At 62.4% G+C, this 56,372-nt stretch carries 53 protein-coding genes, 1 tRNA gene and 2 pseudogenes (1 of these 56 running past the window's edge); 29 read left to right on the top strand and 27 right to left on the bottom strand.

The annotated features are described in order from the left end of the window. Positions 1–187, bottom strand: the 5' end (the start) of a protein-coding gene (locus NKI15_RS25155; RefSeq protein WP_023682292.1) for an MAPEG family protein. The gene continues 218 nt to the left of window position 1, outside the view; 187 of the gene's 405 nt are visible here — the first part of the coding sequence; the start codon lies at positions 185–187; its stop codon lies off the left edge, out of view. 195 nt (positions 188–382) lie between these two features. Next, positions 383–1,315, bottom strand: a complete 933-nt coding sequence (locus NKI15_RS25150; RefSeq protein ID WP_023689456.1) for a LysR family transcriptional regulator — start codon at positions 1,313–1,315, stop codon at positions 383–385. 92 nt (positions 1,316–1,407) lie between these two features. On the opposite strand from NKI15_RS25150, the gene NKI15_RS25145 reads away from it, so the two are divergent. Then, complete coding sequence (locus tag NKI15_RS25145; RefSeq protein WP_352515025.1) at positions 1,408–2,421, top strand: NADP-dependent oxidoreductase; 1,014 nt, start codon at positions 1,408–1,410, stop codon at positions 2,419–2,421. 61 nt (positions 2,422–2,482) lie between these two features. On the opposite strand, the gene NKI15_RS25140 is transcribed toward NKI15_RS25145, so the two are convergent. The 5 genes and pseudogenes from NKI15_RS25140 to NKI15_RS25120 form a co-directional block, all read right to left on the bottom strand. Continuing rightward, positions 2,483–3,652, bottom strand: coding sequence for an SGNH/GDSL hydrolase family protein (locus NKI15_RS25140; RefSeq protein ID WP_352515024.1), 1,170 nt, complete (start codon positions 3,650–3,652; stop codon positions 2,483–2,485). Positions 3,653–3,761: 109 nt separating this feature from the next. Continuing rightward, positions 3,762–4,052, bottom strand: a pseudogene (locus NKI15_RS25135) (alpha/beta fold hydrolase); the annotation flags it as partial. Positions 4,053–4,325: 273 nt separating this feature from the next. After that, positions 4,326–5,255 carry a ribokinase gene (gene rbsK, locus NKI15_RS25130; protein WP_352515023.1) on the bottom strand — a complete coding sequence of 310 codons (930 nt, stop codon included), beginning with the start codon at positions 5,253–5,255 and terminating at the stop codon, positions 4,326–4,328. Between the two features lie 4 nt (positions 5,256–5,259). Next, positions 5,260–5,712 carry an RbsD/FucU family protein gene (locus tag NKI15_RS25125; RefSeq protein WP_352515022.1) on the bottom strand — a complete coding sequence of 151 codons (453 nt, stop codon included), beginning with the start codon at positions 5,710–5,712 and terminating at the stop codon, positions 5,260–5,262. Between the two features lie 42 nt (positions 5,713–5,754). Beyond that, positions 5,755–6,807 (bottom strand): ABC transporter ATP-binding protein, encoded by a 1,053-nt coding sequence (locus NKI15_RS25120; RefSeq protein WP_352515021.1) that lies wholly within the window; start codon positions 6,805–6,807, stop codon positions 5,755–5,757. A 273-nt stretch (positions 6,808–7,080) separates the two neighbouring features. On the opposite strand from NKI15_RS25120, the gene NKI15_RS25115 reads away from it, so the two are divergent. The 3 genes from NKI15_RS25115 to NKI15_RS25105 all read left to right on the top strand — a co-directional run bounded on the left by NKI15_RS25115 (position 7,081) and on the right by NKI15_RS25105 (position 10,886). Beyond that, positions 7,081–8,745: an ABC transporter substrate-binding protein gene (locus NKI15_RS25115; protein WP_023669429.1), complete on the top strand. Its 1,665-nt coding sequence runs from the start codon at positions 7,081–7,083 to the stop codon at positions 8,743–8,745. 98 nt (positions 8,746–8,843) lie between these two features. Further along, a complete protein-coding gene (locus NKI15_RS25110) occupies positions 8,844–9,959 on the top strand; it encodes a carbohydrate ABC transporter permease (RefSeq protein WP_023689462.1) in 1,116 nt (371 codons plus the stop codon). A 9-nt stretch (positions 9,960–9,968) separates the two neighbouring features. After that, positions 9,969–10,886 carry a carbohydrate ABC transporter permease gene (locus tag NKI15_RS25105; protein ID WP_023669427.1) on the top strand — a complete coding sequence of 306 codons (918 nt, stop codon included), beginning with the start codon at positions 9,969–9,971 and terminating at the stop codon, positions 10,884–10,886. A gap of 112 nt (positions 10,887–10,998) precedes the next feature. On the opposite strand, the gene NKI15_RS25100 is transcribed toward NKI15_RS25105, so the two are convergent. Next, entirely contained in the window at positions 10,999–11,742 is a 744-nt protein-coding gene (locus NKI15_RS25100; protein WP_352515020.1) for a creatininase family protein, read from the bottom strand. 3 nt (positions 11,743–11,745) lie between these two features. Next, the gene (locus NKI15_RS25095; protein ID WP_023821099.1) at positions 11,746–12,312 is read right to left on the bottom strand and encodes an SIS domain-containing protein; all 567 of its coding nucleotides are present in this window, start codon (positions 12,310–12,312) and stop codon (positions 11,746–11,748) included. A gap of 183 nt (positions 12,313–12,495) precedes the next feature. On the opposite strand from NKI15_RS25095, the gene NKI15_RS25090 reads away from it, so the two are divergent. After that, entirely contained in the window at positions 12,496–13,518 is a 1,023-nt protein-coding gene (locus NKI15_RS25090) for an aldo/keto reductase (RefSeq protein ID WP_352515019.1), read from the top strand. Between the two features lie 91 nt (positions 13,519–13,609). Here NKI15_RS25090 and NKI15_RS25085 read toward each other — a convergent pair whose 3' ends face one another. The 4 genes from NKI15_RS25085 to clpP form a co-directional block, all read right to left on the bottom strand. After that, positions 13,610–13,882 (bottom strand): HU family DNA-binding protein, encoded by a 273-nt coding sequence (locus NKI15_RS25085; protein WP_023669423.1) that lies wholly within the window; start codon positions 13,880–13,882, stop codon positions 13,610–13,612. A gap of 196 nt (positions 13,883–14,078) precedes the next feature. Further along, positions 14,079–16,490, bottom strand: coding sequence for an endopeptidase La (gene lon, locus NKI15_RS25080; protein ID WP_023682304.1), 2,412 nt, complete (start codon positions 16,488–16,490; stop codon positions 14,079–14,081). A 274-nt stretch (positions 16,491–16,764) separates the two neighbouring features. Next, positions 16,765–18,039 carry an ATP-dependent Clp protease ATP-binding subunit ClpX gene (clpX, locus tag NKI15_RS25075; protein WP_023682305.1) on the bottom strand — a complete coding sequence of 425 codons (1,275 nt, stop codon included), beginning with the start codon at positions 18,037–18,039 and terminating at the stop codon, positions 16,765–16,767. Between the two features lie 295 nt (positions 18,040–18,334). Continuing rightward, positions 18,335–18,964: an ATP-dependent Clp endopeptidase proteolytic subunit ClpP gene (gene clpP, locus NKI15_RS25070; protein ID WP_023682306.1), complete on the bottom strand. Its 630-nt coding sequence runs from the start codon at positions 18,962–18,964 to the stop codon at positions 18,335–18,337. Positions 18,965–19,274: 310 nt separating this feature from the next. Here clpP and NKI15_RS25065 point away from each other — a divergent pair, with 310 nt between their 5' ends. The 3 genes from NKI15_RS25065 (at position 19,275) to NKI15_RS25055 (ending at position 21,955) form a co-directional block, all read left to right on the top strand. Further along, entirely contained in the window at positions 19,275–19,865 is a 591-nt protein-coding gene (locus NKI15_RS25065; RefSeq protein ID WP_023705035.1) for a hypothetical protein, read from the top strand. A gap of 107 nt (positions 19,866–19,972) precedes the next feature. Then, positions 19,973–21,220 carry a cytochrome P450 gene (locus NKI15_RS25060; RefSeq protein ID WP_023708655.1) on the top strand — a complete coding sequence of 416 codons (1,248 nt, stop codon included), beginning with the start codon at positions 19,973–19,975 and terminating at the stop codon, positions 21,218–21,220. Between the two features lie 18 nt (positions 21,221–21,238). Further along, the gene (locus tag NKI15_RS25055; RefSeq protein ID WP_023705037.1) at positions 21,239–21,955 is read left to right on the top strand and encodes a transporter substrate-binding domain-containing protein; all 717 of its coding nucleotides are present in this window, start codon (positions 21,239–21,241) and stop codon (positions 21,953–21,955) included. A gap of 20 nt (positions 21,956–21,975) precedes the next feature. On the opposite strand, the gene NKI15_RS25050 is transcribed toward NKI15_RS25055, so the two are convergent. The 6 genes from NKI15_RS25050 to NKI15_RS25025 form a co-directional block, all read right to left on the bottom strand. Then, complete coding sequence (locus NKI15_RS25050; RefSeq protein WP_444849045.1) at positions 21,976–22,302, bottom strand: cupin domain-containing protein; 327 nt, start codon at positions 22,300–22,302, stop codon at positions 21,976–21,978. A gap of 180 nt (positions 22,303–22,482) precedes the next feature. Beyond that, complete coding sequence (locus tag NKI15_RS25045) at positions 22,483–23,763, bottom strand: O-acetylhomoserine aminocarboxypropyltransferase (protein ID WP_023708656.1); 1,281 nt, start codon at positions 23,761–23,763, stop codon at positions 22,483–22,485. 167 nt (positions 23,764–23,930) lie between these two features. Next, positions 23,931–24,452: a CoA-binding protein gene (locus NKI15_RS25040; RefSeq protein ID WP_023669414.1), complete on the bottom strand. Its 522-nt coding sequence runs from the start codon at positions 24,450–24,452 to the stop codon at positions 23,931–23,933. After that, complete coding sequence (locus NKI15_RS25035; protein ID WP_023693294.1) at positions 24,449–25,225, bottom strand: AAA family ATPase; 777 nt, start codon at positions 25,223–25,225, stop codon at positions 24,449–24,451. The genes NKI15_RS25040 and NKI15_RS25035 overlap by 4 nt, the downstream gene beginning before the upstream one ends. A gap of 8 nt (positions 25,226–25,233) precedes the next feature. Beyond that, on the bottom strand, positions 25,234–25,656 hold the full coding sequence (locus NKI15_RS25030) for a VOC family protein (protein WP_023693293.1): 423 nt from the start codon (positions 25,654–25,656) through the stop codon (positions 25,234–25,236). An 11-nt stretch (positions 25,657–25,667) separates the two neighbouring features. After that, positions 25,668–26,489: an enoyl-CoA hydratase gene (locus NKI15_RS25025; protein ID WP_023689473.1), complete on the bottom strand. Its 822-nt coding sequence runs from the start codon at positions 26,487–26,489 to the stop codon at positions 25,668–25,670. A gap of 146 nt (positions 26,490–26,635) precedes the next feature. On the opposite strand from NKI15_RS25025, the gene NKI15_RS25020 reads away from it, so the two are divergent. The 3 genes from NKI15_RS25020 to rpsI all read left to right on the top strand — a co-directional run bounded on the left by NKI15_RS25020 (position 26,636) and on the right by rpsI (position 28,265). Beyond that, entirely contained in the window at positions 26,636–27,100 is a 465-nt protein-coding gene (locus NKI15_RS25020) for a PaaI family thioesterase (RefSeq protein WP_023693292.1), read from the top strand. Between the two features lie 216 nt (positions 27,101–27,316). Continuing rightward, positions 27,317–27,781, top strand: coding sequence for a 50S ribosomal protein L13 (rplM, locus tag NKI15_RS25015; protein WP_023669409.1), 465 nt, complete (start codon positions 27,317–27,319; stop codon positions 27,779–27,781). Between the two features lies 1 nt (position 27,782). Then, entirely contained in the window at positions 27,783–28,265 is a 483-nt protein-coding gene (gene rpsI, locus NKI15_RS25010; protein ID WP_023669408.1) for a 30S ribosomal protein S9, read from the top strand. Positions 28,266–28,395: 130 nt separating this feature from the next. Here the strand turns inward: rpsI and NKI15_RS25005 are convergent, their stop codons facing one another. After that, entirely contained in the window at positions 28,396–29,295 is a 900-nt protein-coding gene (locus NKI15_RS25005; protein WP_023693291.1) for a LysR family transcriptional regulator, read from the bottom strand. A 91-nt stretch (positions 29,296–29,386) separates the two neighbouring features. Here NKI15_RS25005 and NKI15_RS25000 point away from each other — a divergent pair, with 91 nt between their 5' ends. Next, the gene (locus tag NKI15_RS25000; RefSeq protein ID WP_023693290.1) at positions 29,387–30,259 is read left to right on the top strand and encodes an aldo/keto reductase family oxidoreductase; all 873 of its coding nucleotides are present in this window, start codon (positions 29,387–29,389) and stop codon (positions 30,257–30,259) included. 199 nt (positions 30,260–30,458) lie between these two features. Here the strand turns inward: NKI15_RS25000 and NKI15_RS24995 are convergent. After that, positions 30,459–30,661 (bottom strand): annotated as a pseudogene (locus NKI15_RS24995) (glycerophosphodiester phosphodiesterase family protein); the annotation flags it as partial. A gap of 141 nt (positions 30,662–30,802) precedes the next feature. Here NKI15_RS24995 and speB point away from each other — a divergent pair. The 3 genes from speB to NKI15_RS24980 all read left to right on the top strand — a co-directional run bounded on the left by speB (position 30,803) and on the right by NKI15_RS24980 (position 33,661). Next, on the top strand, positions 30,803–31,804 hold the full coding sequence (speB, locus tag NKI15_RS24990) for an agmatinase (RefSeq protein ID WP_023669405.1): 1,002 nt from the start codon (positions 30,803–30,805) through the stop codon (positions 31,802–31,804). A gap of 29 nt (positions 31,805–31,833) precedes the next feature. Beyond that, complete coding sequence (gene argC / locus NKI15_RS24985) at positions 31,834–32,760, top strand: N-acetyl-gamma-glutamyl-phosphate reductase (RefSeq protein WP_023682318.1); 927 nt, start codon at positions 31,834–31,836, stop codon at positions 32,758–32,760. 61 nt (positions 32,761–32,821) lie between these two features. Continuing rightward, positions 32,822–33,661, top strand: a complete 840-nt coding sequence (locus tag NKI15_RS24980; RefSeq protein ID WP_023739331.1) for an aminoglycoside phosphotransferase family protein — start codon at positions 32,822–32,824, stop codon at positions 33,659–33,661. A 53-nt stretch (positions 33,662–33,714) separates the two neighbouring features. On the opposite strand, the gene NKI15_RS24975 is transcribed toward NKI15_RS24980, so the two are convergent. After that, on the bottom strand, positions 33,715–34,839 hold the full coding sequence (locus NKI15_RS24975) for a COX15/CtaA family protein (RefSeq protein ID WP_023697425.1): 1,125 nt from the start codon (positions 34,837–34,839) through the stop codon (positions 33,715–33,717). A 151-nt stretch (positions 34,840–34,990) separates the two neighbouring features. Here NKI15_RS24975 and NKI15_RS24970 point away from each other — a divergent pair, with 151 nt between their 5' ends. Continuing rightward, a complete protein-coding gene (locus tag NKI15_RS24970; protein WP_023669401.1) occupies positions 34,991–35,206 on the top strand; it encodes a DUF2842 domain-containing protein in 216 nt (71 codons plus the stop codon). Positions 35,207–35,221: 15 nt separating this feature from the next. Here NKI15_RS24970 and NKI15_RS24965 read toward each other — a convergent pair whose 3' ends face one another. Beyond that, positions 35,222–36,280, bottom strand: a complete 1,059-nt coding sequence (locus NKI15_RS24965; RefSeq protein WP_023753606.1) for a polysaccharide deacetylase family protein — start codon at positions 36,278–36,280, stop codon at positions 35,222–35,224. 91 nt (positions 36,281–36,371) lie between these two features. On the opposite strand from NKI15_RS24965, the gene NKI15_RS24960 reads away from it, so the two are divergent. After that, positions 36,372–37,601, top strand: a complete 1,230-nt coding sequence (locus NKI15_RS24960; RefSeq protein ID WP_023753607.1) for a GNAT family N-acetyltransferase — start codon at positions 36,372–36,374, stop codon at positions 37,599–37,601. 3 nt (positions 37,602–37,604) lie between these two features. On the opposite strand, the gene NKI15_RS24955 is transcribed toward NKI15_RS24960, so the two are convergent. Then, on the bottom strand, positions 37,605–38,315 hold the full coding sequence (locus NKI15_RS24955; RefSeq protein ID WP_352515017.1) for a GntR family transcriptional regulator: 711 nt from the start codon (positions 38,313–38,315) through the stop codon (positions 37,605–37,607). Between the two features lie 264 nt (positions 38,316–38,579). On the opposite strand from NKI15_RS24955, the gene NKI15_RS24950 reads away from it, so the two are divergent. The 6 genes from NKI15_RS24950 to NKI15_RS24925 all read left to right on the top strand — a co-directional run bounded on the left by NKI15_RS24950 (position 38,580) and on the right by NKI15_RS24925 (position 44,574). Next, positions 38,580–39,680 (top strand): ABC transporter ATP-binding protein, encoded by a 1,101-nt coding sequence (locus NKI15_RS24950; protein WP_352515016.1) that lies wholly within the window; start codon positions 38,580–38,582, stop codon positions 39,678–39,680. Between the two features lie 35 nt (positions 39,681–39,715). Continuing rightward, positions 39,716–41,005 carry an ABC transporter substrate-binding protein gene (locus tag NKI15_RS24945; RefSeq protein ID WP_352515015.1) on the top strand — a complete coding sequence of 430 codons (1,290 nt, stop codon included), beginning with the start codon at positions 39,716–39,718 and terminating at the stop codon, positions 41,003–41,005. A gap of 246 nt (positions 41,006–41,251) precedes the next feature. After that, positions 41,252–42,163, top strand: a complete 912-nt coding sequence (locus NKI15_RS24940) for an ABC transporter permease (RefSeq protein ID WP_352515014.1) — start codon at positions 41,252–41,254, stop codon at positions 42,161–42,163. A 1-nt stretch (position 42,164) separates the two neighbouring features. Next, entirely contained in the window at positions 42,165–42,983 is an 819-nt protein-coding gene (locus NKI15_RS24935) for an ABC transporter permease (RefSeq protein WP_352462912.1), read from the top strand. A gap of 2 nt (positions 42,984–42,985) precedes the next feature. Further along, positions 42,986–43,732, top strand: a complete 747-nt coding sequence (locus NKI15_RS24930) for an aspartate/glutamate racemase family protein (protein ID WP_352515013.1) — start codon at positions 42,986–42,988, stop codon at positions 43,730–43,732. Between the two features lie 5 nt (positions 43,733–43,737). Further along, a complete protein-coding gene (locus NKI15_RS24925; RefSeq protein WP_352515032.1) occupies positions 43,738–44,574 on the top strand; it encodes a GNAT family N-acetyltransferase in 837 nt (278 codons plus the stop codon). 98 nt (positions 44,575–44,672) lie between these two features. Here NKI15_RS24925 and NKI15_RS24920 read toward each other — a convergent pair whose 3' ends face one another. After that, positions 44,673–46,898: a GumC family protein gene (locus NKI15_RS24920; protein ID WP_352515012.1), complete on the bottom strand. Its 2,226-nt coding sequence runs from the start codon at positions 46,896–46,898 to the stop codon at positions 44,673–44,675. Positions 46,899–47,164: 266 nt separating this feature from the next. On the opposite strand from NKI15_RS24920, the gene NKI15_RS24915 reads away from it, so the two are divergent. The 4 genes from NKI15_RS24915 to NKI15_RS24900 all read left to right on the top strand — a co-directional run bounded on the left by NKI15_RS24915 (position 47,165) and on the right by NKI15_RS24900 (position 51,750). Further along, positions 47,165–47,728 carry a polysaccharide biosynthesis/export family protein gene (locus NKI15_RS24915; protein ID WP_023682330.1) on the top strand — a complete coding sequence of 188 codons (564 nt, stop codon included), beginning with the start codon at positions 47,165–47,167 and terminating at the stop codon, positions 47,726–47,728. 7 nt (positions 47,729–47,735) lie between these two features. Beyond that, the gene (locus NKI15_RS24910) at positions 47,736–48,866 is read left to right on the top strand and encodes a glycosyltransferase (RefSeq protein ID WP_023705050.1); all 1,131 of its coding nucleotides are present in this window, start codon (positions 47,736–47,738) and stop codon (positions 48,864–48,866) included. A gap of 86 nt (positions 48,867–48,952) precedes the next feature. After that, on the top strand, positions 48,953–50,488 hold the full coding sequence (locus NKI15_RS24905) for an undecaprenyl-phosphate glucose phosphotransferase (RefSeq protein WP_352887288.1): 1,536 nt from the start codon (positions 48,953–48,955) through the stop codon (positions 50,486–50,488). Next, the gene (locus NKI15_RS24900; protein WP_023705051.1) at positions 50,485–51,750 is read left to right on the top strand and encodes an O-antigen ligase family protein; all 1,266 of its coding nucleotides are present in this window, start codon (positions 50,485–50,487) and stop codon (positions 51,748–51,750) included. Before NKI15_RS24905 ends, NKI15_RS24900 begins: the two co-directional genes overlap by 4 nt. Positions 51,751–51,813: 63 nt before the next feature. Here the strand turns inward: NKI15_RS24900 and NKI15_RS24895 are convergent, their stop codons facing one another. Further along, the gene (locus NKI15_RS24895) at positions 51,814–52,797 is read right to left on the bottom strand and encodes a glycosyltransferase family 8 protein (protein ID WP_023705052.1); all 984 of its coding nucleotides are present in this window, start codon (positions 52,795–52,797) and stop codon (positions 51,814–51,816) included. Between the two features lie 48 nt (positions 52,798–52,845). Continuing rightward, positions 52,846–53,814: a glycosyltransferase family 8 protein gene (locus NKI15_RS24890; protein WP_084013644.1), complete on the bottom strand. Its 969-nt coding sequence runs from the start codon at positions 53,812–53,814 to the stop codon at positions 52,846–52,848. 170 nt (positions 53,815–53,984) lie between these two features. Here NKI15_RS24890 and NKI15_RS24885 point away from each other — a divergent pair. Together NKI15_RS24885 and NKI15_RS24880 are read left to right on the top strand one after the other, a co-directional pair. Next, positions 53,985–54,061 (top strand) — tRNA-Pro (locus tag NKI15_RS24885). 449 nt (positions 54,062–54,510) lie between these two features. Further along, positions 54,511–56,172, top strand: a complete 1,662-nt coding sequence (locus NKI15_RS24880; RefSeq protein WP_023748827.1) for an AAA family ATPase — start codon at positions 54,511–54,513, stop codon at positions 56,170–56,172. Positions 56,173–56,372: the final 200 nt, after the last annotated feature.

Raw genomic sequence — 56,372 nt, 5'->3', positions numbered from 1 at the left:
CAATGCAGTTGGCGTGGGCACGGGCTAACCTCCGCATAAACGGGGAGAGGGCTCCGTTATCTGGCGTAAAGCCGTTTGCCGGGACTTGCCCAGAGATCACCAGGTAGCTCCGGATAACTTCCATCACGATCAGCAGGGCCAGCGCCCACGAGATGAAGCCAGTCAATGCGTAAGCACTCGCCGACATGTGCCCTCCCCGTTGCTAGCACTCTAGGTCGTTGTAGCCGATCAACTAATCTAATGCTATTCGACGAGGAGGGGCGGCCTGTAGTGGGGCCGAAACGGAATAGCAGCTTTTGGACGTTGTGCCCGGAATAGCTGCCGTTCAGCCAATCAGCAGTGATTGACCGCTTTCGCCCTTTAGCGACCCTTCCGCGCCAGATCAGTCGATGCTTGAAGCTGCCATTCGCAGAGTGAAAGCGGCGTCGAGCATGGTCAGAAAGGCGCGCACGGCGGGGTTGGCGCGTCGGCTTGCCGGCCAGAGCACGGTGACATTGTTTCGCTCGACCGCGAACGTGGACAGCACTGGGACCAGTTCGCCGCGCTTCACATAGGGAGCCGCCATGAAGGAGGCGCCTATGCCTATCCCACCGCCGGCTGCCAGCATGATGAGCACGGCATCGCTGGCATCGGCGACCACACCGGAATTGGGCACGATCTCGATTTCACGGTCGCCAATCCGGAAGGGCCAGCGAAAGGCCTGGCCTGTGCTCTGATATCGAAGGTTGACGGTGTCGTGCCCTTCCAGGTGATCGGGATGGGTCGGTGTGCCGCGTTCCTCGAGATAGGCTGGCGAGGCGAAGCAGCAAAGCCGATGGGGTGCGAGCTTGCGTGATAGTAGCCGGGTGTCAGCCAGATCACCGATGCGTATGGCGACATCGATCCCTTCCTCGATCATGTCCACCATCTGGTCACCCAGCCTGAGATCGACGATCAGGTTCGGATGGAGCCGACGGAAAGCCGGTAAAGCCGGAGCGATCAGATGCAGTCCGATCGGCAGCGACGCGGCCACGCGCAACGTGCCCGATGGTTCGGAGCGCGCGGTCATTGCCGCCTGCTCTATTTCCTCCGCCTCGCGTAGCAGACGCAGCGCGCGCTCATGCAGGTCGCGCCCTTCGGGCGTGAAGGTGAGCGAGCGCGTTGTACGGGTAAACAGCGACACTCCTAAATGCCGCTCGAGCCGCTGGACGCTCTTGCTGACCGCCGACGGGGAAATCGACAGCGCGCGCGCCGCTGCCGTGTAGCTGCCCAGCGATCCCGCACGCGCGAAGGCGATGATGCCAGTGAGCCGATCCAAAGTGATATGTTCCGCCATGGCATTACTTAACCGCCATCGGCACCGATTATCAACCGGCGGTCATGCCGCTAGATTCGCTCCAATGACATGGATCAGCGGAGATTTCACCAATGAGCTATAAGATGAAGGCAGTCCGTCTGCACGCATTCGGTGGTCCCGAGATGCTGGTGTACGAAGACGCGCCTAGGCCGGGTGTGAAGCCCGGCGAGGTGCTTGTCCGAGTCCAGGCGGCCGGGCTTAATCCGCCCGACTGGTATCTGCGGGATGGCTATCGCGCACTGCCGCCAGAATGGCGACCCAACGCGTCCTTCCCACTGATTCTCGGCACGGACGTGTCGGGCGTCATTGAAGCGGTTGGCGCTGACGTCGCTGAGTTCAGCATCGGTGACGAGATCTATGCAATGGTTCGCTTCCCCGATAACTTGATGACGGGTAGCAATGCCTACGCGCATTATGTCAGTGTGCCGGCATCGCATGTTGCGTTGAAACCAGCCGGCATCGACCATATTCATGCGGCTGGTGCGCCGATGTCGCTTCTGACGGCATGGCAGTTCTTGATCGAACTTGGCCACGACGAGCCGAATCCGTTCCAGCCCTTACCGCATGAGCCGGTGCCCCTCGACGGCAAGACGGTGCTCATCAATGGTGCCGGAGGCGGTGTCGGGCATCTGGCCGTCCAGTTGGCGAAATGGCGGGGCGCGCGCGTCATCGCGGTGGCATCGGCCAAGAACGAGGCGCTGATGCGCGATCTCGACGTGGATCAATTCATCAACTACAAGACAACCGCGGCGGAAGATGTCGTCCGAGACGTCGACCTTGTCCTCGACGCGGTGGGCGGCGCGGACATGGAGCGCTTCTTCCATGTTCTGAAGCCGGGCGGCGCGCTGTTCCTGGTCAACCCACTGGGCTTCGCTGGTCACGAAGAGACAGAGAGGCTGGGGATCACGGTCTCATCCACACAGGTTCGATCCAATGGCGCGCAGTTGGCAAAAGCCGCCCGCCTGCTCGACGACGGCCTTGTGCGTGTCGTCATCGACAGCACATTCCCGCTGGCCGAGGCATCGCGCGCGCATGAGCGTGCCGCCGACGGCAGTATTCAAGGCAAGATCGTGCTGGCCGTCTGAATTGTTGCTTTCAGTCCGACCGACCATCGGGAGTGCAGACGATCGGGCGGGATTACGCCGTTTAGCCGACGAAGACCACCAACCGACGTCCGGCTGAATCGTGCTCGACTACAAGTGCCGCGATGGCTGCCGCGATCTTCGCGCCGCCTTGCACTGACGGTTCGATAGGATTGGCGAAGTCCGCGTCCTCATTCGATACCAAGCGCAGGTCGACGAGCGGCAAACCGCGCGAGAACGCCGCCCGGGTGATGACGTCGTTGAGGACCGTCAGGGCAGTTGCGGCAAGTCTACGACGCTGTGGGTCGGGAAAGCGCGCCTCGTAGATCGTACAGACAGCGGTGGGTAGGTTTTGGCCCAGCGCCCCCTCGAGCATCGTACAGTAGTCGTGCTCGAATTCCTCCCGGATATCGCTGATCCTGTCCAGAACCTCGGCCACCGAACAGGCACCCTGCTCCAGAATCCCTGCATGACGAAGAGCATCATTGCCACCGACGCTGACGACAAGATGGCTAGCATCCTGGGGGAGCCGTTCAAGCTGCCGCTCGACGCCGCTTGTGACGGCGCCGTCGACGGCGTTTAGCGTTGCACGCCACCCCTCCGGCAAGCGCTCCCGCAGCTGCCGCACTACGTCGGGCCCGCGCGCGACATAGGCAGCGTTGTCAAAGATCGAATCCCCGAGAAGGACGACGTGTGGCATCGGATGCTCCGTTGAGGCCTCTGCCAATGCTGCATCAGCAGAGGAGGTAAGGTGGTGGCTTGTGACCGCGGCAGCGAGCACGGTCAGGAGATCACGGCGAGTTCTGGCCACCTGCAGAACGGAACGGCATCTCAGCCGTCCAGGAACGCCAGAAGCGCGGCATTCACCGCGCTGGCCTCTTCGCGCTACCCAATGCGTCGCCTTCTCGAACGTCTTCAGGCCCCGATCGTTGCAAAGGGCCAGACTGCGCTCGGCCAGGCCATATTCCAGAGCTTGGTCCTGCATCCCCCACAGTACAAGGGTCGGCGTCGTGATCCGCTCCTTCAGGCTTGGGCGGAAGCGCAGCGCCCGATACCAGTTGAGCATGCCTGTCAGCGCCCCCGGCTGTTCCCAGGCCTGCCGATACTCTGCGATTTCCTCCGCCGTGAAGGCATCTGTTCGGCTGGATTTGATGAGCGCCCGTGCCAGCAGAGCCGAGCGCCCCGCCCCCAGAAAAGCCTCCGGCAGCAAGGGGAACTGGAAGAAGGGCCGCATAGCTGCTCCGCAGGAACTGGGTCGGAGATCGCAAGGCAGGGGCAAGCAGCACCTCGGGATGGGGCGCGTTCAGGATGACGAGCCTTTCCAGGCGGTGCGGCAGCTTTGCGCCTGCCGCCCAGGCGACGATACCGCCGCAGTCAGGACCGAGGAGGTGAAACCTTCCGATGCCGAGCGCGTCGGCGATGGCAACGACATCGCCGACGAGCTTGGGGAGCGTGTATTCACGGATGGCTTTCGGCTTTTCACTGGTGTTGTAGCCCCTCTGGTCGGGAACGATGACCCGGAATCCAGCGGAAGCGAGCGCATCGATCTGCCGTCTCCAGACGATCCAGAAGTCGCCGGGAGCAGTCTGTCCCGGTCCAGCCGCTAGGCTGGCAGCAGCGGAGGCGTCGATCAAAGTTAATATCTCGCGGAGTTGACGAGGAGTTCTGATAAGCAAGTTTCAATTTCGCGCTTTTTCCCGCAAATTCGAGAGCGTGAGGAATTGAAACCATTCGTTGATTAATCAGGCGTTTTCGCCGGCCTGTCACGCCGGAGGTCGCGGGTTCGAGCCCCGTCACTCGCGCCATTTCTCCTCAGGAGAAATGTGACATAATCGTCTAAAATCATGGTCTTGCATGTGGAAATTCAGATCCGGTCGGATCTGAATTCGGTCTCTCCCGCAACGACGTCACCCCTTGGCCAGCAGCGCCTCGACCTCCTGCAGCCTCGGCATGGATGGCGCAGTACCCGGCCTTGTCACCGAAATGCCGGCGACGGCGCAGGCGAAGCGGACGGCTTGCAGCGGCTCCACGCCTTTGGCGAGTGCGGCGGCCAGGCCGCCATTGAAGGCATCGCCCGCACCGGTAGTTTCGACCACTGCGCCGGCATTGACCACCGGGACATGGTCGGACCGAGCGGCCGTGTGCAGCAGCGCGCCTTTTTCGCCGAGCGTGATGATGACCGAGCCGACGCCTTTTTTGAGCAGGCTGTCGGCGGCGCTGCGAGCGTCTTCGATCGAAGAAACCTTGATGCCGGTCAGTTCCTCGGCCTCGGTTTCGTTGGGGGTCACATAGTCGCACAGCGTGTAGATGCGGTCCGGCAGCTTGGCCGCCGGCGCCGGATTGAGAATGGTGGTCACCCCTGCCCCGCGCGCGATCTCGAGTGCGCGCAGTGCCGCGTCGATCGGCTGTTCGAGCTGGGTGACGAAGACGCCGGCTCCACGGATCAGGCCGGCATTGGCCTCGATGTCTTCAGACGAGATCAGCATCGCCGCACCCGGGCTGACGATGATGGCGTTGTTGCCGGTCGTCTCCTCGATGAAGATATAGGCCGCGCCGGTATAGCTTTGCGGCGTGTCGATGACGGCGGATTTCACGCCCGCCTCTGCCCAGGTCGCCTTGGCCATGTCGGCGAAAGCATCGACGCCAAGCCGGGTCAGGAAGGTGACGTCCGCGCCGAGCTTGCCTGCCGCCACCGCCTGGTTCGAGCCCTTGCCGCCCGGTCCCAGCTTGAAGGAATTACCAAGAATGGTTTCACCCATGCGCGGCTGTCGATCGGCGCGGTAGGCGGTGTCGGCGACGAAAACGCCCAGAACGACGACAGGTTTGCCCGACGCCATGGCCCTACTCGGCGTCCGGCGGCACGACGCCCTTGCGAAAGGCGAAGCAGCCATAGAAGCGGCGCTCGCCGGTCTGGATGACGCAATAGGCTTTCTTGGCGCGCTCGTAGAAGGCATAGCGCTCGACCGAGATCATCGGCCAGGCCTTGCCTTCCGCCTTGTCGATCTCCTTCTGCACCTCTTTTTGCACCGGCGGGATCTCGTCCGGCTTGCCGACGATCTCCATGCGCGCGGCCGCATCGTCGACGAAAGTGTCCAGCGGATAGAGCGACAGCACCGCCTTGGCCACATCGGCCGCCGAGGCGTCGATGTGCAGCAGCTTGCCGAGCACGGTCTGCTTTGCCACCGAATCGGCGGGGAAATTGGTGTCGGCGATGACCAGATCGTCGCCGTGTCCCATTGCCCTGAGCGCCTGGAGCACATCGGCATTGAGCAATGGGTTGATCCCTTTGAGCATGGCAGTCCTCGTCAAACAGGTTTGGTCAAAGTCGATTGGAAATCAGAGCCGGTTGCCGGTCTCGGCGTCGAAGAGATGGACCTGGTCGAGGCGCGGCTTGAGATTGAGCGTGTCGCCGGGCTTGAAGTCGTGGCGCTCGCGAAACAGCGCCACCATCTCGCCCTCGCCGAAACGCACGAAGACCAGCGTTTCGGAACCGGTCGGCTCGACCACCGAGATCTTTGCCGGCACGCCGTCGGCATGGATTTCGAGATGCTCGGGCCGCACGCCATAGACCACGGCCTGGCCCTCCTTGGCGGCGCTGCCGGCCGCGATCGGGAACAGCGTGCCCGCTATCTTGACCTTGTCGCCCTTGCGCACCACGCCCTTGAGCAGGTTCATCGACGGCGAGCCGATGAAGCCGGCGACAAACAGATTGGCCGGCCGGTCGAACAATTCCAATGGCGCGCCGACCTGCTCGATACGACCGTCGCGCATGACCACGATCTTGTCGGCCATGGTCATGGCTTCGATCTGGTCGTGGGTGACGTAGATGGTGGTGGTCTTCAGCCGCTGGTGCAGTTCCTTGATCTCGGTGCGCATCTGCACGCGCAGCTTGGCGTCGAGATTGGAGAGCGGCTCATCGAACAGGAAGACCTGCGGGTTGCGCACGATGGCGCGGCCCATGGCGACGCGCTGGCGCTGGCCGCCGGAGAGCTGGCGCGGATAGCGTTTCAGGTACGGATTGAGGTCGAGAATGTCGGCGGCGCGCTTGACCCGCTCGGCGACCACGGCCGGATCGGTCTTGCGCAGCTTCAGCGCAAACGCCATGTTCTGCTCCACCGTCTTGTGCGGATAGAGCGCGTAGTTCTGGAACACCATGGCGATGTCGCGCTTGGCCGGCGGCAGATTGTTGACGATGCGCTCGCCAATGGCGATCGTGCCGCCGGACACGGTCTCCAGCCCGGCCACCATCCTGAGCAGCGTGGACTTGCCGCAGCCCGACGGGCCGACCAGCACCACGAACTGGCCATCGGCGATATCGACGCTGACCTCGTGCAGGACCTTGACGGTTCCGAACGCCTTGGCCACATTGCTGATCGCGACTTGAGCCATCGTCCCCCCTTTTCTCGCGGTGAAGCTAGCCATTGCCAACGGCAAGGGCAAGTCGGTATGTTATCGATAAAAAGCCATTCGTGTTGACAAGGTAATCGATTACGCAAATATTGGCTGTTGCCAATCCGGCAGTCGGATTTTTATCCGAAAATCGGAGCTCCAGGCGACGCAGGGTGGGGTCCCACGTCCCCGTATGATAAAGGAGAACCGCCGACGTTTCGGCGTCGGAGGGGTTGGCATTTTAATTCACGACTGTTGTTCTGGGAGGAATAGATGAGAGTCGGTCTGTACGAAAAACTCGTCCGCGCGGGTGCCACCCGGCGTGACATACTCAAAGGCGCGGCCTCGATGGCCGCGATCGCCGCCGCATCGGGTGCTGGGCTCGGCGCTTTCACCCGCCCGGCTGAAGCCGCCAGCGAGCTACGCTCCAAAATTCTGCAGATCCCCGGCGTCGGCAAGGGTCAGCCGACGGATGCCGATTTCCAGAAGGTCGGCGAACTCTGCCTGGAAGCCACCAAGGCCAACGTCAAGGAAGGCGAATTCGCCGGCGTCGAGCTCACCTTCATGGGCCTCAACAACCAGAACCTGCACAATGTGCTGTTCCGCGGCTTCCTGAAGCCGTGGGAGGCCTATACCGGCGCCAAGATCAGCTGGATCGACCTGGCGCAGGCCGACTACAATGCCCGCCTGCAGCAGTCGATCGCCACCGGCACCGTCGACTTCGACATCATCGAGATGGGCGCGCCCTTCGAAGGCGATGTCTGCGGCAAGGGCCTGACGTCCGAGATGCCCGACTGGGTCAAAGAGCAGATCGACATGAAGGATGTCGTGGCCTATCTGCAGCCGCCGGTCGGCACCTGGGACGGCAAGCAGTACCGGATCACCGTCGATGGCGATGCGCACAACTTCAATTACCGCACCGACGTTTTTGCCGATGCCGACCTCGCCAAGGCGTGGAAGGACGGCGGCGCGGCCACCGAATGGGGTGTGCCGAAGACCTGGCAGGAAGTCCAGGCCGTCACAAAATTCCTCAAGGGCAAGAAGTTCAAGGACCAGGACGTCTTCGGCTATCTCGATGCGCCCAAGGCCTGGGGCGGTTTCGGCTTCTACTTCCTCGGCAGCCGCGCCACCGCCTATGCCAAGCATCCCGACGACAAGGCCTGGCTGTTCGATGCCGACACGATGAAGCCGCGCATCAACAATCCGGCCTGGGTGCGCGCCATCCAGGACGTCATCGACGCGCTGCCGTCGGAGCCCGCCGACCAGATCAACGCCGACCCGAACACGACAGCCTTCCAGCAGTTCCTGGCCGGCACCGGTTCGATGGTCACCTGGTGGGGCGACGTCGGCTCCAACGTCAAGACCAATGATAGCTCGGTCATCGGCGACGTCACCGGCTTCTCGATCCTGCCGGGGTCCGACGACGTCTACAATGCCAAGACCGGCGCTTGGGACAAACTCGCCAGCGGCCCGAACTATGCGCCGAACTGCGCCTATCTCGGCTGGGGCGTCTACGTCATGGCCCGCGTCGATACTGACGAAAAGAAGAAAAAAGCGGCATGGTCGGCCGCCGCTCATCTCGGCGGCAAGGACCTGTCAATCTGGACGGCGATGTATCCGTCCGGCTTCCAGCCCTACCGCAACTCGCATTTCGACATTCCCGAATGGGTGGCGGCAGGCTACGACGAGGCGTTCATCACCTCGTATCTGAAGTCGGAAGCCGACAGCTACAACCATCCGAACGCGGCGATCGAGCCACGCATCCCCGGCATCTTCCAGTACTATTCGGCTGCCGAGGACATTCTGGCCAACACATTCGCCGGCAAGATGAAGGCGCAGGAAGGCGCCGACGCCATTGCCGCGGCCTGGGAGAAGCTGACCGACCAGATCGGCCGCGAAAACCAGATCAAGCTCTACAAGGCCTCGCTCGGCGTGTAGGCTGATCCTATCGTGACAACACGTCCGGCGGTGCAAGCCGCCGGACCTGACCGGCTCGGGCCGGTCGCAGGCTTGATTTTTTAAACGGACGGGGACGCGTGGCTGACCAGACCACCAATGCATGGCCGGCCAACGCCGGCCCAGCCGATCTGATCTCGCCGGCCCGCAAGCGGGCGGGTTTTGCCCTGATGGCGGCCGCCACGCTTGGCCTGCTGGCGGTGATCGCGTTTGAGATCCTCTACAAGAACGAGATCACCACGCTCGGCTTCGAGACCTGGCGTCCCATCGTCTATGCCTATGTTCTGTGGGGGGTGGCGCTCGGCATCGGCCAGGTGCTGACGCGCGGCGAGGACGGCCAGCGCGCGCTGTTCCTGCTGCCGGCGCTGCTGTTCACCATCGCCATGGTGATCTTCCCGACGCTGTTCGGCTTCTATATCGCGCTGACCGACTGGAACCTGTCGTCCTTTTCCGGCCGCAAGTTCAACGGGCTCGACAATTTCTGGCAGATGCTGGCCGATCCCTACTACCGCAACGCGCTGTTCAACATGGTGCTTTATGTGCTCGCCGTGCTGGTCGAATATGTCATCGCTTTCGGCCTGGCGCTGCTGCTCAACGCGCAGATCCGGGCGCGCAAATTCTTCCGAGTCGTCTTCCTGATGCCGCTGATGCTGTCGCCGGTCGCGGTATCCTGGATGATCGGCAAATCGCTGATGGAATACCGTTTCGGGCCGGCGGCGACGCTGGCGCGCCATCTCGGCTGGGAAAACCCCGCCTTCTTCTCCAACCCGATCACCGCCCGCATCTCGATCATGGTGCTCGACGCCTGGACCTTCATCCCGTTCATGATGATCATGCTGCTTGCCGGCTTGCAGGCGATGTCGCGCGACGTGCTGGAAGCGGCGCGCGTCGATGGCGCCACGCCCTGGCAGACTTTCTGGCAGGTCACCTTCCCGCTGATGCTGCCGGTGTCGGTCACGGCGGTGATCCTGCGCATCATCTTCAAGCTGAAGCTTGCCGACATCATCATTACCGTCACCTCCGGCGGCCCCGGCGGCGCCACGGATTCAGTGTCGAGCTTCATCTACCGCGAATACCGCGACCGTTCGAATGTCGGCTACGGCACCATGCTGGCGATGGCCTATCTCGTCATCATCGTCGTGTTCGTGACCTGGCTGTTGAAATTCGCCAATCGCTTCGTGCGCAACGTGAACTGACGAGGCACAATGAGCGTCCAGACCACCGACTATGCTGCCTCGGAAATCCGCTCACCGCTGGGTTTTCTGGCCAATCGCATCTTCATCTATGGCGCGCTGGCGTTCTGGGCCTTCATCTGCCTGTTCCCGATCTACTGGACCATCACCACCTCGTTCAAGACCGCGGTCGACGTCACGCAAGGACACCTCATCCCGTTCGTCGACTTCCAGCCGGACTGGAAGGGCTGGCGCTCGCTCGGCCTGTCGCCGGATTCGATCTTCCAGACCTCGACGGTGCGGGAGGAGTTTTTCAAGCGCTTCATGAATTCGGTCATCACCTCGGTCGGTGCGTCGAGCCTCGCCATCGTCATTGGCAGCCTCGCCGCCTATGGGCTGACCCGCTACCGCTATCAGTTCGCCTGGTTCAAGAACGAGGACATCTCCTTCTTCTTCCTGTCGCAGCTGATCCTACCGCCGGTGGTGCTGGCCCTGCCCTTCCTGGTGCTCTACCGCGAGGTCGGCCTGCTCGACACACGCATCGGCCTGATCCTGCTCTACACGCTGATGGTGCTGCCGATCGTCATCTGGATCATGCGCGACCAGTTCAACTCGATCCCGGTCGAGCTCGAGGAGGCAGCGCTGGTCGACGGCCTGTCGATCTGGGGCGCTTTTTTCCGCATCGTCATGCCGATTGCGCTGCCGGGCATGGTCGCCGCTTTCATCCTGGCGATGGTGCTGTGCTGGAACGAGTATTTTTTCGCCGCGCTGCTGACCTCGACCGACGCCAAGACCATCCCGGTCATGGTGGCGAGCCAGACCGGCTCGCAAGGCATCAACTGGTGGTCGATGGCGGCTCTTGCCACCGCCGCGATCGCACCGCTGGCGGTCATCGGGATTGCGCTTGAGCGGTATCTGATCATGGGCATGACGGCTGGGGCGGTGAAGTAGGCGAGAGGCAGCCCCCCATCGCTTCGTCATCCTAGGGCGAAGCAAGGAGCGAAGCGACGCGGCGCACACCCTAAGATAACGAAAATACGAAAGCCGCCCGACAGTCTCGTAGCTAGCGCCTCAGGATTTCCGTGAGATGATCCATGATCATCGCGACGCCCTTCTGCCCAAGCTCCGCCGAGGCGTCCTTGGCACTCGCCGTGTACCAGCTTGTATTGTCCGCAAAACGCCCGGCATCGACCGCTTCCGGACACAGCGCCAGCATCAGCGACGTCTCGCCGATGCCGGCGTGATCGAACGGATACTTCCCGTTCATGGCAGCCGACATCAGCGGGTGCACCTGCACCCAGTTGAAGAAATTCTCGCCGGCGGCGTGCCCGGCATAATAATCGGCCATCTCGTCTGAGCCCCACCAGCCCTCGCCGCGCTGCTTCTCGAGGAAGCGGAAGATCGCCTGGCGGCCGGCGGCCTTGAAGGCGAGATCGGTCGGCATGCCGGCGGCAAAGTTCTCGGTCTGGTGGTGGATGATGGCGTTGATGTTACGAAAGCCGATGCGCAGCAGGCTGTAGAACAATTCTTCGGCGAACGGCGCCAGCTGGTTGCCGCCGACCTGCACCGAGCCGTTGCCTTCGGGTGCTGCCACCACATAGCTCGCCGCACCGTAGTAGAAAGCCGGCAGGATGACGACGTCGGCCTCCTTCTCGTAGAGCTCCAGCGTCTTGACGACGGCCAGCGTGTCCATGCCGACGGCCATGTGCTCGCCGTGATATTCGAGCACGCCGAGCGGGAGAGCGACCGGCCAGTTCTCGGCGATCGCCTTGCGGATCTGGTGCGGCAGCATCAGTTCGTAGCGCATGATCTATTCCATGTTGGTGTGGCGGGCGCGCATGGCCTCGGACGACTGGCCGGTCAGCGCCTTGAGCTTCAGCACCATGACCTCGAACAGCAGGAACAGCGCCCCTTCGAAGACCGAGCCCATCGGCAGCAGCGATGTCTTTTGCGGCCCTTGGTCACGCGCCATGGTCTGCGCCGGGATCAGCAAGGTGAAGTCGGCAAGCGCGACCGCACTGCTGCCTGCCTCGGCGGTGAGCAAAAGCACGGTGGCGCCGGCCTGGCGGGCGACTTGCATCAAGGTGAGCACCGTCGTCGTCTCGCCCGGGCCGGAACTGACCAGGAAGACATCGGCTGCGCCAAGCGGTGGCGTGTTCATGTCGCCGACCACCGACACCTCAAGCCCAAGGTGATAGAGGCGCATGGCGAAACCCTTGAGCTGCAACGCTTCGCGGCCGCAGCCATAGACGCCGATCTTTTGCGCGCGGGCCAGGGTTTCGCAGGCGATGTCGATGCCGGCTTCGTCGACGCGCGCCAGTACGGCGCCCAGCTCTTGCAGGGCGGTCGAAAACATATCCGAGCCGGCATTCGCCATGAGAGTCCCATCTGTCGGGCCGGGTTTGTGGCCGGTGATTTCCGGTTGCGCGCTTTCGGAAAAGGCTTGTTTTTGTTCATGCTATCATCGGGAAAATGCCTGTCCAACGGCCATGGCGGCTTTTGCTGAGCCAGCGGCGTGATAGTGTCATGTCAGACAATCAATCCAGGAAATCAGCACGACATGAAGACACGGCATTTCGACCGCATCGGCAATGGCGGCCTCGACTTCACCGAGCTTGGCTTCGGCAGCGCGCCGCTCGGCAACCTTTACCGCGCCGTCCCCGACGCGGATGCCAACGCGACGCTGGAGGCGGCGTGGGCGACCGGCTGCCGTTACTACGACACCGCGCCGCTCTATGGCCTGGGCCTTGCCGAAACACGGCTCAATGCCTTCCTGCGCGGCAGGAAGCGCGACGATTATGTGCTGTCGAGCAAGGTCGGTCGCCTGTTGCGCGCCTGCCCGCCGGAGGAACGAACCGGCATCGGCAAGTTCTTCGACACACCGACGCGCAAGGAGGTCTACGACTACAGCTATGACGGCGTCATGCGCTCGTTCGAGGCGTCGCTGGAACGGCTTGGCGTCGACCGCATCGACATCCTTTTCGTCCATGACCTCGACATCTTCACCCATGGCAGCAAGGAGGCGTCAGACCAGCGCATCGAGGAATTCATGGCCTCGGGCTACAACGGACTGGTTGCGCTGCGCGACCAGGGCGTGATCAAGGCCTTCGGCGGCGGCATCAACGAATGGGAGGTTTGCCAGACGCTGGCGGAGCGTGGCGACTTCGACCTGTTCCTGCTGGCCGGGCGCTACACGCTGCTGGAACAGGAAGCGCTTGCCACCTTCCTGCCGCTCTGTGAGCAACGCGGCATCGGCATCGTTCTCGGCGGTCCTTACAATTCCGGCATCCTGGCGACCGGGCCGAAGCCAGGCGCCTATTACAATTACTCCGAGGCGCCAAGGGACATCATGGATCGCGTCAGGCGCATCGAGGCCGTCTGCGAGCGCCATGGCGTCAGGCTGATCGAGGCGGCGCTGCAGTTTCCGCTGCTGCACCCTTCCGTGGTGTCGGTCATCCCCGGCGGCCAGCGGCCGAGCGAAGTCGAAAGCAACCGCGCCCTGCTCGATGCCAAGCTGCCCGCGGCGCTGTGGGCGGACCTCAAGCAGGAAGGCCTGATGCGCGCGGATGCGCCGGTGGGCTGAAGGCGCGCCTCAGCGGGCTGACGGCTTGCCGCGATCGAGGCAAAAGAAAAGCCGGGCGAACCCGGCTTTCCAACATTCTCTGAAAAAATTTTTAGTTGACCGCGTCCTTGAGGCCTTTGCCGGCCGAGAACTTCGGCACGGTACGCGCCGGAATCTTCACTTCCGCGCCAGTCTGCGGGTTGCGGCCAGTCGATGCCGCACGCTTGGAGACGGTGAAATTTCCGAAGCCGACGAGCCGTACATCGCCGCCCTTCTTCAGTTCGCCAGTGATGACGGAGAACACCGCCTCAACCGCCGACTGTGCGTCACCCTTCGAAATGCTCGCGGATTCAGCGACAGCCGAAACCAGTTCGTTCTTGTTCATAAAAATTCCCTTCCATGAGAAAACCGGAACTTTCGACTCATCCGGCAGGAGAGGGACTTTAGAAAGAAGCGCTCGCAAACCCAAGTCAAAAAGCCGGAAATAAGTTGAAAAAAGCCCGGAAAAGGTGGGTTTTTCACATGAAAAAGCCGGGCTCAAGGCCCGGCTCTCTCTTTGTGCACTGCAACTTTAGTAGTTTCTAATGTGCAAGCGACTTTCCAGCATCGTCAACGGTATCGGTGGAAGCCGGCGGATTGACCGGCTCGACCCACTCGATCGGCTCCGGCATGCGCACCAGCGCGTGCCTCAGAACCTCGCCGACACGTGAGACCGGAATGATCTCCATACCGTTCTTCACATTGTCCGGAATCTCCGCCAGATCCTTGGCATTGTCTTCCGGGATCAGCACCTTCTTGATGCCGCCGCGCAATGCGGCGAGCAGCTTCTCCTTGAGGCCGCCGATCGGCAAGATGCGGCCGCGAAGCGTTATCTCGCCAGTCATCGCCACATCGGCCCGGACCGGAATCCCCGTCATGACAGACACGATGGCTGTCGCCATGGCAGCACCTGCAGACGGACCGTCCTTCGGCGTGGCGCCTTCGGGCAAGTGGACGTGGATGTCACGCTTGTCGAACAGCGGCGGCTCGATGCCGAAATCGATGGCCCGCGAGCGGACATAAGAGGCCGCCGCCGAGATCGATTCCTTCATCACGTCGCGCAGATTGCCGGTCACCGTCATGCGGCCCTTGCCGGGCATCATGACGCCTTCGACCGTCAGCAGCTCGCCGCCGACTTCCGTCCAGGCAAGACCGGTGACGACACCGACCTGATCGTCAGCCTCGACCTGGCCGAAGCGGAAGCGCGGAACACCGAGGTAATCGGCGAGGTTCGCCGCCGTGATGCTCACCGTCTTCTTCTTCGTCTTCAGGATCTCGGTCACCGCCTTGCGCCCGAGCTTCATCAGCTCGCGCTCCAGGCTTCTGACGCCCGCTTCACGGGTGTAGGTCTGGATGATGCCGCGGATCGCGTCTTCGCCGACGGAGAATTCCTTCGGCTGCAGGGCATGGTCGCGGATCACCTTGGGCATCAGGTGACGCTTGGCGATCTCGATCTTCTCGTCCTCGGTGTAGCCGGCGATGCGGATGATCTCCATGCGGTCCATCAGGGGCGCAGGGATGTTCAGCGTGTTCGCCGTCGTCACGAACATCACGCTCGACAGGTCGTATTCGACCTCGAGGTAATGGTCCATGAACGTCGAGTTCTGCTCGGGATCGAGCACCTCGAGCAAGGCCGATGACGGATCGCCGCGGAAGTCCTGGCCCATCTTGTCGATCTCGTCGAGCAGGAAGAGCGGGTTGGACTTCTTGGCCTTCTTCATCGACTGGATGACCTTGCCGGGCATCGAACCGATATAGGTGCGGCGGTGGCCACGGATCTCGGCCTCGTCACGCACGCCGCCAAGCGCCATGCGGATGAATTCGCGGCCGGTCGCCTTGGCGATCGATTTGCCGAGCGAGGTCTTGCCGACGCCGGGAGGGCCGACGAGGCACAGGATCGGCCCCTTCAGCTTCTTCTGGCGGCTTTGCACGGCGAGATACTCGACGATGCGGTCCTTGACCTTGTCGAGGCCGAAATGATCGGTGTCGAGCACGTTCTGCGCAAACGCCAGGTCCTGCTTGACCTTGGAGTTCTTGCCCCACGGGATCGACAGGATCCAGTCGAGGTAGTTGCGCACCACGGTCGATTCCGCCGACATCGGCGACATCGTCCGCAGCTTCTTCAACTCGGCTTCCGCCTTTTCGCGGGCCTCCTTGGAGAGCTTGGTCTTCTTGATGCGCGCCTCGATCTCGGCGGCCTCGTCGCGGCCGTCCTCGCCTTCGCCGAGCTCCTTCTGGATCGCCTTCATCTGCTCGTTGAGGTAGTATTCGCGCTGCGTCTTCTCCATCTGGCGCTTGACGCGCGAGCGGATGCGCTTCTCCACCTGCAGGACGGAGATTTCGGCCTCCATGAAGCCCATCGCCTTTTCCAGCCGTTCCTTGACGGACAGCGTGGCAAGCATCTCCTGCTTCTCGGGGATCTTGATGGCGAGGTGCGAAGCAACCGTATCGGCGAGCTTGGAATAGTCGTCGATCTGGCTGGCGGCGCCCACCACTTCAGGCGAGATCTTCTTGTTCAGCTTGACGTAGTTTTCGAAGTCGGTGACGACCGAACGGGCGAGCGCCTCGACCTCGACCTCTTCCTCCTCCGGCTCGACCAGCGCCGTGGCGGTAGCTTCGTGGAAGTCCGGACGGTCGGTGAACGAGACGATCTTGGCACGCGAAGCGCCTTCGACCAGCACCTTGACGGTGCCGTCGGGCAGCTTCAGCAATTGCAGCACATTGGCGAGCGTGCCGATGTCGAAGATCGCATCGGGCTCGGGATCGTCATCGGCGGCATTCATCTGGGTGGCAAGCAGGATCTGCTTTTCCTGACCCATAACCTCTTCCAGCGCCTTGATCGACTTTTCACGCCCGACAAAGAGCGGAACGATCATGTGCGGGAACACCACGATGTCGCGCAGTGGGAGGACTGCGAAGACGCCGTCGCTGGGAGCCTTGGATATTTTGGCCATTGTCCAACCTTTCATGTCGCGGCCGCTAATCGAGCCAACCGCGAATCTCATATTAACGACCGGGGATCGTTCCGCCTACCACCGTTTGTGACGGGAGTTTTACAGCACAGAATTCGGCACCTCGGCCTTCCAGTGTTAGTTGGATGCACGGTGGGCAAAGATCAAGGGTCAACACGGTCCGTTCATCCACTCCGTTACAAGGATCGGTACCTCACCACAGCAAAACGGCGCCCCGCGGGCGCCGTTCCATAAAAAGGTTAGGCCAGATGCCAGATCAGGCGCTGACGTTGCCCTTCTTTTCCTTCTGCTCGGAATAGATGTAGAGCGGCCGGGCGCTGCCGGTCACCACTTCTTCCGAAATCACCACTTCGCGCACGCCTTCCAGGGCGGGCAGTTCGAACATGGTGTCGAGCAGGATCGCTTCCATGATCGAGCGGAGGCCACGGGCGCCGGTCTTCCGCTCGATGGCGCGCTTGGCGATCGCCGACAGCGCATTCTCATGGAAGGTCAGGTCGACACTCTCCATCTCGAACAGCCGCTGATACTGCTTGACCAGCGCGTTTTTCGGCTCGGTCAGGATCTGGATCAGCGCTGGCTCGTCGAGGTCTTCCAGCGTCGCCAGGACCGGCAGACGGCCGACAAACTCGGGGATGAGGCCGAACTTCAAGAGATCCTCGGGCTCGACCAGGCGGAACACGTCACCGGTGCGGCGATCCTCGGGCGAAGCGACGATGGCGCCGAAGCCGATGGAAGTCTTCCTGCCGCGATCCGAGATGATCTTGTCCAGCCCGGCGAAGGCGCCGCCGCAGATGAACAGGATGTTGGCGGTGTCGACCTGCAGGAACTCCTGCTGCGGATGCTTGCGGCCGCCCTGCGGCGGCACGGAGGCAACGGTGCCTTCCATGATCTTCAGAAGCGCCTGCTGCACGCCCTCGCCCGACACGTCGCGGGTGATCGATGGGTTGTCGGACTTGCGCGAGATCTTGTCGATTTCATCGATGTAGACGATGCCGCGCTGGGCGCGCTCGACATTGTAGTCGGCCGACTGCAGCAACTTCAGGATGATGTTTTCGACGTCCTCGCCGACGTAACCGGCTTCGGTCAGCGTCGTCGCGTCGGCCATGGTGAAGGGCACGTCGATGATGCGGGCCAGCGTCTGGGCAAGCAGCGTCTTGCCGCAGCCGGTCGGGCCGATCAGCAGGATGTTGGACTTCGCCAATTCGACGTCGTTGTTCTTGCCGGCATGCGCGAGGCGCTTGTAGTGGTTGTGGACAGCCACCGACAGCACGCGCTTGGCGTAGGGCTGGCCGATGACATAGTCGTCGAGAACCTTCAGGATCTCCTGCGGGGTCGGCACGCCCTCGCGCGACTTCACCATCGAGGTCTTGTTCTCCTCGCGGATGATGTCCATGCACAACTCGACGCACTCGTCGCAGATGAACACCGTTGGGCCGGCGATCAGCTTGCGCACCTCATGCTGGCTTTTGCCGCAAAACGAGCAATAAAGCGTGTTCTTCGAATCACCGCTGTTGTTGCCGACTTTGCTCATTTTCCTGTCCTTTCATGGCCGCCCGCCGATGGTCTGGCTGAAAGGGCGCATATTCTATCTATCGCGGGAATTCGCCGCCGCCAGTGTCCCGGCTCCCGCAACGCATTCCGTACGAAACACAAATCAGAAAACGTCGCAATGATTCGCGCCAACCCTGCACAAAGCTAAGCCGTCGAAAATCAACATAGCCTTAACGTAGGCAATCCCATCCACCGAGGGAACAGCCAATTGTGGCCGAAATGCCGCAAATCCCAGCAAAAGCGCGTTATCCCGCCATCCAACTGCCATGCAGCGCTTATGCCGCAGCGCCTTCGACCGGCTCGCGCGACGAAATGACCTTGTCGATGAGGCCGAAATCCTTGGCTTCGTCGGCGGTCATGAAATGGTCGCGGTCAAGCGTCTTTTCAATGTCTTCGTAGCTCTTGCCGGTGTGTTTGACGTAGACCTCGTTGAGGCGGCGCTTCAGCTTGATGATGTCCTGCGCGTGCCGCTCGATGTCGGAGGCCTGGCCCTGGAAACCGCCGGAAGGCTGGTGAACCATGATACGGGCGTTCGGCGTGGCAAAACGCATGTCCTTGTGGCCGGCGGTCAGAAGCAGCGAGCCCATCGACGCCGCCTGGCCGATGCACAGCGTCGACACTGCCGGCTTGATGAACTGCATGGTGTCGTAGATCGCCATGCCCGAGGTCACCACGCCGCCCGGCGAGTTGATGTAGAGATTGATCTCTTTCTTCGGGTTCTCGGCCTCGAGGAACAAAAGCTGTGCACAAACCAGCGTCGCCATACCGTCTTCGACCGGGCCGGTGATGAAAATGATGCGCTCTTTCAGCAGGCGCGAGAAAATGTCGTAGGCCCGCTCGCCGCGATTGGTCTGCTCGACCACCATCGGAACGAGGTTCATGTAGGTTTCGACGGGGTTCTTCATGGACTACCCTTTTTGGAGATGGGGATTCCGGCGCCGGGAAATCGGGCAGAATCGGTTCTTGATGGTTAGAATGTAAATAGGATGCCGGCTCACCCTAGCGCAAGGCCGCCTCTCCTAGCCATCTGGTTAAGTCGAATCAAGGTTTCCGCGCAAGGGAAAGTCCGAACGCGGCCAGCGGCGTTTTTGCGGTGTAGCAATTCCTTAACCGCGTCGCTTAACGAAATGCGGCGAAACCGCTTTCCCCCGGAGAACCTTCCCCTACAGTTCAACGTTGAACCTCACCTTCTCGCGTTCAAACAGGGGGAGTGCCATGATCAGGAAAACTGTTTGCCTCGCCATTTCCGGCCTTGCCGGTCTCGGCATCGTGTCCGATGCGGTTGCCGGCGGCCGGGCCGCCGAATGCTATGAGCCGGTGCACAGGCCGGCGCTCTATGACACCGTCTATGAAGACGTCATGGTCAGTCCCGGCGGGCAGCTGGTCGACTATGATCCGCCGATCTATGGCACCATGGAGCGCGTCGAGCAGATCGCGCCGCCCCGAGTCACCTATGACATCGTACCGGCGAGAACCCGCACCGTTTACCGCACGGTCCAGGTCGACGATGGCGGCTATGCCTGGGAATGGCGCGTCATCCACGGCCGCAAGGTGCTGTGCAAGGTGTGGCGCAAGGCCCGCTACGCGCGTGTGGCCGAAACGGTGGTGGTTGAACCGGAGCGCACCCGCCGGGTTGTGCTGCCGGCCGAATATGAGAGCGTCGCCCATGAAGTGCTGGTGCGGCCCGAGCGGCGGCACGTCACCCAGATAGCGCCGTCATACCAGAGGATGGCGCGCCGGGTGGTGGTGCAGGAAGGCTCGACCAGCTGGCGCCGCGTGCATATTGCCAGGCATTGCGAGGATTAGACTTCGGTACTTCGCCGAGGTCCGCCTCGGTTGGCTCAATCCATAGGGCCGTCGGGTGCCAACATCCGGTCTGGCACCAAGCCGGCAAGCCGCGGTAATGGTCTGGCATGACCACATCCATGCCGCCCTACCTCGCCTTTGATCCAGCCACGCGCCGCCTGCGGCTCGATCCGCACGAACCGGCGTTTTTCCAGAACCCCTACGACGCCTATGCCGTCCTGCATGGCGCATCGAATGCCTTCTTCTGGGAGGAATTCGGCTTCTGGTGCTTTGGCGGCTTCGACGACGTCAACCGGCTGTTGCGCGACCGCCGCTTCGGCCGCCAGAACCCGGCCGGCATTCCCGACAGCCGCGGCATCGGCGAGGATCGCTCGCATTTGGCCGCTTTCGACGGCATCGAGAGCAATTCGATGCTGGAGCTGGAGCCGCCGGTGCACACCAGGCTCAGAACCCTGGTCAACCGCGCCTTCGTCTCGCGCCAGGTCGAGCGGCTGCGGCCGCGCGTGGAGGCGCTGGCCAATGAGCTGATCGACCGTTTCGAGCCGCGCCAGGTCGATCTATTGCCCAGCTTCGCCGCACCTTTGCCGATCACCATCATTGCCGAAATGCTCGGTGTGCCGGTCGAAATGGGGCCGCAACTGCTCGACTGGTCGCACCGGATGGTGGCCATGTACATGCATGGCCGGACGCGCGAGACCGAGGAAGCGGCCAATCGCGCCGCGCGCGATTTTTCCGACTTTTTGCGCGGCTATGTCACCGAGCGGCGCAAGAAGCCTGGCGACGACCTGCTGTCGCTGCTGATCGCGGCGCAGGAGGATGGCCAGAAGCTGTCGGAAGACGAGTTGGTCTCGTCCGCCATCCTGTTGCTCAATGCCGGCCACGAGGCGACCGTCCATCAAACCGGCAACGCCGTGCGCACGCTGCTGGCGCAAGGCGGCGACCCCGGCCGTTTCTTCACCTCGCCGGAAGCAACCGCTGCGACGGTCGAGGAGTGCCTGCGCTTCGACGCGCCGCTGCACATGTTCACCCGCTACGCCTACGAGGAGGTCGAGGTGACATCCGGGGTTGTCGTACAGCCGGGCGAGACGATCGGCCTGCTGCTCGGCATGGCCAATCATGATCCGCTTGCCTTTGCCGAACCTGGCGCCTTCCGGCCCGGCCGACCAGACCAGAAGAATGTCTCGTTCGGCGCCGGTATCCATTTCTGCATCGGTGCGCCGCTGGCGCGGCTGGAGTTGCAGGTGTCGCTGAAAACCCTGTTCGAGCGGCAGCCGCAACTCCATCTTGCGGAGGAGCCGCGCTTCCGCGACACCTATCATTTCCATGGGCTGGAAAAGCTCATTGTGAGCTTGTGAGGACGGCGGAGCCGACGCATGCCCGAGAAAATGAGATTCGCCTTTCTACAGGAACCACCCTTCTGCTTTATCGACGGATCGGCACGTCTGGGCGGCAGCGATGCCCAACTGGCCACGAGGGTCTGCCTGACGCTCGGGCTGGAACTTTTGCCCATCGAGACCGAGTTTGCCGAGCTGCTGCCTGGGCTTGCCGAACATCGGTGGGACATAACCACCGGCCTGTTCATTTCCGACGGCCGCCGGAAGCTGGTCGACTTCACAAGGCCGATCTGGATGCTGGCGGATGGATTGCTGGTCGCGAAAGACAATCCCCGCGCCTTCGATGGCTATCGGTCCGTCGCCAATGATCGGACGGCGCTGATCGGCGTCATATCCGGCCAGATCCAGCACCGGACGGCCCTGCAAAACGCTATTCAGCCCGAACGGCTAAGGATATTTGCCACTCAGGCCGAAGCAGCTAACGCCGTCGCGGCCGGCGTGGTGCATGCCTATGCGAGTGTAGCGCTCGCGCATCGCGGCTATCTGAGCCGGCGACCCGACGCGCCTCTCGACGTCGTCGACGTCCCGGCAGTCGAAAAACAGCCAGCGCCCGGCGCTTTCGCTCTCGCCAAAGGCACTGCCACCCTGCTCCAGCGCATCGATTTATGTCTCAGTGATTTGCTTGGAAGTCCCTGGCACAGGGAGATGATGAGCGGATACGGCTTTTCCGACACTGACATCGATCGGCTTTTGTGAAGTCCAAGCGCGACCGAGCGTCAGAGCTTGATCACATACTCCTTGCGGGTCGTTTCAAGCACTTCCCAGCTGCCCCTGAAGCCTGGCCTGAGCACGAAGCTGTCGCCGGCGCGCACCGTGCGGGCCTCGCCACCGTCCTCGGCAACCACCGAGACGCCGGACAGGATGTGGCAGAACTCCCATTCGTCATATTCGATGCGCCATTTGCCCGGCGTCGCTTCCCAGATGCCGGCATAAAGGCGGCCATCGCGCTCCTCGACATTCCAGGTGCGGAACTTCGGATCGCCCGCAATCAGACGATCCGGCGCCGGGGCGCCATGTTCGGCGTCGACGCTGTCGGTCAATATGGCCAGGTAATGCGCGGACAGGGTTTGCCTCCAACAGATTAGTGACTAGTGAGTAGTGCAGTGAGTAGTGAGTAGTGAGTAGTGAGCGGAAAGCGCTCCCTCGAGCGGGTGGCTGATCACTAATCACTGCTAACTAGTGAATACCGACTACTACTCACTACTCACTACTCACTAAAAAAATCAAACCTTGGCCAAAGCCTGTTCCAGATCGGCGACGATGTCGTTGACATCCTCGATGCCAACCGACAGCCGGACCGTGTCCGGTCCCGCACCCGCCTTGACCTTCTGCTCGTCGGAAAGCTGGCGATGCGTGGTCGATGCCGGATGGATGACCAGCGACTTGGTGTCGCCGACATTGGCGAGGTGCGAGAACAGTTCGAGCGCCTCGACGAACTTGATGCCGGCCTCGTAGCCGCCCTTCAGGCCGAAGGTGAAGACAGCACCGGCGCCTTGCGGCGAGTATTTCTTCTGCAGCGCGTTGTTCTTGTCGCTGGGCAGGCCGGGATAGTTGACCCAGGCGACCTTGGGGTGGTTGGACAGCCAGCCGGCGACGGTGACCGCATTATCGCAATGGCGCTGCATCCTGAGCGGCAAGGTCTCCAGCCCGGTCAGGATCAGGAAGGCATTGAACGGCGAAATTGCCGGGCCGATGTCGCGCAGGCCGAGCACGCGCGCGGCGATGGCGAAGGCGAAATTGCCGAAGGTTTCGTGCAGGACAAGCCCGCCATATTCGGGGCGCGGCTCCGACAGCATCGGATATTTGCCGGATTTCGACCAGTCGAACGTGCCGCCATCGACGATGGCGCCGCCGATCGAATTGCCGTGGCCGCCGATGAACTTGGTCAGCGAATGGACGACGATGTCGGCGCCATGCTCGATCGGCCGCACCAGATAGGGCGAGGCCAGTGTGTTGTCGACGATGAGCGGCAAGCCGTGCTTGCGGGCGATGTCGCCGATCTTCTCGATGTCGACGAAGGTGCCGCCGGGATTGGCCAGGCTCTCGATGAAGATCGCCTTGGTCTTATCGTCGATCTGGCTTTCGAAAGTGGAGATGTCGTTGGTGTCGGCCCAACGCACCTCCCAGCCGAAATTCTTGAAGGCATGGCCGAACTGATTGATTGAACCACCGTAAAGCCTTGTGGCGGCGACGAAATTATCGCCAGGCCGCATGAGATTGTGGAACACGATCACCTGTGCGGCATGGCCGGAAGCAACGGCAAGTGCAGCCGTGCCGCCTTCGAGCGCCGCGATCCGCTCTTCCAGCACCGCCTGGGTCGGGTTCATGATGCGGGTGTAGATGTTGCCGAAGGCCTTCAGCCCGAACAGCGAGGCGGCATGGTCGGCATCGTCGAACACAAAGGAGGTCGTCTGGTAGATCGGCGTGGCGCGTGCGCCCGTTGCCGGGTCGGGCTTGGCGCCGGCATGGACGGCGAGCGTGTTGAAACCGGGCGTGCGGGTCATCGAAAACCTCCCTGAGCGGTAAACGTGTGAATGGTGAAATGATGAATGGTGAGCGATAAATGGTGGTCGCAAAGTCGGCCAGTCCCACCTTGATTGCAAGCCGCTCATATGCGGCTTTACCCGGCTTCCAGGAAAATCCTTCTATTCACCATTCACCATTCACTGCCTTACTTCTGGCGCACACCGAAACTCTGGAATCCCGACCGCATCAGCGGCTTCTTCGACGAAAGCACACCGGAGTTGACGCCGGTCCAGCCGATCTCGCCCGACAGCTTGCCATATTCGATCTTCGGGCAGCGGTTCATCACCACCTTGATACCGGCCGCCTCGGCACGCGCGGCCGCCTCGTCATCGCGCACGCCAAGCTGCATCCAGACGACTTTCGGCAAGGGGTCGAGCTTCAGCACCTCATCGACAATGCCGGGCACCGCTGCGGAGGCGCGAAAGATGTCGACCATGTCGACCGGTTCAGGCAGATCGGCAAGGCTGGCATAGGTCATGCGGCCGAGGATTTCCTTGCCGGCCTGCCCCGGATTGATCGGAAACACCGAAAAGCCCTTGGCCAGCAGGTATTTCAGCACGAAAAAGCTCGGCCTGACATCGTTGGCCGACGCGCCGACCATGGCGATGGTCTTCACAGAATTGAGGATGCCGCCGATGTAGGCATTGTCGTAGCTATCGTGATTCACTCGTCGGTCTCCCTCAGTGCTTCCTCCATAAAGGACTGCGGGTCCGTGCAGAAGTCGCGCATCATGCGAAAATGATCGGTATCGGTGAAATCTGTGGGGTCGAGGCCGAAGCGGCTGATGCGGAACAGCCGCGCGCCCGGACAGGCCATCAGCAGCGGCGAGTGCGTCGCCATGATCACTTGAGCCGTGCCGGACCGGTCCATGCGCCGCAGCATCTTCAGCAGCTCGATCTGCCGCGATGGCGACAGCGCGCTTTCGGGCTCGTCGAGGATGTAGATACCTTGCCGGCGGCAGCGCTCCTCGAAGAAGCGGATGAACCCTTCACCATGCGACCAGGACAGGAAATCCGGCGGCGCCCCGCCAGATTCCAGCGCCGCCTGATCGAGATAGCGGGCAACCGAGTAAAAAGATTCGGCGCGGAAGAACCAACCCGCTGTGACCTTCGGCAGCCAGTGGCCGCGCAACGTGTCGGCAAGCGCTGCACCACTCTCGTCGATGGCGCCGGAGTGGTCGACGGGCATGTAGCCCTTGCCGCCGCCGGCTTCGTCGTAACCGGCCAGCGCGCCGATCGCTTCCAGCAGCGTCGATTTGCCGGTGCCGTTTTCGCCGACAATGATGGTGATCGGCGTGGTGAATTCGAGCTCGAATTCGCGGCCGCGGAACAGAGGCAGGTTCCAGGGATACTTGTCCCAATCTTCCACGCGCTCGGGGTCAATCAGGATGCGTTTGAGATAAGGCGCCTTAAGCCGGGTCAGTTGCTTGCGATAGCCCATGCGGACGCTCAGTCCGTCAGCGAGATGGTGCCGTCATCCGCGATCGGGAAGGCCGGATTGTGTGCGACTTCCCAGACATGGCCGTCGGCATCGGCGAAATATCCATACCAGCCGCCCCAGAAGGCGCGGCCTGCCGGCTTGACGATCCTGCCGCCGGCCTTCTCGGCGGCCGCCAGCACGTCGTCGACTTCGGCATCGGAGCGGGTGTTGTAGGCGAGGTAGACCGCCGACGGTGCTGCGGCGAAGGCAATGCCTGAATCCTCCTCGGCGCTTGGCCTCGGGAACAGGCCGAGAATGGCGCCGCCCATCTGGAAGAAGGCGACGCCATCGGTGATGCCGGCGTGGCGCTTCAAGCCCATGCCTTCGTAAAAGCGCACGGCGCGCTCGAGATCGTCGGTGGCGATGGTGATGATGGAGATGCGCGGTTCCATGGATCGAAAACCTATTCGTCCGTCCATTCCGGTTTGCGCTTGCCGATGAAGGCGCCGATGCCTTCCTCGGCGTCGCGGGCCAGCATGTTCTCGACCATGACGCGGCCGGTATAGGCATACGCGTCCGCCAACCCCATCTCGGCCTGCGCGTAAAAGGCTTCCTTGCCGGTCTTGACCACCAGAGATGATTTGGAGGCAATGGTTTGCGCGTATTTGGTGACGATCTGATTCAGGTATTCGCGCGGCACGACGCGGTTGACCAGGCCGAATTCCTTGGCGGTTGCGGCATCGATGGTCTCGCCGGTGAGCAGCATTTCCATGGCGTGCTTGTGAGACACGTTGCGTGACAGCGCCACCATCGGCGTCGAACAAAACAGGCCGATATTGACGCCCGGCGTGCAGAAGGTCGCTTCATGCGAGGCAATGGCGAGGTCGCAACTGCAAACCAGTTGCAGCCCCGCAGCGGTGGCTAGGCCATCGACTTCGGCGATGATCGGGAGCGGATGGCGCACGATCTGCTGCATCAACGCCGCGCAAGCCGAAAATGTCTGCTCGAAAAACCCCTTGCCCTTGTCGGCGTCGGCGCGGCGCGCGGTCATTTCCTTGAGATCGTGACCGGCGCAGAAGACTTTCCCGGCGGCCGCCAAGACGATGACGCGGACCGATTTGTTGGCCTTGGCACGGTCGAGCTCGGCGCTCAATGCCGCCATGACGGAAAGCGACAAGGCATTGGCGGGCGGATTGGCGAGCGTCAGGCGCAGCACGCCCTTGTCCAGCCCGGCGATGACCGGCCCGTCTATGGCAACAGGTTTGATCGAAAGGATTTCGGCCATGACAAGGGTCTCCGCGATTCCGCCGGGCGCCGCCAGACTATCTAATATCGGATCGAGTTTCATCAACACCCATCGCTTGCGCCAGAGGTGTTGCCAGAAGCGCATCATTGCGTTCATACAGGCCCGGCATAGAACGAGAGACCGACATGCCCGCCCAGGACAATCTCAAGCCGGTGCTGACGGCGGCTGAAGTCAATGCGCTGATGGCCAGCGTCTACCCCCAGCTCAACGACGAGTTCACGTCGTATGAGGCGCTCGATGTGTTTCCCGGCGGCTGCACGGTGCGGCTCAACGCCAGCGAACGGCATTTGCGTCCCGGCGGCACGGTGTCCGGGCCCTCGCTGTTCACGCTGGCCGACATTGGCGGCTATGTCTGCGTGCTCAGCCATGCCGGGCCGGATGCGCTTTCGGTTACCGTCAACCTCAACATCAATTTTGTCCGCAAGGCCGAAGCCGGGCCGATCGACGGCCATTGCCGCATCCTGAAGCTGGGCAAGAGCCTGATGGTGTTCGATATCGACATCGTCGCCGGACCGAAGGGACACACGGTAGCGCATGCGACCGGCACCTATTCGATCCCGCCGAAGCGCGCCGCCGATGTGGTAAAATAATACCTTTTGATCAAACCTTTGTTTTTATTACACTTTACGAGCAGACGTGCTTTTCCCGCGCCTTGACGTGCACCACCCCCTCGCCTATAAGCCGTCACGAAGCAGCGGCCCGCAAAGGCCGCCGTTTTGTTATTGGCGGCGGGCAAGTGCCTTGTCGCCAATCCAAGCAACAAGAAACGCCTTCTTCGGAAGGTCAAAATCGAAAGCAGAAAATCCATGGCAACCTTTTCGCAGAAGCCTGCGGATGTGGTGAAGAAGTGGGTGCTGATCGACGCCGAGGGTCTCGTCGTCGGCCGTCTCGCCACTGTCATCGCCAATCATCTTCGCGGCAAGCACAAGCCCACCTTCACCCCGCATGTCGACGACGGCGATAACGTCATTGTCATCAATGCCGACAAGGTGGTGTTCACCGGCAAGAAGTTCACCGACAAGGTCTATTACTGGCACACCGGTCACCCCGGCGGCATCAAGGAGCGCACCGCGCGCCAGCTGCTCGAGGGCCGTTTCCCCGAGCGTGTCGTCGAGAAGGCCGTCGAACGCATGATCCCGCGCGGGCCGCTCGGCCGTCGCCAGATGAAGAACCTCCGCGTCTATGCAGGCACGGAACATCCGCATGTCGCCCAGCAGCCCGTCACCCTCGACGTCGGCGCGCTGAACGCCAAGAACAAGAAGGTTGCATAAGATGGCTGAGCTTTCCTCGCTCGCAGAATTGGGCGCCGCCACCGGCAACACCAACACCCAGCCGGCAGCACCCGTCCATGTCCAGAAGCTCGACAAGTCGGGCCGCGCCTATGCCACCGGCAAGCGCAAGAACGCCATCGCCCGCGTCTGGGTGAAGCCGGGTTCGGGCAAGATCGTCGTCAACGACAAGGAATTCGCGACCTATTTCGCGCGTCCGGTCCTGCAGATGATCCTCAACCAGCCGATCATCGCTTCCAACCGCGCCGGCCAGTACGACATCGTCGCCACCGTCATCGGCGGCGGCCTCTCCGGCCAAGCCGGTGCCGTTCGTCACGGCATTTCCAAGGCGCTGACCTACTACGAGCCGGCACTGCGCGCCGTGCTCAAGAAGGGCGGCTTCCTGACCCGCGACAGCCGCGTCGTCGAGCGCAAGAAGTACGGCAAGGCGAAGGCCCGTCGTTCCTTCCAGTTCTCGAAGCGCTAAGCGCTGCGACGTTCCAGACATCGAAAGGCCGCCTCCGGGCGGCCTTTTCTTTTGGGTCTCGGCAGTCACCCCACCCGGCGCTTCGCGCGAAGCGCCGGGTGGGGTGATGGCGCCGGCCTCGGTTCAAGTCTCAGAACTTGCCGGCCTTGATGTAATCGATAAACGCCCGTAGCGGCGCTGGAACCAGACGCCGTCCGGGATAGTACAGAAATGGTCCGGGAAAACTCTGCCACCACGGTTCGAGCACGGGCTCCAGGGCGCCGCTTTCGAAGTGAGGGCGAAGCCAGCCCTCGAAGAGAGCGACGATGCCGCTGCCGGCAATGGCCGCATGGACGGCAAGATCGCTCGCCCCGCCGATCCGCACGATCAACGGCCCCGTCGTGTCGACACGCACCACCTCGCCGTCGCGCTCGAATTCCCACGGCAGCATCGCACCGCTGGCAAAACGACCGCGCAGACAAGCATGGCCAAGCAGGTCGCTCGGGTGCTGCGGCCGCCCATGGCGCTCGAGATAGGCGGGGCTGGCGCCAGTGGCGAAGCGCTGGACGCGCGGTCCGATCGGCACCGCGATCATGTCCTGCTCCAGTCGCTCGTCATAGCGGATGCCGGCGTCGCAGCCCGCCGCCAGCACGTCGACGAAGTTCTCATCGGCGATGACCTCCAGCCGAATGCCGGGATAGGCGGCGAGGAAGCCCGGAACGATGTCGGGCAATATCAGCCGCGCGGCGCTGACCGGGACGTTGAGGCGCAGCGAACCGGCCGGCCTGTCGCGAAAGCCATTAACCACGTCGAGGGCCGCCTCCACCTCCGACAGCGCCGGGCCAAGCCTTCCCAAGAGGCTGAGGCCTGCGTCGGTTGGAACAACGCTGCGTGTCGTGCGGTTGAACAGCCTGACGCCGAGCTGCGTCTCCAGGCGGCGCACCGCTTCGCTCAGGCCCGACGCGCTGCCGCCGCCGGCGCGAGCCCCTTCGCGAAAACCGCCGGCACGCGCCACCGTCACGAAAGCATTCAGATCGCCAAGATCCATCATTGTTCGCCATTCCGCACAAGCTGTACGGATTGTACCTTATTATCCCAAGGTTGAGCAGCGTCTATCTTCGCCTCCTCAAAGGAGATCGACCATGTCCACCATCCAAAAATCCGGCACATTCACCCTCGGCAGCCACACCGTGAAACGGCTCGGCTACGGCGCCATGCAACTTGCCGGCCCGCACGTTTTCGGTCCGCCGAAAGATCGGGACGCGGCCATTGCTGTGCTGCGCGAAGCGGTGGCGTCCGGGGTCAACCACATCGACACCAGCGACTATTATGGCCCGCATGTCACCAACCAGCTGATCCGCGAAGCGCTGGCGCCCTATCCGCAAGACCTCGTCATCGTCACCAAGATCGGGGCGCGGCGCGGCAGCGACGGCTCATGGCTGCCTGCCTATTCCGCCAAGGAACTTGAGCAGGCCGTGCACGATAATCTCAGGAATCTCGGTCTTGAGGTGCTGGATGTCGTCAATCTGCGCATCATGTTCGGGGTGATGGGTCCCGCCGAGGGCTCGATCGAGACGCAGTTGACGGCGCTTGCCGAACTGCAGCGGAAGGGCCTGGTGCGCCATATCGGCCTGAGCAACGTCACCCCTGCGCAGGTCGAGGAAGGCCGTGGGATCGCCGAGATCGTCTGCGTGCAGAACCAGTACAATCTGGCGCATCGCGACGACGACGCGTTGATCGATGAACTGGCGCGCGCCGGCATCGCCTACACGCCGTTCTTCCCGCTCGGCGGCTTCAGCCCGCTGCAGTCGTCGACCTTGTCGGATGTGGCCACGCGGCTCGGCGCCACACCCTTGCAGGTTGCGCTCGCCTGGCTGCTGCGCCGCTCGCCGAACATCCTGCTGATCCCGGGGACGTCGTCGGTCGGGCATTTGAGAGAGAACCTGGCGGCGGCGGAACTGGAGCTGTCGGCTGATGTCCTGAGGGAATTGGATGGGGTGGCGAAAGCGGCGTGAAGATTTTGCGGGCGGCGCTGTCACCCCACCCGCGCCTTCGGCGCGACCTCCCCATCGAGGGGAGGTAGGAGGTCGCGGCAGCCTTGCATGCCTCGCAATCGCTACGACTGTCGGATCTAAAGCGCCAACGCCCTACCTCCCCTCGATGGGGAGGTCGGCGCGCAGCGCCGGGTGGGGTGATGGCGCCGACGTACGATTTCTAATTGATACTCGCCGTATTCGCGGCTCGGCCGGCTTCCCTCATCCACATAAGGCGCCCGAAACCCATCGGCCCCCAGCCAGCCAATCGCAGCCTTCGGTTCTTCGGTCTGGATGATGGTGGCGCCGCGTTCGGCCCAGAAACCGTGTCTCGGCCGGCATGCCGGCCCGCACCGCCAGTTCATCGCCGCGGCCGCCGGAGAGGAGTCGCCGGGCCTTGCGCCTTGGCGATACAAATCCTGTGTCGCCCCTCTAGAACGCTATGGCGTTTCGCCAAGCTGTGACTGGCATCTTGCGTGCCGGTTCTGTAGTTGTGGCAGCCCGATGAACAAAGAAGGACCCGTAATGGCGAACCAGACCATCGACAACGCCTTCACCGCCCGCTCCAAGACGGGGCCTTCCTTCGAGCCGACCTATGCCGGCGCGCTGTCGTTCATGCGGCGCAAATACACCAAGGATGCAAAGGGCGCGGACGCCGTCGTGTGGGGCATTCCGTTCGATGCCGCCGTCACCAACCGGCCGGGCGCGCGCTTCGGGCCGCAGGCGATCCGCCGCGCCTCGGCGATCCTCGACAACGACCCGCAATATCCGTTCTCGCGCGACCTGTTCGAGCATCTCGCCGTCATCGACTATGGCGATTGCCTGCTCGATTCGGGCAATCACCAGAAGACACCAGGCACGATCGAGCGCGAGGCGGCGAAGATCCTGAAATCGGGTGCCTTCCTGTTGTCGCTCGGCGGCGATCATTTCGTCACCTGGCCGCTGCTCAAGGCACATGCCGCCATCCACGGGCCGCTGGCGCTGGTGCAGTTCGATGCGCACCAGGACACCTGGCCTGACGATGGCAAGCGCATCGACCATGGTTCGTTCGTCGGCCGCGCCGTCAATGAAGGCATCATCGACCCCGACCGCTCGATCCAGATCGGCATCCGCACGCATGCCCCCGATACGTTCGGCATCAAGATCCTTTACGGTCACGAGATCGAGGAGATGCGGGCTTCCGACATCGCCTATGCGATCGTCGACCGCACCGGCGGCAGGAAGACCTATCTCACCTTCGACATCGACTGCCTCGACCCGGCCTTTGCGCCCGGCACCGGCACGCCGGTTGCCGGCGGACCGTCCTCGGCGAAAATCCTGTCGACGCTGCGCCAGCTCGGCCAGGTCGATATTGTCGGCGCCGACGTCGTCGAGGTTGCGCCGGCCTATGATCACGCCGATATAACGGCGATCGCCGGCTCGATGGTGGCCATGCACTATCTCGGCCTGGTGGCCGAGCGAAAAGCGCGGGCGGAAGAGCTGAACAGCGGCAACCATGGCGCGGCAAACCATGGCCAGGGCATATAGGCCTGAATTAGCAGGGAATTGACGGGCACATGAAACCGAAAATCTTCATCGATGGCGAACACGGCACCACCGGCCTGCAGATCCGGGCGCTGCTGGCCGAGCGCGGCGACCTCGAGATCATCTCGATCCCGGCCGAGCGCCGCAAGGAAACGGCGGCGCGCGCCGAGTTCCTCAATGCCGCCGATGTCGCCATCCTGTGCCTGCCGGATGCGGCTGCCAAGGAAAGCGTGTCGCTGATTGCCAACGACACCACCAAGGTGATCGACGCCTCCACGGCGCATCGCGTCGCCGAGGGCTGGGAATACGGTTTTGCCGAGCTGGACAAGGATCAGGCCAGGATCATCGCCAATGCGAAACGCGTCGCCAATCCCGGCTGCTGGCCGCAAGGGCCGATCGCGACGCTGCGGCCGCTGGTCGCTGCCGGTCTGCTGCCGGCGGATTTCCCGATCACGGTCAATGGCATTTCGGGCTATTCGGGCGGCGGCCGGCCGATGATCGAGGACTATGTCGCCAAGGGCGAGGATGCCTCTGAATTCCAGGTCTATGGGCTGACCCTGCAGCACAAGCATGTGCCGGAGCTGCGCACCTATGCGAAGCTGTCGCACGATCCGATCATGCAGCCGGCGGTCGGCAATTTCGCCCAAGGCATGATCACGGTGGTGCCGCTGCAGCTCGGCGGGCTTGACCATGTGCCGGCCGGCGCCGAACTGCACGCGGCAATCGCCGACCATTTTGCCGCCATCAAGGGCGGCGTGGTCGAGGTAGCTCCTTACGAGCACGTGGAGCGCCTGCCCGAGATCAATCCCGAGGTCTATAACGGCACCAATCGGATGAAGGTCTATGTCTTTGCCAATGACGACAGGGCGCAGGCGCTGCTGATTGCGGTCTATGACAATCTCGGAAAGGGCGCCTCGGGTGCTGCCGTTCAGAACATGGATCTGATGCTCGGCCTTTAATTCAGTTGGAGAGAGCATGTTGCCCGAAAACCGCTTAACACTTTTCGGCATCACGCTCTGAATGGACGCGCCTGCATTTCCAAAGCGCTGGAAGATCAGCGCGCCCGAGCTCATTGCGGAGACGTTTTCGAGCCGCATCTGGAAGGTGCGGCGTGAGGACGGCTCGCCGGCCATCGTCAAGGCGCTCAAACCATTCGACGATGTCGAGGACGAGTTGCGCGGCGAGCACTATCTCGCATGGCGGCGCGGCGAAGGCGCGGTGCGGCTGCTTGGCCGAGACGGCCACCGCATGCTGCTCGAATATGCCGGCGACACCCTGCTTTCCGACGTTCTGGCCAAAGAAGGCGACAACGCCGCGACCGCAATTGCGGCCGAGTTGATGGGGAGACTGTTCTCGCCCACAAGACACCCTGCCCCGCCGGACCTGCAGCCGCTGCGGACACGGTTTGCCAGCCTGTTCAAAAAGGCCGGAGCCGATCGCGACGCCGGAGAGCACAGCCTCTATATCGAGGCCGCCGAAATCGCGGACCGGCTGCTCGATGCCCCGCATGCGGTCAAGCCGCTGCATGGCGACCTGCATCACGACAACATTTTGCACGGTGCGCGCGGCTGGCTGGCGATCGACCCGAAGGGCGTGGTCGGCGATCCCGGCTTCGACGCCGCCAATCTGTTCTACAACCCACTGGGGCGCGACGACCTCTGCCTCGATCCCGAGCGCATCGCGCATATGGCCGAGATCTTCGCCAGGACACTCGGCCAGACGCCGGCTGCCATTCTCGACCATGCCATCGCCTATGGCTGCCTGTCGGCCGCATGGCATCATGAGGACGAGAATGCGGTCGACGAGAACCGCGAGCTGTCGGTTGCGGGAGTGATCCGAAAGGTGCGGCTCAGCTTCTGACCGGCGCAGCCTCGCGCGTTAGACGTAGCGAGGCAGTTCGTTCGCGAAATAGATTATTGCGACGGCCAAGACACCGTAGACGATGTACCTGCGTTCATGGGCGGCCGCGTTGGCAGTGGATAGGCGCCTTTGGTGCCGCGCCAGTGGGCGGCGGCAAATCCCAGCAGGACAAGCGCGAAGGCCTGATGGGTCAGCGCCATGTGCAGCGGCACCTGCATCAGCAGCGTGCCGATGCCGATCGAGGCCTGGACCAGCACCAGCAGAAACAGCAGCGTCGCGCGGCGTGCGTGTGTCGTGCCTGGTAAACGCCGGCGTGTCGCGATCATGTGCCAGAGCGCGACGGCAAAGACCGTGTAGGCGCCCAGTCGGTGGACGAACTGCACCGTCTTCGGGTTCTCGAACAAGTTGCGCCAGGCCGGCTCGAGCAGAAGCAAATCTGACGGGATCACCTTGCCGTCCATCAGCGGCCAGGTGTTGTAGCTCAGGCCGGCGTCGAGCCCTGCGACCAGGCCGCCGAGATAGATCTGGATCAGCGCCAGCAGCACGATGAAGCCGGCCAGCCTTTGTGTCGGCCGGTCGGCGGCAGGCTCCGAATGCGGCGCCAGCCCGCGCGCGACCACCATGGTGGCAGTGAAGATCAGGGCGGCAAGCGTCAAATGCGTGGCCAGCCGGTACTGGCTGACGGAGACGCGGTCGACCAGGCCGGAGGCCACCATCCACCAGCCGATGGCGCCTTGCAGGCCACCAAGCAGCAGAATACCGACCAGCTTTGGCCCAAGGCCGCGCTCGATGCGGCGCGTCGCCCACAAGACCAGCAACGGCAGGCCGAAGACCAGGCCGACACTGCGCGCCAGGATACGGTGCGCCCACTCCCACCAGAAGATCGACTTGAAGGCATCGAGGCTCATGCCCTTGTTGAGCTCGGCATATTGCGGAATCTTCTGGTAGAGCTGGAATTCCTCCTGCCACTCCGCGTCATTGAGCGGCGGTATCACACCGTGGATCGGCTTCCACTCGGTAATCGACAGGCCGGAATTGGTGAGCCTGGTGGCGCCGCCAACCAGCACCAGCGCAAACAGCACCAGAAGCACGACATAAAGCCAGCCGCGCAGCAGAGCCCGGTTTTGCAGATCGCGATCGCGGTCAATGTAAGGCGCGGCGGCTGATATGGCGGCCATGGGCTGGTCCCGGCAGGTTGACGTGGCGGATTGGTGAACCATCGCAACCCGGCTGACAAGACCGGACGGCGCGGCACGCCGTCGCGCCGCAAGTCACGGGTTGCACGCGCCCCCGGTTGGGCCTAAGCGGAGGCGATCAACGAGAACGCTCATGCCCATCCGCCTGAAAAAGCTGATCGGAACCTTCCTGCTGGTGGCGCTTGTCATCATCTATGCGCTGGTCGCGTCGATCATAGCGGTCGCGCAGCTGTCGCAATCCAGCCCGCTGGTGCATTTCCTGTTTTTCCTGTTCAGCGGCCTGTTCTGGGTGCTGCCTGCGATGGGCATCATCAAATGGCTGATCCTGGAGCCGCCGCCGAAAGGCTGAAGCGCCCGACCCAGGTTAGATGGTGACGACCATTTTGCCGGCATTGGCCAGCGGCGTCGTCACGCCCGACAACATGGTGCGGATATGGGCGACACTCTGGTAGCGGCCGTTGACCGAAATGCGCGGCAGCGCGTGCAGGAAGCCGGCGTGCTCGGCGTGCAGCACGCCGTGGCGAGTGGTCACCGCCGAGGCGTAGCCGGCGTCGCGGGCAAAGCCCACTTCGCGGCAGCCGACAGCGCTGGCGTAACCATAGGGGTAAGCGAGATGACGGGGGTCTTCGCCGAGCTGCGCCTGCAGCTGGCGCCTGACGTCGACGATTTCATGGCGCGCATCGGCTTCGTCGAGCCGCTTCAGATTGCGGTGGTTGACCGTATGCGCGCCGATCGTCACCAGCCTGTGCCCGGCCACGGCGCGGATATCGTCCCAGGTCATTAGCGTGCTTGGGCGCAAGCCATCGAGGTCGATGCCGTTCGAGCGCGCCAGATCGCGCAGCACGGCGCGCTGATCCTCCTCGCGCACCTCGAGCGTCAGATAGGCATGCAGACGCGCATTGGCGTGGAGTTTCTTGCCGTGGGTCGAGCAGTCGATGGTCACCGGCCCCTTCGGCATCGCCAGCGTCAAACGCTCCCGCGCGTTGACGATATCCTCGACCACGTCCCACCATAAATCGGCGCTGCCGTCGATCAGACCCGGCGCGACATAGATGGTGATCGGCGCGTCGTGCTTTTCCAGCACTGGCAGCGCTTCGGTCATGTTGTCGCGATAGGCGTCGTCGGCGGTGATGGTGGCGAACTGGCCGTCCTTGCCGCCGGCCTTGATGCGCTCGATCGCCTCGTCGAGGGTGACGAAGGCATAGCCCCTCGCCTTCATGTCGGCGACGAGAGCGTCGAGAAATCGCGGGGCGATGTTGAGGTGGCGGTTGACGCCGTCCGGCTTCTCCGGCGTGGCGGTGACCCGATGCAACATGAGGATTGCGCCAATGCCGCCGACGAACGGCTTGGCCAGCGGTGCAAGGCCGGTAAAGCGGGCGATATTAAGCGCCAGTTTCCGAACTGCCTCACCACCGTCGATCATTCATTCACCTTTTGCGCCTAGGCTCGATCCAAGCACGGAACGCGCCGACGCGAACTCCTGATCGCGACGAATACGCCTTAAGGATTGAGGTATGGTTGACGCCACCGCGTCATTTGACGGCAATCGGCTCGCCGCAAGCAAGGCGTCTGCGCGCACGCCGGATGCCGACCAGACCAGTCTGTCGGTGTCGATCGCAGATGCTGCCGCGCTCGCCTCTTACGGCGAATTCTGCCGTTCGGCGCTGTTTGCGCCGGCGCAAAGCGCGGCCTGGGTTCGTGCCTGGACGGCGCAGGCCAATCCCGATGCCGTCATTGCCACGCTGACAATCGAGGACAGGCCGGTCTTTGCACTGGCACTGGAAATCACGCGAACTGGTCCATTCCGCGTCGCCCGCTTCATGGGCGGGCGCCATGCCAACGGCAATTTCGCCGCCGCCGATCCGGCATGGCTGGCAAAGGCCGATGCCGGGGGGATCCGCAGGCTGGTGACGGCGATCGGCAAGGCGCGTCCCGACATCGATCTCGTTGCCTTGGAAAGGCTTCTGCCCGACCTCGATGGCGTTGCCAATCCGCTGGCGGCGTTCTCCAACTTTCCGAGCCCAAACCTGTCGCTCGCCGTCAATCTCGACGGTGGTTTCGATGCGCTGCTGTCGCGTGTGGGCGGCAAGCGCAAGCGCAAGAAGCACCGTTCGCAGACACGCAAGTTCGAGGCGGTCGGCGTTCATCGCCGCATCGAGGCGCAGACACCGGAAGACGTGAACCGGCTGCTCGACGCTTTCTTCGAGATGAAGGAGTTCCGCTTCGCCAAGATGGGCATCGCCAATGTCTTCGGCGAGCCGGAGGTGCGGGCTTTCTTCCGTGCCCTCTTCGCCGGCGCGCTGGCCGAGGAGAAACCGGCCTTTGTGCTGCATGGGCTCGAAGTGGCCGGCAAGCTGCGCGCAATCACCGGCTCGAGCCGCTCGGGCAAACGCCTGATCTGCGAATTCGGCGCCATCGCCGAGGACGATCTCGGCCACACCAGCCCCGGCGATTTCCTTTTCTTCGACATCATCGAGGAAGCCTGCCAAACAGGCTTCGATGTCTATGATTTCTCGGTCGGCGACGAGCCCTACAAGCGGCTCTGGTGCGATATCGAGACCCAGCATTTCGAGGTGCTGGCGCCCCTGACGCTGAAGGGACGCGCCCTGGCGTCGGCGCTGCGGCAGGGCGCACGGGCGAAAGCCTTCATCAAGAACAACCCGACGGTCTGGAAGCTGACCAAGATGCTGCGCCGCAAGGCCGCCGGACAGGCAGCGCCCGCTCCCACGGACGACGAAAACTAGCGTTCAGAAATTCAGCGCTTCGCGGAGCGCCGGGCCGGTCCTGACCCGCAGGTCGAGATCTGCCTCGATGTGGTCGATATGGTGCAGCATCAGCCGGCTCACCAACCCGCAATCGCCGCTTTCCAGCGCGCCGACCATTTCCGTGTGCTCACTGTGTCCGCAGGCCGACACGCCAGATCGTCCGTAAAGGGCGATCACCAGCGACGAACGCGCCACCAGCTCCTCCATGAAGCGCTGCAGGATGGCATTGCCGGCGACGGAGGCGAGCAGCAGATGGAAGTCGCCCGACGCCTTGATTTCGGAGCGCCGGGCGGTTGGGCCGCGCTCGGCGATGAAGCGGCCCTCCTCGTCGAGCTGCGCGCGGAACGCAGCGATATCGGTGGCTGTGACCCGCCCACAGGCGGCAATGGCTATGCCCGGCTCGATCAGCCGGCGCGATGCGAACACCTGGCGCGCTTCGTCGGGCGAAGGGTTGGCGACGAAGGCGCCACGGTTGCGCTCGGTACGCACCAGCCCCTCGAAGGACAGCATCTGCAGCGCCGCGCGCGCGACCGTGCGCGAGACATCGAAGAGCGTGCCGACCTCGCCTTCCGACAGCTTGGTGCCGGGCGTCAGCCGACGGTCGACGATGGCGTCCCGCAGATTGTCGCGAATCGCCTGGGCGCGATCCTGGTTGGCGCTGTCGGCGGAATGGATCTGATCGGCAATGTTCATGGCGATGATGGTTCCCAGCCTCTTCTAGCGCAACTCGTCGCCTGCCTACGAGAGGCAAAGTGGACACCAAGCGAAAAAAGATTGCATACGATTCTTGCGCGGATCGCGCACAATCGCCCATAATTTGTGCAATGCACAAGATAGCCCACCGGCTAGGCAGTGGGCAAGAACCCCGATTTTGCTGGCGATTCAAACGCTTGGGCCGATTGCCGCCGATTGGCACGCATAATGCATTGGTTTATGCGACCAAACGGGGAAGCCTGAATGTCCAAAGCCGCCGAGATCGACATCGTCTCCGTTTCGAAAGTGTACGGAACGACGACTGCCGTCGAGGCCATCAGCCTGAAAATACCGGCAGGCACCTATTGCTGCCTGCTTGGCCCCTCCGGCTGTGGCAAGACCTCGACGCTGCGCATGATCGCCGGCCACGAAAGCATTTCGTCGGGCGATGTCCGCCTCGGCAACATTGTCGTCACCGACCTGCCGCCGGCAAAGCGTGGCACGGCGATGATGTTCCAGTCCTATGCGCTGTTTCCGCATCTCGACCTTGTCGACAATGTCGCCTTCAGCCTGAAGATGAAGGGCGTCGACAAGGAGCAGCGCCGTGCCAAGGCGCTCGACATGCTCAAGCTGATGCAGATGGAGGCCTATGCGACGCGCCGGCCGGCGCAGCTTTCCGGCGGCCAGCAGCAGCGTGTTGCACTCGCCCGCGCTCTGATCACCGATCCCGAGGCGCTGCTGCTCGACGAGCCGCTGTCGGCACTCGACCCGTTCCTGAAGATACGCATGCGCGCCGAGCTGAAGAAATTGCAGACCTCGCTTGGCATCACTTTCGTCCACGTCACCCACAGCCAGGAAGAAGCCATGGCCTTGGCGGACCTGATCGTGGTGATGAATGACGGCCGCATCGAACAGGCGGCGCCGCCGCGAGATGTGTTCGAAAGGCCGGCCACCGCCTTCGTCGCGCGCTTCATGGGCGACCACAATGTCATCTCCGGCCGGGTCACCGGCGCGCGCGACGGCATGGTCGTCTTCGACGTCGATGGTGGCGCCTCGCTCGCCGCCCGCGGGCAAGGCCGGGAGGCGGGCCAGGAGGTTGGCACGCCGATCGACATCGCCATCCGCACCGACCATGTGCGCATCGGCGAAGCACCCTCTCCCGGCCTCGGCTTCACCGGCATCGTCTCCAACATCGAATATCGCGGCGCCACGGTGAAGCTGTCGGTCACCGGCGGCGGCATCGACGATTTCACCGTTATCATCGACGATTCCGACTTCTTCGCCAAACCCGTCGCCCTTGGCGACGCCGTACCGCTCGCCTGGGATTCCGAGGACGCTATCGTCCTCGGCCGCCTTCATTCATGAATTCAACCAAGCAAAACAAAAACAGGGGAATAGGAATGACAAAAACAGTAGAAACAAAGACCGGAATTTCGCGCCGTTCGTTGCTCAAGACAGGTGCCGCCGCCGTCGGCCTCGCCGCCGGTTCGGGCGCCATTACAGGCTTCCCGACCATCTGGGCGCAGTCCAACATCACGCTGCGCCAGTTCGGCACCGGCGTGTCGAACCTGAACGCCATCGCCGACAAGTGCAAGGCCGACCTCGGCATCACGCTGGAAATGACGGCGACCGATTCCGATGCCGCGGCCCAGCGCGCCGTGACCCAGCCCGACAGCTATGACATCGCCGACATCGAATACTGGATCTGCAAGAAGGTGTTCCCGAGCGGCGTGCTGCAGCCGATGGATGTCAGCAAGCTGAAATATTACGACGAGCTGGTGCCATTGTTCAAAACCGGCAAGCTGACCCCCGACAGCGTCATTGCCCAAGGCACCGCGCCGCACACGGTCGGCTATGTCGAAGCGCAGGACTCAAAGACCTTCGCCAAGGCGCCGACCAACTGGTTCACCATGGTGCCGACGATCTACAACGCCGATACGCTAGGCATCCGGCCCGACCTCGTCGGCCGCGACATCACCACCTGGGCCGACATCATGGACCCGGCCTTCAAGGGCAAGACCGCGATCCTTAACATCCCGTCCATCGGTATCATGGATGCGGCCATGATCATGGAGGCCACAGGCAGCATCAAATATGCCGACAAGGGCAACATGACCAAGGAAGAGATCGACAAGACGATCGACTTCCTCATCAAGGCCAAGCAGGCCGGCCAGTTCCGCGCCTTCTGGAAGTCGTTCGACGAGAGCGTCAACCTGATGGCATCGGGCGAAGTGGTCATCCAGTCGATGTGGTCGCCGGCCGTCGCCGCCGTCCGCTCCAAAGGCATCGCCTGCCGCTTCCAGCCGCTCAAGGAAGGCTACCGCTCATGGGGCGGCGGCCTTGGACTTGCCGCCCATCTCAAAGGCGCCGAGCTCGACGCGGCCTACGAATACATCAACTGGTATACGTCGGGCTGGGTCGGCGGCTATCTCAACCGCCAGGGCTACTATTCCGCCAATATGGTCTCGGCCAAGAAGTTCATGTCCGAGGACGAATGGGGCTACTGGATCGAAGGCAAGCCGGCCAAGGGCGAGATCAAGGCGCCGGACGGCACCGTCATGGAAAAGGCCGGCGCCGTGCGCGACGGCGGCTCGTTCGAAGAGCGCATGGGCAAAGTCGCCTGCTGGAACTCGGTCATGGACGAGGACCGCTACATGGTGAAGCGCTGGAACGAGTTCATCGCGGCGTAAGCTAGCGGGTCAACGGGACATGCCTCATTCCTTCGCGCCCCCCTCTGTCCTGCCGGACATCTCCCCCTCAAGGGGGGAGATTGGATATCGCTTTGGTTTTCGCCAATCTCCAACTTCATGGAAAGAGGCGTCGAGGCAGAAGCTGCCGATCTCCCCCCTTGAGGGGGAGATGTCCGGTAGGACAGAGGGGGGCGCGAAGGATCACAGCCAAGGAAATCTTCTCATCCCGGTGCGAAGGTGTTCCGCATGACCGTGGTTCTCGAACGACCCGCAATCACCGCCGCCAGCCCGATGAGACGCCGGCGCTTCTCCATCAGTGCCGTCACGCCCTACCTCCAATCGGCGCCGCTGGCGCTCATCCTCGGTGCGTTCCTGCTCTTGCCAATCATCATGATCGTCGTCGTCTCCTTCTGGGATTATGACTTCGCCGCCATGTATCCGGATTTCCTGACGACGAACTATTCCGACGTGCTGGGATCATGGGTCACCTGGAAGACCTATCTCAACACCATCAAATTCGCTGCTATCGTCTGGGCGCTGACCTTGTTCATCGGCTTCTGGGTCGCCTATTTCCTCGCCTTCCATATCCGCACCAGCGCCATGCAGATGGTGCTGTTCCTTGTCTGCACGGTGCCGTTCCTGACCTCCAACATCATCCGCATGATCTCGTGGATCCCGGTGCTTGGCCGCAACGGGTTGATCAACTCGACGCTGGTGCAATTGGGGCTGGTGCCAAAACCCATCGAATGGCTGCTCTATTCGGAATTCGCCGTGGTGCTGGCCATGGTGCATCTCTACACGCTGTTCATGGTAACGCCGATCTTCAACACGCTCATGCGCATCGACCGCTCGCTGGTCGAGGCCGCGCGCGATGCCGGCGCGTCCGGCTGGCAGGTCTTGTGGAACGTCGTCATCCCGCTGGCCAAGCCCGGCATGGCGATCGGCACCATCTTCGTCGTCACGCTGGTGATGGCCGATTTCTCCACCGTGCAGGTGATGTCGGGCGGCCAGAGCGCGTCGGTCGCACTGATGATGAAGAACCAGATGTCGCTGCTGCAGTATCCCGCAGCCGCCGCGAATGCCGTGGTGTTGCTGGTGTTGGTGCTCTTGATGGTCGCCGGCATCCTGCGCATCGTCGACATCCGCAAGGAGCTTTGAGGTGAGCCACGAAAAACGCACCCTCGAATTCTATGTGCTTGCGGTCTTCTTCACTCTGTTCGTGCTGTTCCTCTACGGCCCGCTGTCGGCGATCCTGATCCTTTCTTTCCAAGGCGAGACCGGCGGCCTCACCTTCCCGCTCAATGGCGTGTCGCTGCACTGGTTCGCCAATCTGTTCGAGCGCCAGGCGGTCGGCGATTTCGGCGGCAGCTTCAAGCGCTCGCTCGTGCTCGGCCTCATGGTGATGATCGTCACCGTCGTCGTGTCGCTGCTGGCAGGGCTCGCTTTCCGGCAAAAATTTCGCGGCGCCACCGCTTTGTTCTACCTGGCGGTCGCCAGCCTCGTCGTACCCTCGATCATCATTTCGCTCGGCATCGGCGTCGTCTTCCAGCAGGTCGGCTTCCGCCCAGCCTGGTACACATCGGCCTTCGGCGCGCACCTGACCTGGACCTTGCCCTTCGGCGTGCTCATCATGTTCGCCGTCTTCAACCGCTTCTCGCCCGCCTATGAGGAAGCCGCGCGTGACCTGGGCGCCAACTCCTGGCAGACCTTCGCCCATGTCGTGCTGCCGATGATCGCGCCGAGCCTGATCGGCGTCGGCCTGTTCGGCTTCACGCTGTCCTATGACGAGTTCGCCCGCACGCTGATGACGTCGGGCACCTTCAACACGCTGCCGCTCGAGATCTACGGCATGACCACCAATGTCACGACGCCGGTGCTCTATGCGCTGGGCACGGTGACCACAGTGTTCTCCTTCCTGGTGATCCTGGCCACACTGGGCGCCATCCTCTATGTCGGCCGCAAGCGGGCCAGGGTTTGATCGTGCAGATACTGGTGGTGAATCCCAACACGACGGCGAGCATGACCGAGACGATCGCGGCGGCGGCGCGCGCCGTTGCCGGCGCCGGGACCGAGGTGATCGCGGTCACCTCCTCGATGGGCCCGGCCTCGATCGAGGGCTATTATGACGAGGCATTGGCCGTGCCCGGCCTTTTGATGGAGATCGCCGCCGGCGAACGTGCCGGGGCGCAGGCCGCCATCATCGCCTGCTTCGACGATACCGGCCTGGATGCGGCACGCGTCATGGCCTCCATTCCGGTCATCGGCATCTGCGAGGCCGCACTCGGTGTCGCCTCCTACATTGCCCAGCGCTTCACAGTGGTGACGACCACCGAACGCTCGCTTGTCCCTGTCGAGGGGCTGGTGCAGCGCTGCGGCATGGCCGGGCGTGCCCGCGTGCGCGCCGCCGACATTCCCGTACTCTCGCTTGAAGACGCTGCTTCCGGCGCTGTCGAGAAACTGCGCGCCGAGATCGCCCGCGCCATAGCGGAAGACCGCGCCGAGGCCATCGTGCTCGGCTGCGCCGGCATGGCCGACCTGGCACACCGGTTGCAGCAAGAATTCGACCTGCCCGTCATCGACGGCGTCGGCGCCGCCCTCAAACAGGCCGAGGCGCTGATCGCATTGGGCCTGTCGACCTCGAAGCGCGGCGCCTATGCCAGTCCGCTGGCCAAGCCCTATCGCGGCGTGCTGAAATCCTTCTCGCCGGGGGTGGTCGCCGCGGAGTGAACGCTATGAAGCCTACCGTCCGCGCATTGTCTCCGCCGGAACTGACCGTTCTCATCGACTGGGCGGCGGCTGAAGGCTGGAACCCTGGCCTAGATGATGCCGCCGCGTTCCGGCCAACCGATCCTGAAGGGTTCATCGGCGCTTTTGTCGACAACGAGATGACCGCCGCCATCTCGGCTGTCGCCTATGGCAGCAACTTCGGTTTCATCGGTCTCTACATCTGCCGACCAGACATGCGCGGCCAAGGCCATGGCAAAGCAGTCTGGAATGCGGGCATGGCCAGGCTGGCCGGCCGAACGGTCGGCCTCGACGGCGTCGCCGCGCAGCTGGCGAATTATCGCCGCACGGGATTCAGCTCGGCGTACGAAACCATCCGCTTCAGCGGCCGTATCGCGACCCCGCCCGTCCGAAGCGAAGGGGTGCGCATGATAACCACGCAACTCGTGCCCGACATCATCGCCTATGACGCCCGCTGTTTCCCCGCGCCTCGACGAGCCTTCCTGCACCGCTGGGCGCAGCCGCCGCATTGCGGGTTCGCCGCGATCAGTTCACTCGGCACCATAGGCTACGCCGTGGCTCGTCCCTGCCGTTCGGGTTACAAGATCGGCCCGCTGTTTGCCGACGACACCGAGACGGCGATGCAGCTCATGGGCAGTCTGGCTGCCGCATGCGAAGGTGGCGACCTGCATATCGACGTTCCTGCCGAAAATTTCGATTTCACCACGGCGCTTTCAGCAATTGGTTTCAGGCCGACCTTCACCACCACGCGCATGTACAAGGGCCCGCCTCCGAAGGTCGACTCGCGCCGAATATTTGGCGTGACGACCCTGGAGTTGGGGTAGATCCCGGCGCCGACTGACAGGCTTGGTTTTTCGGGAGCCGGCGGGCGATGGACGAGCCGATCCGTAGTAGCGCCGCCTAAGTCGAATTGTCTGATGTCTCAGGCGGCGCTACGTCGTCCCGGCACGGGGTTACCCGGCGTCTCGTGGCCGATCGGCGTCACCAGAGTGAGGTCGGGATAGCCGCTTTCGATCAGCTCGACGGCGGCCTGCGCCACCTCATCGTCCGCCTGCAGCATGGACATGAAGACCTCAGTGCTGTCGCCGACCAGTCGGCTGATGCCTTGCGCATCGGCCGGTCCGCATTCGACAATGACCAGATCATAGGCGGTGGTCAGCGACTGCATGATGATCGGCAGCCGGTCGGCGGCGCGCATGGCGCGAACCGGATCGGCGGTGCCGACGGGAACGACATGGCAGTCGGAATAGAGGTCAGCGTGAATGACGTCGCTGAACTGCGCTTCCGAAGCCAGCAGATTGGTGATGCCGGGGAAAAGTCCGCTGTCCAGCATCGGCCGCGAGGCGGCACCTGACGCCGTGAGATCGAGCAGCAGCACACGCAGGCCAGCGTCGGAGACTTCGCGCGCTACCAGCACTGCCGATGCAGCCGCCTCATCGCCTTCGGGCGACACGAAGATGGCGCGCGCAGCACCGCTGGCGATCAGCTTTTCCGCCGCCTTCTCGACATCGATCTCGCCAAGGCTGGAGCGTACCCGCTCGGGTTCGGATTGCGGTTCTGGATCGGCAGCCGCTGCTCCTTCCAGCACTGAAGGAGCCGGCTCCTGCTCCGGCTCGGGCGCCAGTTCAGACTCCATGGCCGTCCGCCGATCGACCACCTCCTCGGCCACGACTGCGGCCGGTTCCGGGTCGACGACCGGCGCCGACATTGCCGGCATCGCAACCTGTTCGATGCGGTCCAAGCGGGCGCCGGGCGCCGGGCGCATGGCGCGGCCGGAAAACAGCTCCTGCAGAAGCGTGATGACCGACATCAGCAGCAGCGAGCCGACGAAGGCAGCGCCGACGATCGGGACGAGTTTGGGGAAATAGGGCTCCGATGGCACGCGCGCCTCGGAAAACACGCTGGCATCGACCGGCAGATAGTTTTTGCGCGAGGACACTTCGCGAAAGCTCGCCATGTAGGATTCGAGCTGCTGGCGCCGGACGTTCGCCTCACGCTGCAGCGCATCCAGCTGGACCTGCTCCTCGCCGGCGCGCGACGACGCCGCTTTCAGCTTGTTGACGTCCGATATCAGCTGGTTTTCGCGCGCCTGGGCGGTCTGCGCCTGCGTCAGCAACGCGCGCATGATTTTTTGCGCTTCGTTGCGGATCTGGCCGTCGAGATCGGCAAGCTGCGACCTCATCGCCCGCAGGCGGGGATGGTTGTCGAGCAAGGTGGTGGAAAGATCGGCGATGTTGGTCCTGAGCTCGATCTGACGCTCACGCAGCCGCTGGATCAGATCGGAAGAGAGCACCTCCGGCACGGCGTCGAGCGAGCTGCCATTTTGCAAAGCCTGGCGCACCCGGTCGGCCGTTGCCTCGGCCGAAGCGCGGCTGGCGCGCACACGCGACAGTTCGGTCGATAGCTCGGACAATTGCTGTGTCGCCAGCACCGAATTGTTGCCGCCCATCAACAGGTCCGACTGGGCGGAACGGAAGGCCGCGACCTTGGCCTCTGCATCCCTGACCTGCTTCTGCAACTCGTCGATCTCCGGCCCGAGGAAGGCTGTCGCGGCCGCGTTCGACGTGGTCTTGGCATCCGCCTGATAGGCCATGTAGGCCTTGGCGATGGCATTCGGAATATCGGCGGCAAGCTGGCGGTCTTCCGAGGAAAATTCGACGGCGATGGCACGCGTCTTCTCCACTCCATAGACGTTTAGCTTGTCGCGCATTTTAGTCAGCACGCGCTCTTCGAGCGGAATCTCTGCCGGATCACTTTTCAGTCCGGCAATGACAAGAAGTCGGGCTACCGGCGACATGCCGAGCGCATCGTTGAACTCGGGCTTGTCGCCCAGGTTCAGATTGCCAGCCACCTTATTGAGAATGTCGGACGAGGAAATGACCTGAACCTCGGTTGCTACACCTTCCGCATCGAGCACAGGTTTGTCGTCTTCATTGGTGCCGGCAGGCCGCGTATAGGCCGATTCGCTCAACTGGATTTTCAGCTGCGTCGTGGCCTTATAGTGCGGCGTCGCAAGCCAGGCGAACGCGAAGGCGAGACCAGTGACGAGAAGCGTGACCACTAGGATGCGCAGCCAGTTCCTCGCAAGGCTGGCGAAGAGCTGTCTCAGGTCGACATCGACATCTGCGGCCACGGACTGGTCGGACATGCATTCCTGCTCCGGAACATGAGTCTAGAAAGTACCGTAAACAACTATGGTAACTCAGGCGTTAAGATGGCGGTAAGCAGCCGTTAGAGTTTGCTGACGTCAGGCAAACAAAGGGCAGCAAAACTATACGGCTTTTTGTCGATTGCCGCCAAATCGGCCGCGTCCCTTTACCGGCCATTAACCCTAACAGGATGATAACAAACCCAGATCCTTAAGGTTTGCCGCCGTGTCCTGGCGGCCATAGCGACGAAGGTGTGTGTCCGATCATGAAAAGCGCTGCTGGTCTGTTTCGCGCTCTGCTGGCCGTGTCGATCCTCGCCGGCTGCTCCAGCTACCGGCCGACGCCGGCGGCCTTCCACGAGGTACTCGACCAGCCCTATCGGCTCGGCGCCGGCGACCGTGTCCGCGTCACCGTGTTCGAACAGGACGGTCTGACCAACACCTACAGTGTCGATCAGTCCGGCTACATGTCCTTCCCGCTGGTGGGCGCGGTGCCGGCGCGCGGCCACACGGCCCAGCAGCTGGAAAAAGCGCTCGCCGACAAACTGCGCCAAGGCTATCTGCGCGACCCCGACGTGTCGGTCGAGATCGATCGCTACCGGCCGATCTTCGTCATGGGCGAAGTGGGCGCCGCCGGCCAGTATTCCTACGTGCCGGGCCTCACCGTGCAGAAGGCCATCGCGATTGCCGGCGGTTTCTCGCCGCGCGCCAACCAGGAAAGCGTCGACATCACCCGCGACATCAACGGCAAGGTGATGACAGGCCGGGTGGTTACCTCCGATCCGCTGCTGCCGGGCGACACGGTCTACGTTCGCGAACGCCTGTTCTGACATCAACGTGGCGGACCAGCTCAGGATCGTCCACTGCTTTCGCTCACCCGTCGGCGGGATCTTCCGGCATGTGCGCGACCTGACGGAGGCCCAGCTCGCCGCCGGACATGTTGTCGGCATCGTCTGCGATTCGACCACCGGCGGCGAATACGAGGAACGCCTGTTCGACCAGATGAAGGACAGCCTGGCGCTCGGCATCCATCGCACGCCGATGCAGCGCCATGTCGGGCCGGGCGACTTCGCCTCGGCCTGGCGCACTTACAGGATCATCAAGGAATTGCAGCCGGACGTGTTGCACGGACATGGCGCCAAAGGTGGCGCCTATGCCCGTCTGTTCGGCTCATTGTTGCGGGTATCTAGGTCTCGCGTAGCCCGCCTCTATTCGCCGCATGGCGGCTCCCTCCACTATGATGAAACGACGACGACCGGGAAGCTGTTCTTCGCGCTCGAGCGCTTCATGGCGCGCTTCACCGACTGCCTGCTGTTCGTCTCCGACTATGAGCGGCGCACCTATCGCAAGAAGGTCGGCGAACCGCCTATCCCGAACACGCTGGTCTATAACGGCCTGCGCGCCGCCGAGTTCGAACCGGTGGTCGCACAGCCCGACGCAGCCGACCTGCTCTACATCGGCATGATGCGCGACCTCAAAGGACCTGACATTTTCATCGACGCGCTGGTGCTGGCCGGGTCCCAGCTTGAGCGCCGCTTGACCGCGGTCATGGTCGGCGATGGCGACGACCTGCCGCGCTACCATGCGCAGGTGAAACGGCTGGGGCTCGAAAAACAGGTCCGCTTCTTGCCGCCTATGCCAGCCAGGGAGGCCTTTGCACTGGCCGACCTCGTGGTTGTGCCGTCGCGCGCGGAAGCCATGCCCTATATCGTGCTGGAGACGCTGGCCGCAGGCAGGCCGATGATCGCCACGGCCGTCGGCGGCATTCCCGAAATCTTCGGTGAGGGATCCCCTGCCCTGATCCGTCCCGATCCGCGCCAACTCGGCGACAAGGTGGGTGAAGCGCTGCGCGATCTCGACGCATACCGGCGCGTCATGCCTGACACCGCCAGGCTCAGGGCGCGATTCGGCGCCGATGTGATGGCCGCCGAAATCGAAAAGGCCTATTTCGCCGCGCTCAACAGGTAGACGACCGTCCAAAACCACAAGTTGTTCTCAAGGTTTTTTTAGCTCTCTTTCTGCTATCGTCATGGCGGAACCTTGTGGGAAACCCGATGAACGAGACCGACCCCACGCGCCGCTTTTCGGCCGATGCGGTGCGCAAATTCGGCAGTCCTGCCGAGAGCCCCACGCCCGGCGGCATGAACAGTGTTGCCCGCCAGGTCGCCTCGCAATACCGGCGCGATACGATGTCGCCGGTCATGGTCAGCGGCGTACTGCGCATCGTCGAATTCGGCTTGCTGTTCCTGTCGGGGCTCGCGCTCTACTTCCATTTTGTCGGCTTCTTCAACTATCTCGCCTGGCAATATCCGCTGACCATTGCCGCGGCGTCATTCGTGGCCGTGGTGCTGCTCGACGTCAGCGATTGCTACCAGATCTCCGCCTTGATGCGACCGATCTCCAATCTCGGTCGCGTGCTGATGGTCTGGGCCGGCACCTTCGCGCTGATGGCGCTGACGGCCTTCATCATGAAAATGTCGGAGGATTATTCGCGTCTGCTGTTCGGCACCTGGTTTGTCGTCGGCCTGCTTCTGCTGTTCGGCCTCAGGCTGGTGATGTCGAAGCTGATCCGGCGCTGGGCGCGCAACGGCCGCATGGAACGCCGCGCCGTCATCGTCGGCGGCGGCAAGGCGGCCGAGATGCTGATCCGCTCGGTCGAGAAGCAGCCAGACAACGACATCCGCATCTGCGGCATCTTCGATGACCGCGGCGACAAGCGCTCGCCGCCGATCGTGGCCGGCTATCCCAAGCTCGGCACCATTTCGGAGCTGATGGAATTCGCCCGCATCGCGCGCATCGACATGCTGATCGTGTCGCTGCCGCTGACTGCCGAAACGCGCGTGCTGCAACTGCTGAAGAAGCTCTGGGTGCTGCCGGTCGACATCCGGCTCGCGGCGCATTCGAACGCTTTGCAGTTTCGCCCGCGCGCCTATTCCTACATCGGCTCGGTGCCGATGCTCGACATCTTCGACAGGCCGATCAACGACTGGGATTCGGTCGCCAAGCGCGCCTTCGACATCGTCTTCTCGCTGATCGGCATCATCCTGTTTTCACCGGTGATGCTGGCGACTGCCATCGCCATCAAGCTCGACAGCAAGGGTCCGGTGCTGTTCAAGCAGAAGCGGCACGGCTTCAACAACGAGATCGTCGAAGTCTACAAATTCCGCTCCATGTATACCGATCGCTCGGACCCGACCGCCAAGCAGACGGTGACCAAGAACGATCCGCGCGTCACCCGCGTCGGCCGCTTCATCCGCAAGAGCTCGATCGACGAGCTGCCGCAGTTCTTCAACTCGCTGTTCGGCACGCTGTCGCTGGTTGGCCCGCGCCCGCATGCGATTGCCGCGCAGTCGCACAACCTTCTCTACAACGAGGTGGTCGACGGCTATTTCGCCCGCCACAAGGTCAAGCCCGGCGTCACCGGCTGGGCGCAGATCAATGGCTGGCGCGGCGAGATGGACAGCAATGAGAAGATCCGCATGCGCACGGAATACGACCTCTATTACATCGAGAACTGGTCGATGCTGTTCGATCTGCGCATCCTGCTCATGACGCCGCTGCGGCTGCTCAACACGGAAAACGCCTATTGAGCGCGATTTCCCATGATTTGTCGCAGGCTGCGGTCAACAAGTTGCCGCCCTCGGCGGTCAATGCCAAGCTGATCGCGCTGATATCGTCGGGCGCGGTGTTTTTCGGCGTCTTCCTGTCAGGCTTCGTCATCGACGAGCCGGCGCCTTACGATCTTTTCATGGTCGGGCTGATCCCGGTGTGGGGGCTGTTTGGACTGCGCATATCGCGTGCCGCCGCGCCGCTGCTCGTGCTGCTGATCACGATGAACATCGGCGGCATGATTGCCATGACGCAGATGGCCGATCTCGCCAACACACCGCTCTATCTCGCCGTGTCGCTTTTTCTCGCTTTCACCGCGGTGTTCTTCTCGTCGGTGACTGCGGTGCAGCCCGGCCTCTACCGGCTGATCTTCATCGCCTATGTCGTCTCCGCGGTGGTGACCTCGCTGCTCGGCATTGCCGGCTATTTCCACGCTTTCCCGGGCGCTGAAATCTTCACCAGATACGACCGCGCCCAGGGCGCCTTCCAGGATCCGAACGTGTTCGGGCCGTTCCTGGTGCTGCCCGGCATCTATCTGCTCTATCTCCTGTTGACCGGCTCGATCGCGCGCATGCCGCTTCTGGCGGTGCCGCTGCTGATCATCACCGCCGGCATTTTCTTCTCCTTCTCGCGCGGCGCCTGGGGCATGTTCGCCGTCTCGGCCATCCTGCTCACCGGCGCCCTGTTCCTGCAAAGCAACAGCGGCAAGTTCCGGCTGCGCGTCATCATCATGAGCATTGCCGCCGTCACCCTGCTGGTGGTCGCCATGGTCGTCATCCTGCAGCTGCCCGGCGTCGGCGAGATGTTTTCCAGCCGCGCCCAGCTCGAACAGAGCTACGACACGGCGCGCCTTGGCCGCTTTGCCCGCTACACGATCGGCTTCGAGATGGCGCTCGAACATCCGCTCGGCATCGGCCCGCTGGTGTTCGGCACCATTTTCGGCGAAGACACGCACGACATCTGGCTGAAGACGCTGATGGATTATGGCTGGCTCGGCTTCGTCTCGTTTCTGTCGCTGACGCTGTGGACGATCGCGGCCGGCTTCCGCATCCTTTTGCGCGACCGGCCGTGGCAGCCCTATCTGCTCTGCGCCTACGTCGCTTTCATCGGCAATATCGGGCTCGGCACATTCATCGATATCGACCACTGGCGCCATGTCTACCTGCTGCTCGGCCTGATCTGGGGCGCGATCGCGCTGGAATACAGGCATCAGCGCGGGTTGCGGGCGGTGGCGGCAAGCTAAACCGACGGGAACGCCGCCGAGTTCGGATGACCCCGCCCTGCTGACGGATTGTCGGGATTTCCTCTATCTCGCGATGCCGGCAACCCGCTCGGGGTATTGCACTGCCAGCATCGATTTGTCGGCGTGATCGGCGAAGATAGCGCTGACCTTTTCGGCGTCGAACCGCGCCCGTCGCTTGCGCTTCTCGTCGTTGAGCAAAATCCCGCTGATGGCGTCGAACTTGCGGCCGAGGTTTTTCAGTATGCCTCTCTTGATCGGCCAGCTGCTGCTGAAACGGCCGGCCCAGGGAGTGCCTTTCGCCAGATCGCGATAGATCGCCATGGCGTCGACCTCGACACCGATCGGCGGACGGTCCCAGGGCTTGCCCCAGGCGAAGTGGCGGGCGTAGCAGCGGCTGAAAGGGATCTGGCTGGTGTAGTTGGTCATCACGTTCCAGAACGGGTGCATCGTCTGCCACCTGCCCTCGAAAGCCACGTTCAACGCACCTTGATCCATCCCGTAAGCCTGCTCGGAGGCCAACTGCCGGGTACGCTCCAGAAGCCCCTCCTGCCTGACCAGCGGCATGTTGAACACCAGCACGCCGGCATTGAACTTCGGCGCCCCTGGCTGCATCGGCAAATGCTGTCGATACTTTACGTCGAAATAGGTCTGCTCGTCGTGTGCGGCCAGCAGCGGAGCGTTGAGCGGGGTGTTGCAGAGATCTGCTATCGATCGGTTGAAAAGCACATCGGCGTCTGAATAGGCGATGCGGTCGTATGGCTCGAATTGAGGCAATTGATCGGCGAACAGCCTGATGTAGGTCGCAAGCGTGGGATGCGTTCCACGATTGAAGTTCGTCGCCTCCATGAACTTCGTTACGTCGATGATGCCGATCCTCCCCTCGAGCAAACGCTCACCGGCAGACCGGTCGTCACTGGGAATGACGCCGGTGTGCAAAATAAAGCCGTCGACGGCGCCGGACAAATCCAACACACGGCGCGCCGCCAAGCAGGTGTACGGAAAATACCTTTGATCGGCGGCGAAAAAGAAGCATGGCTTTTGCGACACAGTCTAATTCTCCTGCCCTGCGCCTTACGGATCAAAGTCGCGAATATCTCAAGCGAAACCGCCGAGTATTTCAGGAAACTGCACGGCCATCGCACCGGCAAGGGCATGCTCGGCATAAATCCTATGCACCTTGCTTCCATCATACCTTGCCCGCCGCCGATACCGATCCTTGGCAGGCAACATCCCCATGATGCCGTCGAATCTGCGAGCGAATCGCCTCATGACGCCTCGCTCGAAGGGAATGCGCTGCCGGAAGGGCTGGAGCCAAGGCGTATCCCTTGCCAGACCGCGCCAGACGGCAAGCGCCTCAAGTTCCACGTCGACCTGGCTCCCCCACGGCTTGCCGCCGGCGAAATGCCGGGCATAGGCTTGGGCGAACCGAAATTCCTTCGTATCGTTGGACATCAAATTCCAGTTCGGATGCATCGTCTGCCACTTGCCCTCGAAGACGATGTTCAGCGCGTTCTGATCGTTCATCTGCCCGGCAACGGCGACATCTCTGGCGCGGTGCAAAAGTCCCTGTTCACGCACCAGCGGCATGTTGAAGACGATGATACCGGCATTGAAGTAAGGCGCTCCCGGCTGCATCGACAATTTGTGCCGGTAGCCTGGGCGGAAGTACATATAATCGTCATGGGCGGCCAACAATGGGGCATGAAGTGTCTGGCCCACCAGGTCACCTATATCCCGATTGAAGAGGACATCACAATCAACATGGGCGATGCGGTCATAGTCCGCGAACTGAGGCAGTTGGTCGGCGAAAAGCCGAACAAAAGTGCCGACATTGCTTGGCCGGAAAGTATGACCGGCCTGCGCAAACAACGCCGATACGTCCATTATGCGAAGGCGATTCTTCAGCAGGCGTTCAGCAACACGCATATCGGCATCGCGTGCGCCGAAATGCAGGATGAAGCCTGGCGTTGCGTCTCCCGAAACGTCCAGAATTCTGCGCGCCGCCAAGCATGCATATGGGAAATAGTTGGCGTCGGCCGCTAGAAAAAAACAGGAATTTGCCACGCGCAGTCCTTCTTATCGGTATTGGGCGAGCCATACCGTCTCGGTATTGGGCGAGCCATACCGTCTTGGCGTTGCGCCGACAAGGCCGGATGCCTCGCGATTTTTCCGGTCCAACGCGCCGTTTTAGCGCTTGCACCATAACCCTTGAAAATATATGGCTTTGCGCGGTCCGGAGTGTAGCGCAGCCCGGTAGCGCACTTGACTGGGGGTCAAGGGGTCGTCGGTTCGAATCCGGCCACTCCGACCATTAATTCCTTGATATCCCTAGTTTTTATTGAAGGCGCCCTGCGGCGCCTTTTTCTATTTTCGGAACGAAAGGCGCTCAAAACGCCCGTTTCGGAACCTGGAGTCCCGAAAAAGTCCCGAACTAACCGCGCGAATGTTCGCCATCCGTGCCCGTCGGTGATTCTGGAATTCGCCTACCAATCCCCTCGAAGGAACCCGAAATGCGTATCCTTTCTATTGTGCCCGCCAGTGATCCTGGCGATAGGCGCTTTCCGTGCGTCGCCAAATTCGACGCAGAGATAACTGCAGAGATCCGGATGTACGGGCTGCGGCTCCTAAGATCCCCTACTGGCAAACACCTCTCCTACTCGCCTTCGTCCGGCGGGAAGAGGTGTGCGACGTTCTCACCGAACCTCGCAGAAGCGATTACGGCTGCAGCGATTGCGGCCCTTCACGGAGGCCGTGCAGCCAATGACGAATCCTAACGCCCATGAAATGATGCCCTTCGAACTGCCTGCCGGCTTCGGCGATGGCTTTGTGGCTGCTGTGGAATTTGTCGGAGTAGATGAGCGTGAACACGCGCTCGATTGCCTGTCAGACTATGCCGACATCCTGTTCGGCGACATCGTCCTGGTACCGTTCAAAGATGGCGAGCCGGACTGGGCAAACACGACACGCGACACCATCGAAAAGTTCGCCGGCCATTGGTCTGAGATTGGGCCGGAAGACGTTCCGCGCCTCGGCATTCTGACGGATGGCTTCGCTCGATTTTTGGACGATGTTGAAGGCGTGTCCGTGGTAACACTTTGGCGCGAAGGCACCCCGATCATCCGACAGATCGAAGGCAAACCGTGCGGAGCGGCCCTCGACATCATCATGGACGCAATCGTTGATGACGAGCCGCTTACGGTGCGACCGACGGATGCGACTGGAAAAGGTCGGCAGGAGCAAGACGACGACACATATCCTAAGCCGATCAAGGCGAGCCCATTTTTGCTCGGCGACCCTTCGGCTATCCCGCCTCGCCAGTGGCTGTTCGGAAGCCATTACATCCGCAAATACCTGACGTCGACTGTTGGCGCTGGCGGCGGTGGCAAGTCTGCACATGCCGTATCGGAAGCTCTGGCCATGGCCACGGGCAGGCCGCTGCTCGGCCCGGACGGCCCCTTAGGAAGGAAGCTCGGCGTTTGGTATATCAATGTGGAGGATCCGCGCGACGAAATCGAACGCCGCTTCGCAGCTGCAGCCTTGCATTTCGGAATCACCAACGAGCAGATTGACGGACGGCTGTTCACTGATTCCGGGCGAGACCATGAGTTCGTGATTATGCGCCAGGCCGGAAAGGACTTTAAGGTTTGCGCACCGCTGGTCAACGCAATGGTCGCCGAGATCAAAGCCAATGCGATCGACGTAGTAATAGTGGATCCTTTTGTCTCAACGCATGAGGTTCCTGAGAATGACAACAGCGCCATTCAGCGAGTGGCAAAGGCATGGCAGCTTGTAGCTGAGCGCGGCGATTGTTGCGTCGAGGTAATCCACCACGTCGTAAAGGGCGCGGAGGAAATAACGGCAGATTCCGGCCGCGGGGGCGGTGCGCTCAAGGACAAGGCCCGTTCAGTCCGAACGATCAACGGTATGACGCAGGCGGAGGCCACTAAGGCGGGTGTCGAGGATCGACGCGAGTACTTCCGTATCGACCTCGGCAAGGTGAACATGACCAAATCGATGCGAAGCCAATGGCGTCGCTTCGAGTCCGTTGGCCTGGGCAACGGCGGTACGTTTAGCCAAGGCGATAGCGTCGGCGTAGTCGTGCCGTGGTGCTGGCCTTCCGCGGACACCATAGCAGAAAAGGCGGAGGCGGCCCGCGTCGCACTGGTTGCGGACGTTCCTGCCGACATGCTCGCCGGTATCAAGGTGAGGTTGCACTCCAGCCATTACAAGGAATCGCCTCAGGCTGGGAATTGGGCTGGCAAGTTGGTGGCTGAGATTTTTAGTCTCGATGCGAAGGCTGATCGAGAGCAGATCAAGGCCATGCTGGCCGCTTGGATCGATGCTGGCGAGTTGGAAATCGTTGATATCATGGACGCCTACCGCCACCTAAAACCGCACATAAAGCCGGCTGCGGCACCTTAGAAATGCGGTGCCGCAAAGGGGTGCCGCAAGTGACGCAAACACTGCGGCGCGGCACCTATACCCCTTGTGGGGATAGTGCCGCACGCTGCTGCGTGAAGAAAAATAGGGTTGTGTGCGTCAAGTTCTGCAAAATGGGCGATCATGAAACTGGTCATGCGGCTTGGCGTAGAGCGAGCTTCTTGTGCTCGCGCAGATCATCC

It is taken from the genome of Mesorhizobium sp. M0862, from assembly GCF_040319795.1.
Taxonomy (GTDB): Bacteria; Pseudomonadota; Alphaproteobacteria; order Rhizobiales; family Rhizobiaceae; genus Mesorhizobium.
The sequence above is the reverse complement of the archived record's forward strand: the minus strand, read 5'-3'. Positions and strand labels throughout refer to the sequence as shown.

Bases quoted from the DNA above. Each gene is read 5' to 3' on its own strand.
- clpX (WP_023682305.1), bottom strand. From the start codon at position 18,039: ATGAGCAAAGTCGGCAACAACAGCGGTGATTCGAAGAACACGCTTTAT.
- NKI15_RS25100 (WP_352515020.1), bottom strand. From the start codon at position 11,742: ATGCGCTACGAACTGATGCTGCCGCACCAGATCCGCAAGGCGATCGCC.
- NKI15_RS24905 (WP_352887288.1), top strand. From the start codon at position 48,953: ATGAACGAGACCGACCCCACGCGCCGCTTTTCGGCCGATGCGGTGCGC.
- NKI15_RS25085 (WP_023669423.1), bottom strand. From the start codon at position 13,882: ATGAACAAGAACGAACTGGTTTCGGCTGTCGCTGAATCCGCGAGCATT.
- NKI15_RS25140 (WP_352515024.1), bottom strand. From the start codon at position 3,652: ATGCGGCCCTTCTTCCAGTTCCCCTTGCTGCCGGAGGCTTTTCTGGGG.
- NKI15_RS25030 (WP_023693293.1), bottom strand. From the start codon at position 25,656: ATGGAACCGCGCATCTCCATCATCACCATCGCCACCGACGATCTCGAG.
- NKI15_RS24955 (WP_352515017.1), bottom strand. From the start codon at position 38,315: ATGAACATTGCCGATCAGATCCATTCCGCCGACAGCGCCAACCAGGAT.
- NKI15_RS24950 (WP_352515016.1), top strand. From the start codon at position 38,580: ATGTCCAAAGCCGCCGAGATCGACATCGTCTCCGTTTCGAAAGTGTAC.
- NKI15_RS25045 (WP_023708656.1), bottom strand. From the start codon at position 23,763: ATGACCCGCACGCCCGGTTTCAACACGCTCGCCGTCCATGCCGGCGCC.
- NKI15_RS25150 (WP_023689456.1), bottom strand. From the start codon at position 1,315: ATGGCGGAACATATCACTTTGGATCGGCTCACTGGCATCATCGCCTTC.
- NKI15_RS25090 (WP_352515019.1), top strand. From the start codon at position 12,496: ATGAAGACACGGCATTTCGACCGCATCGGCAATGGCGGCCTCGACTTC.
- rbsK (WP_352515023.1), bottom strand. From the start codon at position 5,255: ATGGCGTCGGGCAAACCTGTCGTCGTTCTGGGCGTTTTCGTCGCCGAC.
- lon (WP_023682304.1), bottom strand. From the start codon at position 16,490: ATGGCCAAAATATCCAAGGCTCCCAGCGACGGCGTCTTCGCAGTCCTC.
- NKI15_RS25020 (WP_023693292.1), top strand. From the start codon at position 26,636: ATGCCCGCCCAGGACAATCTCAAGCCGGTGCTGACGGCGGCTGAAGTC.
- NKI15_RS24940 (WP_352515014.1), top strand. From the start codon at position 41,252: ATGACCGTGGTTCTCGAACGACCCGCAATCACCGCCGCCAGCCCGATG.
- NKI15_RS25115 (WP_023669429.1), top strand. From the start codon at position 7,081: ATGAGAGTCGGTCTGTACGAAAAACTCGTCCGCGCGGGTGCCACCCGG.
- NKI15_RS25120 (WP_352515021.1), bottom strand. From the start codon at position 6,807: ATGGCTCAAGTCGCGATCAGCAATGTGGCCAAGGCGTTCGGAACCGTC.
- NKI15_RS25025 (WP_023689473.1), bottom strand. From the start codon at position 26,489: ATGGCCGAAATCCTTTCGATCAAACCTGTTGCCATAGACGGGCCGGTC.
- NKI15_RS25065 (WP_023705035.1), top strand. From the start codon at position 19,275: ATGATCAGGAAAACTGTTTGCCTCGCCATTTCCGGCCTTGCCGGTCTC.
- NKI15_RS25095 (WP_023821099.1), bottom strand. From the start codon at position 12,312: ATGGCGAATGCCGGCTCGGATATGTTTTCGACCGCCCTGCAAGAGCTG.
- argC (WP_023682318.1), top strand. From the start codon at position 31,834: ATGAAACCGAAAATCTTCATCGATGGCGAACACGGCACCACCGGCCTG.
- NKI15_RS24975 (WP_023697425.1), bottom strand. From the start codon at position 34,839: ATGGCCGCCATATCAGCCGCCGCGCCTTACATTGACCGCGATCGCGAT.
- NKI15_RS25145 (WP_352515025.1), top strand. From the start codon at position 1,408: ATGAGCTATAAGATGAAGGCAGTCCGTCTGCACGCATTCGGTGGTCCC.
- NKI15_RS24880 (WP_023748827.1), top strand. From the start codon at position 54,511: ATGACGAATCCTAACGCCCATGAAATGATGCCCTTCGAACTGCCTGCC.
- NKI15_RS24925 (WP_352515032.1), top strand. From the start codon at position 43,738: ATGAAGCCTACCGTCCGCGCATTGTCTCCGCCGGAACTGACCGTTCTC.
- NKI15_RS24970 (WP_023669401.1), top strand. From the start codon at position 34,991: ATGCCCATCCGCCTGAAAAAGCTGATCGGAACCTTCCTGCTGGTGGCG.
- NKI15_RS25125 (WP_352515022.1), bottom strand. From the start codon at position 5,712: ATGCTCAAAGGGATCAACCCATTGCTCAATGCCGATGTGCTCCAGGCG.
- NKI15_RS24920 (WP_352515012.1), bottom strand. From the start codon at position 46,898: ATGTCCGACCAGTCCGTGGCCGCAGATGTCGATGTCGACCTGAGACAG.
- NKI15_RS25055 (WP_023705037.1), top strand. From the start codon at position 21,239: ATGCCCGAGAAAATGAGATTCGCCTTTCTACAGGAACCACCCTTCTGC.
- NKI15_RS25105 (WP_023669427.1), top strand. From the start codon at position 9,969: ATGAGCGTCCAGACCACCGACTATGCTGCCTCGGAAATCCGCTCACCG.
- NKI15_RS24980 (WP_023739331.1), top strand. From the start codon at position 32,822: ATGGACGCGCCTGCATTTCCAAAGCGCTGGAAGATCAGCGCGCCCGAG.
- clpP (WP_023682306.1), bottom strand. From the start codon at position 18,964: ATGAAGAACCCCGTCGAAACCTACATGAACCTCGTTCCGATGGTGGTC.
- NKI15_RS25035 (WP_023693294.1), bottom strand. From the start codon at position 25,225: ATGGGCTATCGCAAGCAACTGACCCGGCTTAAGGCGCCTTATCTCAAA.
- NKI15_RS25005 (WP_023693291.1), bottom strand. From the start codon at position 29,295: ATGATGGATCTTGGCGATCTGAATGCTTTCGTGACGGTGGCGCGTGCC.
- NKI15_RS24915 (WP_023682330.1), top strand. From the start codon at position 47,165: ATGAAAAGCGCTGCTGGTCTGTTTCGCGCTCTGCTGGCCGTGTCGATC.
- NKI15_RS25060 (WP_023708655.1), top strand. From the start codon at position 19,973: ATGACCACATCCATGCCGCCCTACCTCGCCTTTGATCCAGCCACGCGC.
- NKI15_RS24960 (WP_023753607.1), top strand. From the start codon at position 36,372: ATGGTTGACGCCACCGCGTCATTTGACGGCAATCGGCTCGCCGCAAGC.
- NKI15_RS24945 (WP_352515015.1), top strand. From the start codon at position 39,716: ATGACAAAAACAGTAGAAACAAAGACCGGAATTTCGCGCCGTTCGTTG.
- NKI15_RS25000 (WP_023693290.1), top strand. From the start codon at position 29,387: ATGTCCACCATCCAAAAATCCGGCACATTCACCCTCGGCAGCCACACC.
- rpsI (WP_023669408.1), top strand. From the start codon at position 27,783: ATGGCTGAGCTTTCCTCGCTCGCAGAATTGGGCGCCGCCACCGGCAAC.
- NKI15_RS24965 (WP_023753606.1), bottom strand. From the start codon at position 36,280: ATGATCGACGGTGGTGAGGCAGTTCGGAAACTGGCGCTTAATATCGCC.
- speB (WP_023669405.1), top strand. From the start codon at position 30,803: ATGGCGAACCAGACCATCGACAACGCCTTCACCGCCCGCTCCAAGACG.
- rplM (WP_023669409.1), top strand. From the start codon at position 27,317: ATGGCAACCTTTTCGCAGAAGCCTGCGGATGTGGTGAAGAAGTGGGTG.